The organism is Ensifer sp. (assembly GCF_031989085.1).
In the GTDB taxonomy this organism is placed as follows: domain Bacteria; phylum Pseudomonadota; class Alphaproteobacteria; order Rhizobiales; family Rhizobiaceae; genus Ensifer.
Window position 1 is genome coordinate 1,238,718 of the sequence record NZ_DALZXU010000001.1, and the last position, 56,403, is coordinate 1,295,120.

Below are 56,403 nucleotides of genomic sequence, written 5' to 3' on the forward strand. Positions count from 1 at the left end.
TGACAAAGCCGGCGCATCATGCGCTTTTCCGCCCGATTTTGATCATGTTGCCGCGCGCCGTTTCGGCCTGCGCGGCGCTTTGCAATTCCGGGATAACACGATGCACCGCTACCGCAGCCACACCTGTGCCGCCCTCCGCAAGTCGGATGTCGGCTCCACCGTTCGCCTCTCCGGTTGGGTCCACCGCGTCCGCGACCATGGCGGCCTGCTCTTCATCGACCTGCGCGACCATTACGGCATCACCCAGGTCGTCGCCGATCCCGATAGCCCGGCCTTCAAGGCGGCAGAGACCGTGCGCGGCGAATGGGTCGTGCGCATCGACGGCCTCGTCAAGGCCCGTATGGACGACACCGTCAACAAGGGCATGCCGACGGGCGAAATCGAACTCTACGCCCAGGAGATCGAAGTTCTCTCGGCTGCCAAGGAACTGCCGCTGCCGGTCTTCGGCGAGCCGGATTATCCGGAAGACGTGCGCCTGAAGTACCGCTTCCTCGACCTGCGCCGCGACACGCTGCACAAGAACATCGTCAAGCGCACGCAGATCATCTCGTCGATGCGCCGCCACATGGGCGAAGTCGGCTTCACCGAATACACAACCCCGATCCTGACGGCGTCGTCGCCGGAAGGCGCACGCGACTTCCTCGTACCGTCGCGCATCCATCCCGGCAGCTTCTACGCCCTGCCGCAGGCGCCGCAGCAGTACAAGCAGCTGCTGATGGTTGCCGGCTTCGACCGCTACTTCCAGATCGCGCCGTGCTTCCGCGATGAAGACCCGCGCGCCGACCGCCTGCCGGGCGAATTCTACCAGCTCGACCTGGAAATGAGCTTCGTCGAGCAGGAAGACGTCTGGTCGACGATGGAGCCGGTGATCCGCGATATCTTCGTGGAGTTTGCCGACGGCAAGCCGGTGACAGAAAAGTTCCCGCGCATCCCGTATGACACGGCGATCCGCAAATACGGCTCCGACAAGCCTGACCTGCGCAACCCGATCGAGATGCAGGCAGTGACCGAGCATTTCGCCGGCTCCGGCTTCAAGGTCTTCGCCAACATGATCGCCTCGAACCCGAAGGTCGAAGTCTGGGCGATCCCGGCAAAGACCGGCGGCTCGCGCGCCTTCTGCGACCGCATGAACGCCTGGGCCCAGAGCCAGGGCCAGCCGGGCCTCGGCTACATCTTCTGGCGCAAGGAAGGCGAAAAGCTCGAAGGCGCTGGTCCGCTCGCCAAGAACATCGGCGAGGAGCGCACCGATGCGATCCGCACGCAGCTCGGCCTCGATGATGGCGATGCCTGCTTCTTCGTCGCCGGCGATCCCGCCAAGTTCTACAAGTTCGCTGGCGAAGCCCGCACGCGGGCAGGCGAGGAGCTGAACCTCGTCGACCGTGATCGCTTCGAATTCTGCTGGATCGTCGACTTCCCGTTCTACGAATGGCTGGAAGACGAAAAGAAGATCGACTTCGCCCACAACCCCTTCTCGATGCCGCAGGGTGGCCTCGAGGCGCTGAACAGCCAAGATCCGCTGTCGCTCAAGGCCTACCAGTACGACATGGTCTGCAACGGCTTCGAGATCGCGTCCGGCTCGATCCGAAACCAGCTGCCGGAAGTCATGGTCAAGGCGTTCGAGCTGACCGGGAAGTCGCAGCAGGAAGTCGAAGACCAGTTCGGCGGTCTCTACCGTGCGTTCCAGTACGGCGCGCCTCCGCATGGCGGCATGGCCTTCGGCATCGACCGCGTCGTCATGCTGCTCGTCGGCGCCAAGAACCTGCGCGAGATCTCGATCTTCCCGATGAACCAGCAGGCCGTCGACCTCCTGATGGGCGCGCCGTCGGAGGCTGCACCGGCCCAGCTGCGAGAACTGGCACTTCGCCCGATCCCGCAGAAGAAGGACTAAGGTCTGCCCAGACCGAGAAACAAAAGACCCGGCGGTGCCATTCACCGCCGGGTCTTTTCATTTGGGACTGGCACAGGCGCTCAGGGCCTGGCGTAGACGGCGTCGTGGACGTCCCGGGTGAACTGTCCCCACATGCCTTCGAACGCCCCATTGGATCGTAGCCTTCGACTGCGGCGTGCCGGCGGACGCAGGGGCGGCGAGCACGGCCCTCCGTAGCCGAAGGCCCAGCCCGGACCACCCTGAGTTTCCGCCTGCCGACCCGTCTGATCCTGCATCATGGCCTCGGCCGTCGCTGCCCACAGGATGAGGCCGCCGCCCTTCCTGATGGCTTCGAGGAAGGCGAGCACGTCCTTCGCCGTTGCCGCCATGCCGGCTCCACCCGAGGGGAACTGCTTGCCGTCGAGGATACGGTCGGGCGAGAGGGTCACCTTTCGCTCGCCGATCGGCACCGCCACGGTTCCTTCCATGCGCGATGGTGCAGGGGAGCCGTCGAAGTAGGTGGCGGTGAGCCGGTCCGGTTGCTTCACGGTGAACCCGGTGTCCGCAAGCGAAACGATGAGGTCTCCCGCCACGTCGCCGCTTTGCGCGCCCATACGCTTTCGGCGCTGGAGGCGCGGCTTTCAGCGGCGTTGACGAAGGCGTTTTACGCCAACGGATCGACACGGCAGGCCTTGCCCGTTTCATCGGCGACAGGCAACCGGCGACCCGACCCGGCGCGCTTTCGCGTGCCTGCCTGATCTGCCCAGGGGAGGCGTGAAGCGCCGTGTCTGACCGTCAGAAATCCATGCCCGGCCCACCGGAAGGAGGCGCTGTGCCATCCGCTTTCGGCTTTTCGGCGATCATCGCCTCTGTGGTCACCAGCAGCCCGGCGATCGAAGCCGCATCCTGCAGCGCCGCGCGCACGACCTTTGCCGGGTCGATGACGCCCATCTTGAAGAGATCGCCATACTCGCCCGTCTGCGCGTTCCAGCCATAGGCGAAGTCGGTCTTCTCGCGCAGCTTGCCGACGATGACCGAGCCTTCCGCTCCGGCATTCTCGGCAATCTGGCGCACCGGCATTTCCACGGCCCGCCGGACGATTTCGATGCCGACCCGCTGATCCGGGTTGGCGGCCTTGATCCCGTCGAGTACACCGATGACCCGAAGGAGCGCAACGCCACCGCCGGGCAGGATGCCCTCCTCGACGGCTGCGCGGGTGGCATGCAGTGCGTCGTCGACCCGGTCCTTCTTTTCCTTCACCTCCACTTCGCTCGATCCGCCGACGCGAATGACGGCGACGCCGCCTGAAAGCTTGGCAAGCCGCTCCTGCAGCTTCTCGCGATCATAGTCCGAAGTGGTCTCTTCGATCTGCGCCTTGATCTGGCCGATACGGCCGTCGATACCGGCCTTGGTGCCGGCGCCGTCGACGATGATTGTATTTTCCTTGTCGATCATCACTCGCTTCGCGCGGCCAAGCGTCTCAAGCGTCACAGTCTCGAGCTTGATGCCGACATCGTCGGAAACCACCGTGCCGCCGGTCAGCACCGCGATATCTTCGAGGATGGCCTTTCGGCGGTCGCCAAAGCCCGGCGCCTTGACGGCGGCGATCTTGAGGCCGCCACGCAGCTTGTTGACCACCAGTGTCGCCAGCGCTTCGCCTTCCACGTCCTCGGCAATGATCAGCAAAGGCCGGCTTGCCTGGATCACCGACTCGAGGATCGGGATCATCGCTTGCAGGTTCGACAGCTTCTTTTCATGGATGAGGATGTAAGGATCTTCGAACTCGACCCGCATCTTCTGCTGGTCGGTGATGAAGTAGGGTGAGAGGTAGCCGCGGTCGAATTGCATGCCCTCGACGATCTCAAGCTCGATCTCGGCGGTCTTTGCCTCCTCGACGGTGATCACCCCTTCGTTGCCGACTTTCTCCATTGCCTCGGCGAGATATCGGCCGATCTCCGTATCGCCATTGGCCGAAATGGTTCCGACCTGGGCGATCTCGGCGTTGTTGGCGATCTTGCGGGCGCGGACTTTGAGTTCGGCGACGATCGCGTCGACGGCAAGATCAATGCCCCGCTTCAGGTCCATCGGGTTCATGCCGGAGGCCAGCGCCTTGACGCCCTCCTTGACGATGGCCTGCGCAAGCACGGTTGCCGTCGTCGTGCCGTCGCCGGCGACATCGCTAGTGCGAGACGCCACCTCTCGCAGCATCTGGGCGCCCATGTTCTCGAACTTGTCCTCAAGCTCGATCTCCTTGGCGACGGAAACGCCGTCCTTGGTGATGCGCGGCGGCCCGAAGGATTTTTCGATGACGACGTTTCGCCCCTTCGGCCCGAGCGTCACCTTCACCGCGTCGGCAAGCATGTCGACACCGCGCAGCATACGATCGCGCGCATCGCTACTGAATTTGACGTCCTTGGCTGTCATGGTCGGCCTCTCATCCCGCAGCTCTCAGTTACGCGACCTGCCATCGCAAATGGCTCCCGGCATGTCGGTCGCCCTACCACCTGCATTTCCGCACGTCGGGCGCCCCGGCGCCCGAAGGGCTACTCCTCGCCGTCATCCGGCGTCAGGATGTCGATCAGCGCGGCGACACGGCCCGCCGGCAGGTGGCGCCCTTCGCCGATCAATGCTTCGTCGTTGTTGACCCAGGCAATCGCTTCGGCAAGCTCGGCTGCATTGGCCCCTGTTGCCAGCAGCTCGGCCATCAGCGTTTCGTCGACCGGGCCGAGGATGGCGGTTATATCCTGATGCTTCAGTCCCATGGCTTTCTCCTTCCGTGTGATCGGTCAGGAATGCGGGATGGCAGATCTGTCTTCAGAGAAATGTAGATAGGCGACAGCGCTCGAGCATCAAGTTGCGGCCATCATAACATGGAACGCGTCGGCACGAAAAAGCCCGGCGAAGGGCCGGGCTGGTGCGGTTGCGAACGGATCACTGGGGTCGGAGGGCGTTGTCGAGAAAATACCATTGGTCGAGGTTCGCCCGGATGATTGGCTCAATCGCTTCGTTCAACAACAGGATGTCGTCCAGCTGGCGGGCACCGGGGCGCTCTTCCGACGGCAGCCGTATGGGGGGCAGTGCGCGACATTCGAAGCGAAAGCCGTCGGTGCGCAGACTATACCATGGGCAGATCGTGGCGCCCGTCATGCGCGCCAGGCGGATCGCGATCGCAAGGTTGCCTTCCAGATGCGGCTTGCGATCGAAGAATGGCCCGCGGATCGTGCCGGCAAAGCCTTCGTCGCAAAAGGTGCTGACAACGCCGCCGCTCTTCAAGATCTTGATCGCCGGACGAATGCCCTCTGCCCCGGGCGGCAGGAAGCGCAAGCCCGCCTTTCTGCGAACACGCTCGGCAATCCATGCCTTGGCCCGCCCCTTGGGCGGGAGGTAGAAGGCGTGGGGATGGACGTTAATGCTTTGCAGGACAGTCGGCCCGACTTCCCAGTTGCCGAGATGCATGCCGACGATGATCACGGGTCCTGCTTTGGCTGCTTCACCGATGATCTCAAGGCCTTGCAGGGTCAGCCGATCCCGGTTGTTTCGCAGCCGGTTCACGACCGAGAACTCGGTCATCAGCCGGCCCTGTGCCCTGCAATTTTCCCGAAACAGCGCTTCCTGTTCGCCCGCGTTGAGATCGGGGCGTAATGCGCGGATCGTTTGCCTTGCGCGCTGCGACGCCACCTTGTGAAAACGCGGCACGGCAAACAGACCGAGGCCCGCACCAAGACGGGAACAGGCATCCATCGGCAGCAGCTTCATGCCGAAATGCCCGGCGAGATTGGCGAAGTTCCAGAAATTGTCGGTGACCCAATACTGCCAGAACGCTTCGCGTCCTTCTCGGCCGGACAGGGCATCGCCAAGGGAAGGGCGCTCTTGGCTTGTGAACGTCCACGCTCGGCGCTTGGCAATCTTTTCGGCCTGGCGCGGTTCTTCAATGGTCATGGGACGGTCTCTGCCTTCGATGGAGGGTCACCGGAAGTCCGCCCTTGGGCCGCAGCGTCAGACGGCAAACGGGTTCCACCTTGTGACCGTCGACGACGGCAACCCGGAATTGTTGCGCAATGATCGCCAAGCACAGGATTGCTTCCGTCAGACCGAAATGCAAGCCGGGGCAAACACGCGGTCCGCTTGCAAACGGGATGTAGCTATATGGCGTCGGGCGGCGTCCGCCCATGAAGCGGTCCGGACGGAAATGATGCGGATCCTCGAACAGGCTTTCCGTCCGGTGAAGCAGCCACGGAACGATCAGAACGAGCGATCCGCGTTCGGCTGCGATATCGCCGATCATTTCCGCCTGGCGCGTCTGGCGCGCGAGAATAGGCACTGGCGGGTAGAGCCGAAGCGTTTCCTCGATAATCGCCTTGCACAGCTCAAGTTGCGGCACGTCGTCGATTGTCGGCACGCGATCGCCGCAGACACGAGCGATCTCGTCATGCAGCGCCTTCTCCACCCATTTCGCGCGCGACAGCAGGTACCAGGCCCAGGTGAGCGTGGCCGCCGTCGTTTCGTGGCCCGCCATGAAGATCGTCGCCGCTTCGTTGCGCAGCGCAACCAGATCGAGCTTCAGCCCCGGATTGCGCTTCTGGCGGCGGATCAACAGCTCGACCATCGAGTTGTGGTCGCCGCGGTCCTGCAGCTGGTCCTCCACGATCTTGTCGATAATCGCATGGATCCGTTTGACCGAGCGGCGAAGTGTCGGCGTCCGCAGGATCGGCAGCCCGTCGTCGAAGCCGTGGAAGTAGCCGAGATTGATGGAATCGACCAATGACTGGTAGCTCGTAAAGCCGTCCGTGACGGCCGCCGCGCTGCCGTCGCCGAGCTGGTTTCCAAAGACGCTTCGCGCGATGATCTGGGCAGTCAGACCGGCCATTTCGTGCAGGACGTTGACCTGCGCGCCATCGGGCATGCTGGCCCAGCGCACGACCAGTTCGCTGGTCGTGCGCTCCATCACCGGGCCGAAAGCCGGCACCCTCTTGGCATGCACGATGTCGGCGACCAAGGGGCGCCGTTGCTTCCAGGTGTCGCCATCCGAGATGAAGAGGCCGTCGCCCACCAGGAATTCGAGCGCCCGGCGCATCTGTGGGCTTTTGCGCTCGAAGTTTTCGTGCCGCTTGACGACGACCTGGCGAATAAGGTCGGGCGCGTTAACCAGAATGACCTGCCGGCCGATCAGCCGGATCTGTGAAGCCGCCTCCGTATAATCGCTGTTTCGCCAGATCGACAGGAAATCCGTTCTTGCCTGAAGCAGAAGTCGCAGCGGTTTTCCCGATGGACCGGAATAATAGTCGGCACGGGCAGGTTCAAATCTCTCTTCCGACAGCTCCTCCCTGAAGTTTACCGGTTGATGGAACCACCCAGCCATTGACGTCCGATCTGTCAAAACAAAAGGAAAATTGAGTTGCAGTCAGGCATGATCGGCCGGTTGCTCGTGCGGGGCCGAAACGGCCCCGTATGATGCTGCAACCAACCCTTTGCCTGTTGTAAAACATGGCAGTTTCAATGTCGTCTCGAATGGGAAAGGCTTGCGAACCGTAATAAAGTGCAGTCGAAAATCGCGCCTGCACCGAATGTCCGGGAGATTTTATTTCGATTTCACGCGTATGAAGTCATGCGAAAATGAACTTAAGTCAGTTGAGTCTGACCAGAAGGTAATACTGGCGGTCCGAACTTCATGGCGCAAGCCGGCGTAAATAGATCGTCTCGTTGATTTTCGGGTTTTCAACCGAAAAGCGGTGATATTCATCTATACGACAGGCCCGCGCTGAAACACGACCGGTCCCGCGGGGCCTAGATCAGCCCGGCTTATTTGGAGTTTGTATGCCGCGGATGGGCCAGGACTGTGTGCGCAATCGGCGTGTGTCGCGTGGATACAGGCGGCTGGATACGAAAACGCCGGCGACTTCGATGAACCTGTAGGCTCGTGAAGTCGCCGGCGGCGATCGTCAGGCTATGTCTTTAGGGATCAATCGTTTGCGGTAACCTTCACGCCGAGCACCGACGGGATGGTGTTCGGTGCGCCCATGGCCGCGCCCATGATCATTGGGAACGGAACGGGCTTTTCCGGAGCCGCGCTGATCGTCAGGCTCTTCGGGCCGTCGAGGTAGGTGTTGACGGCGGAAGAGACCTGATTTTGCAGTTCCGGCACGTTGAGCTGCGCCATCATCAGGGGCACGAGACCCTTGAGCGACTGCGCCAGCTGGTCGCCGGTCACGCCCTGCTGCGAGCCCGCATAGTCGAGTGCCTTCTTGGTGATGGAGGCGTCGTCAAAGCGGATCTCGGCGCTGTTGAAGGTCAGCTGCTGCATCAGCCCCATCATGGCAAGTCCCATCGCCTGGTTCGCTTCTTCCTTGTTCGGGTTGGCTTCCGCCGCCTTCAGCGCGTCCTGAAGCGACTTCATGAAGGCGAGCGTGTAGCCGGAGAAGTCGACGGCAAGGTTTAGCCGGCCGACATTCTTGAAGTCGAAGGCGTATTCCTCCAGAGCGACATTGCCGCTTTCCAGTTCCCAGCTGCCCTTCATCGTGATGGCGCCATCGAGCTTCGTCAGGCCGAGCTTTTCGATGGCGTCCTTGGACTTGGGATCTTCCACTTGCGAAAGGTCCGCCTTGAGGCCGGCGACCGTGGCATCGAAATCAAATCCGGCGTCGTTTTCCTGGCGGGCGAGGTTGGCTTCGCTGCTTTCGAGCGAGAAGAGATCCTTGCCCATGCTGCTGACCGTGATCGGGCCGGTGCTGGCGCTTTCATAAAGCAGGACATCGTTGATCGTACCGCCAGTCGCGTTGGCCGGGATCGACAGGCCGGAAATCAGGATGTCCTTGGCCGTGAAGATGCCCCCGTCCTGGGCGATATTGACGTCGGGGAAGGAGACGGTCTCGGCATAATAGCCGCCGCCTTCGGTCTCCTCGACGCCTTCAAAGGTGATGTCGCCGATCTTCAGGGCATCGCCGGGCTGGCCCGCCAGCTTGATCTGGACGCCGGAGGCCGTCACCGTATCGCCGTTGACTTCCGCCTTGTCGAAGGTCAGCGCGGTGCCGTTCGAGTTCGTTGCGGCATCGAGCTTCTTCATCATGTCCGCGCCGTCCAGCGCGAAAGCCGGGCCGGAAAGGGTCAGGAGTGCGGCGCTGGCCATCATCAGGCGGAGCTTGCGCGTATGCATCATTTGAGAGTTCCTTCGTGAAAATATCTGATCGTGTAGCGATGTCGAAGATGCGGCGTGGTTAATCTGGTTCATGTCTGCAAGCTGCGTCAACTGAGGCGGGCCGGCGTATCGGCCGGCGAAATGTGCCGCGCCCGAAGCCCTTGTTCTCCCGCCTGTTCGCGTCCTGCAATGTCCCCCTCGCAAATCATCCAAATCAACAGCAGCCGAACCTAATACGAAACAGGGCGAAATTATATTCGCTTGTTGAATTCACAGAGCTTCCCCGCCTGGATGCTTTCCAGGACGTTACCGAGGGCAATCCTCTAACCCATGCCATAGTCACTTAGGCATTGCACGAACATTGCAGCGTCCCGCCTGCGCCGTTCAATTGCGTATTGCCGCCGCCTTTGGTTCTCCACAGCGCGATCCCCTGAAATCCTTGATGTTCCGGGTTTGTTGCGCTAGCAAGAGCAGATGGGACAAAGCCTTACGCCCCCGTCTGGCGGGGATGATCATATTCAGCCGGTTGACCTGAAGGCAGCGCTGGAAGAGCGCTACCTTGCCTATGCCTTGTCGACCATCATGCATCGCGCACTTCCGGACGTCCGCGACGGACTGAAGCCAGTGCACCGTCGCATCGTTCATGCCATGAGCGAGATGGGGCTGAGGCCGAACACCTCTTTCAAGAAATGCGCCCGCATCGTCGGCGACGTCATGGGTAAGTTCCACCCGCATGGCGACGCCTCGATCTATGATGCGCTGGTGCGCCTTTCGCAGGAATTTGCCATCCGCTATCCGCTGGTCGACGGCCAGGGCAACTTCGGCAACATCGACGGCGATAACGCCGCCGCGATGCGTTACACCGAAGCGAAGATGACCGACGTCGCCGCGCTGCTGCTCGAGGGCATCGACCAGGACGCGGTGGATTTCCGTCCCACCTACAACGAGGAAGACCAGGAGCCGACCGTGCTTCCCGGCGCCTTCCCGAATCTGCTTGCCAACGGCGCCACCGGCATCGCCGTCGGCATGGCGACATCGATCCCGCCGCACAACGCGCACGAGCTGTGCGACGCGGCGCTGCACCTCATCCGCCATCCCGAGGCGACCGTCGAGGACCTGCTCTACGATCCCGCCAATCCGCAGAGGGGCGGCATCGAAGGGCCGGATTTTCCGACCGGCGGCATCATCGTCGAAAGCCGCGCGAGCATGGCGGACGCCTACCGCACGGGCCGTGGCGGCTTTCGAGTGCGGGCGCGTTGGGCCTCGGAGGAGCTTGGTCGCGGCGGTTACCAGATCGTCATCACCGAAATCCCCTATCAGGTCCAGAAGTCGCGGCTGATCGAAAAGATCGCCGAGCTGCTCGTGGCACGTAAATTGCCGCTGCTGGAAGATATCCGTGACGAGTCGGCCGAAGATATCCGCCTCGTGCTGGTGCCGAAGAGTCGTTCGGTCGATGCCGGCATCCTGATGGAATCGCTGTTCAAGCTCACGGAGCTCGAAAGCCGCATTCCGCTGAACATGAACGTGCTGTCGATGGGGCGCGTGCCGCGCGTCATGGCGCTCAACGAAGTGCTGACCGAGTGGCTTGCCCACCGCCGCGACGTTCTGCAGCGCCGGTCACGTCACCGGTTGGCGGCGATCGATCGTCGCCTTGAGATCCTCGGCGGTTATCTCGTCGCCTATCTCAATATCGACGAGGTCATTCGCATCATCCGCGAGGAGGATGAGCCCAAGGCCGTGATGATGGAGCGTTTCTCGCTCACCGACCTGCAGGCCGAGTCGATCCTCAACATGCGGCTGCGCTCCCTGCGCAAGCTGGAAGAATTCGAGATCCGCACCGAATTCGACGCCCTGTCGAAGGAGAAGGCCGAGATCGAGGCGCTGCTCGCTTCCGAGGAGAAGCAGTGGCAGACGGTTGCCTGGGAAATCGGCGAGGTGAAGAAGAAGTTCGCCAAGGCGACCGAGATCGGCAAGCGTCGCAGCACCTTTGCCGATGCGCCGGATGCCGATATCGAGGCTATCCAGCAAGCGATGATCGAGAAGGAACCGATCACCATCGTTATCTCGGAAAAGGGCTGGATCCGGGCGCTGAAGGGCCACATCTCCGATACGTCGACCCTGCAGTTCAAGGAGGGCGATGCGCTCAAGGTCGCATTCCCGGCGCAGACGACCGACAAGATCCTCGTCTTCACGACAGGCGGCAAGGTCTACACGCTCGGCGGCGACAAGCTGCCCGGCGGGCGCGGCCATGGCGAACCCTTGCGCATTATCGTCGATATGGAAAACGATCAGGACGTGCTGACGGCCTTCGTGCACGATCCGGCAAGAAAACTCATCCTGTCTTCGGCCGCCGGCAATGGCTTTGTCGTTGCCGAGAGCGAGATCATCGCCAATACCCGCAAGGGCAAGCAGGTGATGAATGTCGCCATGCCCGATGAGGCCAAGCTTGTCCTGGCCGTCAAGGGCGACCACGTCGCGGTGGTCGGCGAAAACCGCAAGATGCTCGTCTTCCCGCTGGCGCAGATTCCGGAAATGGCGCGCGGCAAGGGCGTCCGCCTGCAGCGCTACAAGGACGGCGGTGTCTCCGATATCCGCTGCTTCGCCATCGCCGACGGCCTCGTGTGGGAAGATAGCGCCGGCCGCGTCTTCACCAAGAGCAAGGATGAGCTGGCCGAATGGTTGGCGGATCGTGCGTCAGCGGGCCGTGTCGTGCCCAAGGGCTTCCCGCGTAGCGGCAAGTTCAGCGGCTGACGGAAGCGGCCTGCGCGGCACTGCTGCGCAGGCTCGTGATCCTCTCCGTGCTCGGCGATCCGGAAAAACCGGGAATGCCCCGTTTTCGGCGCTTGAAAGCAACGTGGGGTCGTGGATCAATATTCATCCAACTGGATGAACGCCATGCCGAATTCTGCGACCCTCGACGACATCCTCCTTGCGCTGGCAAATCCGGTGCGCCGGCGGATATTCGAGATCCTTCTCGGCGGAGAAACGAAGGTGGGGGAGGTCGCCGCGGCCGTGGCGGTAACACCCGATATTCTCGATCAGCACCTGCGCATCCTGGAGGAAGCCTGCCTCGTCTCCCGATTGCCGGAACGCGGTGGTGAAGCGGTGCGCGGCAATCCGGCTCCGCTCGACATCGCAGCCGCGTGGATCGACATGAACCGCGCCCTCTGGTCGATGCACATCCAGATTGCCGCTCCGTCGGAGGAGGCCGGCCGGACGCCTGCCTGACAATCACGCGATCGAGGCTGCCGCTGCCTATTCTGCGCAGGACAACGCCGCGCGGGCCGCTCGGCTCCGCATCTGCCAAAGAGAATGGCCGATCAGCGCCAGGATCAGGACGGCGCCACCGATGAGCGTCTGTGTCGTCGGACTTTCCGCAAAGACGAGCCAGACCCAGATCGGCGCCAGGATGGTTTCCAACAGATAGAACATGCCGACTTCCGGTGCCGACAGGAACCGTGGGCCGGTCGCCAGGCAGAAGAATGCCAGCGGGATCATCACGAGGCCGTTGAACAGGATGTATTGCGGAGCCGCGATCGCAAAACCGCTGGCCGGCAGCAGCAGAAGGGCGACGGCGGCCGGAAAAATGGCGGTGACAAGTGGCACCAATGCCATGTCGCGCCCGCTCGCCCGGCTGATCGTGATGGCGCTTGCGAGCAGGAAGGCGGAACTCGCCGCCATCGCGTCGCCGAACAGATGGCCGCTCTCAAGCCCATCCTGGACGATCAGCCCGACGCCGACCACCATGGCCGCCATCGTGACGAGCGTGGCATTGGATGGACGCTCTTTCAGGAAAATCCAGGAGAGCAACGCGGCGAACATCGACGTGAAGGCAAGGATGAACACGACATTTGCTGTCGACGTGTTGAACACGGCGAGCAGAAACGTGCAGGAGTTGATGCCGTAGAACAGGCCGACGACCAGCCCAGCCTTGCCTGGGATGAGCGAGATTTTGCGGCCGAGCAGCCGATTGAGCACGAACCAGGCGACAAGGCCGACCACGAAGGTTGACAGGCTTCTGACCGCAAGCAGGGACCAGACCTCGCCGCCGGCAGATCGGATGAGCGGAATGTCGAAGGAGAGAGCGAGGCCGCCAAGGCTGGTGATGGCAAGTCCGCGCCGGTGGAGCGCAGCATCGGTGGAGGAGCTCAAGGGTCAATCCGTTTCGGTTGAAGGCGTTTCCGCGGCCGTATCGGGACCATCGTAGCGCTCCCAGCCGCGCGGCATAAGGTGCTCCTGCGGCAAAAATTTCGTCTTGTAGCCCATCTTGCGCGATCCCTTGACCCAATAGCCGAGATACACGTGCGGCAGGCCGCGCTCCCGGGCGCGCCGGATATGATCGAGAATCATGAAGGTGCCGAGCGAGCGATCCTCGCACGCCGGATCGAAGAACGAGTAGACCATCGACAGACCATCACCCATGCGATCGGTCAGAGCCGTAGCGATCAAGGGGCCACGCCCCCTCTCGCTGATGCCGTCACCTTCGGCCCGCAGTCGGTATTCGATGATCTTGGTATGGACGTGCGTATCCTCGACCATCATCGCATAGTCGAGAACCGACATGTCGGACATGCCGCCCTTCTGGTGACGCCGGTCGAGGTAGCGGCGGAAGAGATTGTACTGCTCGCTCGACGGCTCGGCCGGATACTCCGAGGAAATCACATCGCTGTTGGTTGCGAGCACACGGCGCATCGACCGGGTCGGCGAGAATTCGTTGGCGAGGATGCGCACGGAAATGCAGGCGCGACAGGTTTCGCATGCCGGGCGATAGGCAATGTTCTGCGAGCGGCGAAATCCGCCCTGGGTCAAGAGGTCGTTGAGCTCCGGTGCGCGCTCCCCCACCATGTGGGTAAACACCTTTCGCTCCATCTCGTTCGGCAGATATGGGCAGGCTGCCGGCGCAGTAAGATAGAATTGCGGAGACGGAGTGGTCTGTGTGTTCATCGAGTGCGGTTGTCACTCTTGGCGCGGTTGTTCATGACAATAGCATGGCGGAAGAATGGAAAACGTCAACTCACACGTTTGGGGCGGTCCCCTTGCGTGTGGGTCATCCGTTACCGCGCTTCGGCGTTGATCAGTAGGCGTCGCGACGCACTGTGACCGTGCCGATCAGGAGATCGTGCAGCAGGCGGCTGCGATCGGTGAACAGACCGACCAGAAGTACGAGCGGCGTCAGGAGCGCGTTGGCGATCCAAAAGATCACCAGATGGACGATCGCCGTCAGGAAATCCATCGGTCGCCCGTCCGTGCGTGCAATAGCAAGACCCATCATGCGCATGCCGGGCGAGGCCTGCTCGCGTCCACCGACGGTGATGCCGAAATAGAGCATCGCCAGAAACGCGAAAAGCACGGGATAGAGCAGGAATCCGAGGCCGAGCGTCAGTATACCCAGGAAGAAGACGACCACGGCGGCCGGGATCCATAGAAGGGCGATGATGACGTAATCGAGAATGAAGGCAAACACCCGCCTCGACAGCACACCCTGGTAGGCGCGCCAGTCATTGCTCGGCAGCCGCAGTTCTTCGTTGTGCATCGTCATCTCTAGTGGCCTCGCATGGTTGCAAGCTCGATATGGGATGACATTGTGGGCAAAACAAGGATTGCCCACGATCGGTTGCCTGCAGTTTGTCAGGTGGGCGTTACCGCCCCTTGGCGAGAATTTTCGCGACCTCGACGGCAAAGTAGCTGAGGATGCCGTCGCAGCCGGCGCGCTTGAAGGCGAGCAGCGTTTCGAGCATCACCTTCTCGCCGTCGATCCAGCCGTTGGCCGCGGCCGCCTTGATCTGGGAGTATTCGCCCGACACCTGGTAGGCGAAAACCGGAAGGCCGAATGCCTCCTTCATGCGCCAGCAGATGTCGAGATAGGGAAGCCCTGGCTTGACCATCAGCATGTCGGCCCCTTCCTCGACGTCGAGTGCGGCGTCGCGGATGGCCTCGGTGCCGTTGGCGGGGTCGATGTAGTAGGTCTTCTTGTCGCCCTTCAAGAGACCGCCGGTGCCGATCGCCTCCCGGTAGGGGCCGTAAAAGCCGGACGCGAATTTCGTCGCATATGCCATGATACCGACGTTCTGGTGGCCGGCGGCATCGAGTGCCTGGCGGATGGCGCCGATGCGCCCATCCATCATGTCCGACGGCGCGATGATGTCGGAGCCGGCATCGGCCTGCGCCACGGCGGCCCTGGCGATCATCTCGACCGTCTCGTCGTTGACGATCTCGCCGTTGCGCAGGATGCCGTCATGGCCATGGCTGGTGAAGGGATCGAGTGCCACGTCGGTGATGATGCCGATCTCGGGCACGGCTTTCTTGAAGGCACGCGTCGCCTGATTGATGAGATTGTCGGCGGCAAGGCTGTTGGAGCCGGTCTCGTCGCGCAGCGACAGATCGATATTGGGAAATGTGGCGATTGCCGGGATGCCTAGACCGGCCGCTTCCTTCACCGCTTCCACAGCCCTGTCGATGCTCATGCGGTTGACGCCCGGCATGGCGTCGATCGGCTGGACGATGTTTTCGCCCGGCACGATGAAGATCGGCCAGATCAGGTCATCGACCGTCAGCCGGTTTTCCTGCACCAGCCGGCGCGTCCAGTCGGCCTTGCGGTTGCGGCGCATGCGGCGGTGCCCGGTAATACTGTCCACAAGATTCGTCCTGTCGTTCATTGCGCCGCGCCTTTCCCTGGAAGCTGTGTGGTGGCATGCGCTTTACCATGCGGGAGCGACGCTTGGAAACTGCACGGCGCGCCGCTTGCCTGCGGCATTTCTTCCCCTGCCGTCTGCCGGCGGGGGCGGGGGGCTCCGTTCCCGCTGGCGGATGACGCCGGGCCGCCCTATCTTGCCGCCATGCTTCATGATTCTGCCCATGTGCCGAAACCATCGCTCACCGAAATCCTTTTCGGTCTGTTCCTGCGGCTGGTGTCTGCCTCGTGCTTCTGGTTCGCGCTGAACTATTGGGCGATGCTGATCGGCTTTTCCCATGGCGGTGCCGGACGCTTCGATTTGTTGACGCCGGAGTGGCGGGCGGCTGCGACAGCGCTTGCCGTCGTCTACCCCGTTGCCGCGCTCGGGCTGTGGCTGCTGGTGTCCTGGGGGCCGGTGGTCTGGGTGGTTGCGGCGGCGATCGAAATCGCCATGTACGAGTTCTATCCCGTCAGTTTCGGCAGCCGCCCGCTGCTGGTAATCCTGCATGTTGCGGTCGCGGTGACGTTCGTGCTTTTCCGGGCTGCACTCTTCTATCAGCGCATCCGGCAGGCAAGACAGGTAAGAGTTGATTCACCGTGAGACAGGCTCGCCGAATGGTAAGCTCATGTTAAGGCTGCGGTTTAAGTAGAATTTTAGACGTATTCGTTAGGTTCTCACTCAAGGCGGGAAAACAAACATACACCGCCAAACAAAACAGTGAGGCAGTCAAATGAACACGAAAATGAAGCCGCAGGCGGCCCAGCCCAGAGACCCCCAGGAAGAAACTGTCCGTGGTCTCTACATGGAATCCCTTCACCTCGTCGAGCGTCTGCACCGCCGTCTGCTCGACGTCATCAAGGACGAGTTCGACCGTCAGGGTCGCGACGACGTCAACGCAGTACAGGCCCTGTTGCTGTTCAACATCGGCACCTCCGAGCTGACCGCCGGCGAGCTTCGCTCCCGCGGTTACTACCTCGGCTCGAACGTCTCCTACAACGTCAAGAAGCTGGTCGATCTCGGTCTCATCAACCATCAGCGCTCGCGTGTCGACCGTCGCTCGGTCCGCATCAGCCTGACCGAAGACGGCCAGGAAATTGCCGAAACGGTTGCCAAGCTCTATGAGCGCCACGTCGGCTCGATCCAGAAGGTCGGCGGCATCGGTTCGGACGAGTTCACCCAGATGAACAAGCTGCTGCAGCGCCTTGATCGCTTCTGGAACGATAGCATCATGTATCGCCTGTAGGCGAAATCGGATACCTCCAGTTCAAGGGCCGGACGCAATCCCTGCGTGTCCGGCCCTTGCCGTTTCGCGACAGATGCATTCGTGCCGCAGGGGCGCACTCGGTTCAAGCAAGAGGCGTGCCACATGCCTCAAGCGAGCCGCCGAGACACGAATTGGCCATATTGATGTGACAGCGACGAGGACATGCGGTAGGTGCGGCCACGTCCGTTGATTGACGTGGATTCGTTTTGCGTATGCCTGCCGGAAGAGGGCTCTCGCTCGCGGTTTCGTGAAATCAAGTGAGGGCAGGGTGGCTCGTTGGTTGACCTTTGTTAACCACGATCGTGTTAGGGATCCGGCAACATGCGTGCCTGCGCATAAGGCGCGTGCCAACGCATTGGGATGGTAGGAATATGTCGAAAAAGAATGGAATTGATGCATTCTCGCGCCGTGCATTTCTGCGCTCGGCCGCAACCTTCGGCGCCGTCGCCTGGGCTGGCGCCGCAGGCGCACAGGACGCCCTGAGCGAGATCATCAATTCGCCACGCCGCGGATCCTGGGATGACCAGTACGACGCCAAGGCGTCGCGCACGGCAACGACAGTCGTTTCCAACACACCGGTTTTCGGTCCGGAAACGATCAACCACGTGCAGCAGGCCATTTTCGACTATCAGAACATCGTCTCATCGGGCGGTTGGCCGATGGTGGCAACCAGCGCCAAGCTCGAGCTTGGCGTCACCGACCCGTCGGTACAGCAGCTTCGCCAGCGCCTGATGGTATCGGGCGATCTGCCCCGTTCGGCCGGCATCTCGCAGCAGTTCGATTCCTATGTCGACGGCGCGGTCAAGCGGTTCCAGGCTCGCCACGGCCTGCCGGCAGATGGCGTCATCGGCGAGTATACGCTGAAGGCCATCAACGTCCCGGCGACCACTCGCCTTGGGCAGTTGCAGACCAACCTCGTGCGCCTGCAGTCGATGTCCGGTGATCTCGGCCGCCGCTACGTGATGGTCAACATTCCGGCCGCCTATATCGAGGCTGTGGAGAACGGCCGGGTGGCGCTGCGCCACACCGCCATCGTCGGCAAGATCGACCGTCAGTCGCCCATTCTCAACTCGAAGATCTACGAGGTTATCCTCAACCCGTATTGGACCGCGCCACGCTCGATCATCCAGAAGGATATCATGCCGCTGATGCGCAAGGACCCGACCTATCTGAAGCGCAACGCCATCCGCCTGTTCGACGGCAACGGCGGCGAAGTGTCTCCCGAGACGGTCGACTGGAATGCCGAGAAGGCACCGAACCTGATGTTCCGTCAGGACCCGGGCAAGATCAACGCGATGTCGTCGACGAAGATCAACTTCCACAACGAGCATCAGGTCTACATGCACGACACGCCCCAGCAGGGCCTGTTCAACAAGCTGATGCGTTTCGAATCGTCGGGCTGTGTGCGCGTCCAGAACGTTCGCGACCTGTCGAGCTGGCTGTTGAAGGAAACCCCCGGCTGGTCGCGCCAGCAGATGGAAGCGACGATCAAGACCGGCGTCAACACGCCGATCAAGCTGGCTGAAGAGGTTCCCGTCTTCTTCACCTACATCACCGCCTGGTCGGCGACGGACGGTGTCGTCCAGTTCCGCGACGACATCTATCAGCGCGACGGCGCGACCGAACTGGCTCTGCAGACCCCTTATGGGGTGGAGCAATCGGCCGGCTCGGTCGAATCGGACGCCTTGCCGCAATAAGCAAAGTCGCACCGTTAATCTCGAAAAGCCGCGCATCCCCTTGGAGCGCGGCTTTTTCGTTGGTTCGGGGCCGCGACTGATAGGCGCGGCAGATGGGGGAAATGACGCAAACCGCACAGCGGATATTGCTCTCGCCGTGCGAGGAAGCTAAAGAACTGCCACCTTTCAGAGGAGCCTCGCGCCGATGCTTGCACAGAACAATGACGCCTTCTTCACCCGTTCTCTGGCCGACAGCGATCCGGAGATCTTCGGCTCGATCGAAAAGGAGCTGGGTCGTCAGCGCCACGAGATCGAACTGATCGCCTCCGAGAACATCGTGTCGCGCGCCGTGCTCGAGGCTCAGGGCTCGATCATGACCAACAAGTATGCCGAGGGCTATCCGGGCAAGCGCTATTACGGCGGCTGCCAGTTCGTCGATATCGCCGAGGAATTGGCAATCGAACGCGCCAAGAAGCTCTTCGGCGCCAAGTTCGTCAACGTGCAGCCGAACTCAGGCTCGCAGATGAACCAGGCCGTCTTCCTCGCGCTCCTGCAGCCGGGCGATACCTTCATGGGCCTCGACCTCAATTCGGGCGGTCACCTGACGCACGGTTCGCCGGTCAACATGTCCGGCAAGTGGTTCAACGTGGTTTCCTACGGCGTTCGCGAAAGCGATCATCTGCTCGACATGGATGATGTCGCCGAGAAGGCACGCCAGCACAAGCCGAAGCTGATCATCGCCGGCGGCACCGCCTATTCCCGTATCTGGGACTGGAAGCGCTTCCGCGAGATCGCCGATGAAGTCGGCGCCTACCTGATGGTCGACATGGCGCACATCGCCGGCCTCGTTGCCGGTGACCAGCATCCGTCGCCGGTCCCGCATTGCCACGTCGCCACGACGACGACGCACAAGTCGTTGCGCGGCCCGCGCGGCGGCATGATCCTCACCAACGACGAGGATATCGCCAAGAAGATCAACTCGGCCGTCTTCCCGGGCCTGCAGGGCGGCCCGCTGATGCACGTCATCGCCGCCAAGGCAGTCGCGCTCGGTGAGGCCTTGCAGCCCTCGTTCAAGGACTATGCTGCCCAGGTCGTCAAGAACGCCCGTACCCTTGCAGAAACGCTCAAGGCCAACGGCCTCGATATCGTTTCCGGTGGCACCGACAACCATCTGATGCTGGTCGACCTGCGCAAGAAGAACGCCACCGGCAAGCGCGCCGAGGCGGCTCTCGGCCGCGCCTACGTCACCTGCAACAAGAACGGTATCCCTTTCGATCCGGAAAAGCCGTTCGTCACCTCGGGTGTTCGTCTCGGCACGCCAGCCGGCACGACCCGTGGCTTCAAGGAAGCCGAGTTCAAGGAAATCGGTGAACTGATCGTCGAAGTGCTCGACGGCCTCAAGGTCGCCAATTCCGACGAAGGCAACTCCGCCGTCGAAGCGGGCGTGCGCGAGAAGGTGATGAAGCTCACCGGTCGCTTCCCGATGTACGGCTACATGTGATCGGCTCATCATGCGCTGCCCCTATTGCGGTTCCGAAGACAGCCAGGTGAAGGACAGCCGTCCGGCAGAGGACGGCAACGCCATTCGCCGTCGCCGTATCTGCCCGGATTGCGGCGGTCGCTTCACGACCTTCGAGCGGGTGCAGCTGCGTGAGCTGATGATCATCAAGAAGACCGGTCGGAAGGTGCCTTTCGACCGGGACAAGCTTTTGCGGTCCTTCGAGATCGCGCTCAGAAAGCGTCCTGTCGACCGCGACCGCATCGAGCGGGCGGTCTCCGGCATCGTGCGTCGGCTCGAAAGTTCCGGTGAGACCGAGATCCCCTCGGAAGAGATCGGTCTGCAGGTGCTGGAAGCGCTGAAGAGCCTCGACGACGTTGCTTTCGTGCGCTACGCGTCGGTCTACCGGGATTTCTCCCACGCCGAAGACTTCGAAAAGGTCATCGCCGAGATCAGCGCCAAGATTGCGCGCGACCCCGGCGAATAGGAAAGCGCACCGGACGCCATGGCCAATCCCACCCGTGAGGACGAGAGGTTCATGGCGGCGGCCCTGCGGCTGGCGCGCCAACATCTCGGCCAGACATCCACAAATCCCTCCGTCGCCTGCCTGATCGTAAAGGATGGCGTCGTGGTCGGCCGGGCCGTTACTGCCCGGAGCGGCCGTCCGCATGCCGAGACCCAGGCGCTCGTCGAAGCGGGCGAGCGGGCGCGCGGCGCGACAGCCTATGTCACCCTCGAGCCGTGCTCGCATCACGGCAAGACCCCGCCTTGCGCCGACGCCCTCGTTGCGTCGGGCGTTGACCGAGTCGTGATCTCGATCCTCGACCCGGATGAGCGTGTCGCCGGCCGCGGCGTGGTGCGCCTGCGCGATGCCGGCATCACGGTCGATATCGGCGTTCTGCCGGAGGAGGGGCATCGAGCCCTCGAAGCCTATCTCATGCGTCAGGTCAAAAAACGCCCGCATGTCACCCTCAAGCTTGCCATATCCGCCGATGGCATGATCGGCCGGAAGGGTGCCGGACAGGTCCGTATCACCGGGTCCATTGCGCGGGCACAGGTTCAGGTTCTGCGGGCACAGACAGATGCGATCCTCGTCGGCATCGGCACGGCGACCGCGGACGATCCGGAATTGACGGTGCGCCTGCCTGGTCTTGAAGATCGCTCCCCCGTCCGCATCGTTCTCGATCGGCGACTGGACCTTTCGCCTGGTTCCAAGCTCGTGCGGTCGGCGCGCGCGGTTCCCTTGATTGTCGTGTCCGCCGAGCCGGCGCCGCAATCGGAACTGGAGGACGGCGACCACGTTCTCCGCCGCGCCGCGCTCGAGGCCGAAGGCGTCGAGATTCTGGAAACCGGCACCGTGACGGATCTGCTGTCGGCCCTCGGCTCGCGCGGCATCTCTTCGCTGCTTGTGGAAGGTGGCGCCGTCGCCGCCCGTGCTTTCCTCGATGCCGGGCTTGTCGATCGCATCCAGATCTACACCGGCCCGCAAAGCATTGGCGAAAACGGCATCGCATCCCCATTTGATCGAAGGTCGGTGCCGTCAGGCTTCACGCTCGTCAATTCCGCGCGATACGGCGACGACCTTTTCGAAGAATACGAAAGAGAGAACTGATGTTCACAGGCATTGTCACAGATATCGGGACCGTAGATGCCGTCACGCCTTTGAAGGAAGGCGTGAAGCTGCGCGTCGCCACCAGCTTTGATCCGAAGACCATCGACATGGGAGCGTCGATCGCCCATTCCGGCGTCTGCCTCACGGTGACGGCCTTGCCGGATGGCGGCAGCAATGAACGCTGGTTCGAAGTCGAGGCCTGGGAAGAGGCGCTGCGGCTGACGACCATCGCCGGCTGGAAAAAGGGTACGCGCATCAATCTCGAGCGCTCGCTGAAGATCGGCGACGAGCTCGGCGGCCACCTCGTTTCCGGCCATATCGATGATAGGGCAGAGATCCTCGCGGTCGAGCCTGAGGGAGACGCGGTGCGGTTTCGCCTGCGTGCGCCGGCGCAGCTTGCAAGGTTCGTCGCGCCGAAGGGATCCGTCGCGCTCGACGGCACGTCGCTGACCGTCAACAAGGTGGACGGCGCCGAGTTCGACGTTCTGCTGATCCGTCACTCCCTGGAGGTAACGACCTGGGGCGAGCGCAAGGCGGGTGACTTCGTCAACTTCGAGGTCGACACGATGGCGCGCTATGCCGCGCGCCTCGCCGAGTTTCCGGCGCCGAAGGCCGAGTAACGCATCAATTCACCACGGTCCTGAAAGCGAACCGCCCCCGATCGGGGGGCGGCGGCATTTTCGCTATGCGCGACTTATGGTCAGCGCAGGTAGAACGTCAGGCTGCCGTCGGCGGCCTGTTCGGCGCCGGCGATGTTGTTCATCTCGACATTCTCGGACCGCAGCTTTTCAGCGAGTGGCTTGTTGGCACCGACTGCTGCATGCAGCGCCGAGAGCTGTTGCGGTGTGGCTTCATTGATCCAGGTACGGGTCTGGCTGGTTTCCTTCAGCGTATCGACGTTGACGACGTTGAAGTTGTCACCTTTGAAATCGCGTACCGTGCGGTCGATCTGGGCAGGCCAGTTCATTTCGGTGCCGGCGGCGTGGGAGACGCCGCCAAACGTCAGGGCGGACAGGGCAGCGATGACGGAAAGCTTGGCAATGCGGTTCATGGTCATGCTCCTTAAAGTTGTGGCGACGCGCGGCTCGGCAGCCTGAGACCCGAACGCGGGACCCTTCACGGGCAATCGGGGGCCATGTCCGAAACGTGGTCGCAGCGGCCGGCCGACACCGTTTGCGGGTGATGTCACCCGCAGCGGAATAGGCCGGTCTGTTTCGACTTGCTGGGCGGCGTTTCCCGTGGGGATCAGGGGTTCGCGTCGTGCCAACGCCTAGGAAATTGGGCGGGAATCTGGCCGTTTCCGTGGCATAATGCGCTGGAAAACAATTAAAAATTGTTCATGTTTCAAAGCGCTCGTGGACCTTTGCGCTGCCCGCTTGGGTAGTGTTTTTCCTCTGTCGCTCGAACATGATCACATGCGTGCCGTGGTAGGTCGTGCGCCAGAATTCCTTGAAACCCTGCTTTTCCGCCACCCGGATGGAAGCGTTGTTGCCGACATCGATGATGCAGGTCTTTCGCAGCTTGGGAAACTGCCGGTCGGCCCAGCTGAGCGCCGCGGTCACTGCCTCGGTCGCCAGCCCCTGGCCGTGCGCCTTCGGCGAGAGCGCCCAACCGGTCTCCATCGTGCCTTCGAGCGACGGCGTGATCAGCCGATGCACGTCGTGAAAGCCGGCTTCACCGAGAAAGACGCCGGTCGTCCGATCCTGAATGGCGAAGAAACCGAAGCCGAAATAATGCCACATGCCGACCTGGCGGAGGAAACGTGTCCAGGATTGCTCGCGCGTGTAGGGAACGCCACCGACGAAACGTGTGACCTCGGCATCGGCGAAAAGAGCGGCGTAGGATGTGAAGTCGTCACGTCGATAGGGGCGCAGGACCAGACGTTCGGTCTCGATGATGGGAACACTGTGCATGTTTTATCCACTGCTATGGGTTTGGAAGGTGGGATGATCAGATGCCGGGCTCGCCGTCCCAGTAGTCGACGGCACTTTCGGGCCTGCCGGTGAACTGGAACTGGCGTTCGCCGGCAGCCGTACGCGTCCTGACGTGGAACTTTCCGGAATCGGGATATTCGCAGATCTCGGTGGCGGCCATCGTCGAGATCGAGAGATATTTAAGCGGCACGGTTCCCGTGTTGATCAGATGATGCGCCGTCTCCGGTCCACCGGCGGGCGCGCCCAGAACGTCGCCCGGCCCGACGGCGTAGCGCTCCGTTCCGAACCGGTAGGTGCCTTCACCCTCGATGATGATGAACATTTCCTCCTCCACATGGTGGTTGTGGAAGGGGCAGCCGGATTTGCCCGGCGGAACCTCGCCGTAGCCGATCCCGAGGTCCTTCAGGCCAAGCAGCTTTCCGAAAGAAACGTCGCGGGACTGAAAGAACGTGCCTTCGGACCATTCGTCGAGAACAAGATCCCTCGGATTGACGATGGGTTTTTTGATATCCGCCATTTTTTCCTCCCTGGCGTTGTCGTCGTCGCACGCGGCGACCTCTCCAGGTCATCCGTGTCGAGCGTTTGACTGTCCGTCAATTCCCCTTTGTTCAGGTGTCCGGAGGCGGGTTTCCATTCCTGCGGGAGGTGCCGCAGTTCCGTTGCGGGCAGGCGCGTGACGCAATACGGCCGTCAGGCAGCGACATGGGCGCCTCGCGCAAGGAGGACGGCATTGCGAACGTCGTGGAGATCGCCGGCAATGCCGGTGCAAAGGTCCCGAACGTCTTCCGTTGCCGCAAGCAGATCCGGCACCATCACCGTCATCATGCCCGCCGAGGAGGCCGAGCGAACGCCATTGTGGCTATCCTCCAGCGCCAGGCAGTGCGCGGGCGACACGCCGAGCCGACTGGCCGCCGTCAGGAACGGTTCGGGATGCGGCTTGCCCTGCTGATAATCGCCGTGGGCAACCACGACGGGGAAACGCTTGAGCAAGCCATGGAGGGCGAGATTTCGCTCGACGTCGTGATGGCCGGACGACGTGGCGATCGCAAAGGGGACGCTGAGGTCTTCGAGCGTGCCGAGGATTTCCACCACTCCGGGCTTCAGCCTGAGGTCGGTCGTCGCAAGGTGATGAAAGCGTTCGCTTGCCAACTGCCAGAACTGGTCGAGATCGAGATCCGGGCCGAAATGCCGGCCGAGGACATGCCGGGTCGCATCGCCGGAAAGGCCGATCGTCGAGAGATAGAGCGACGAAGGCATGTGCCTGTCCAGCGACTGCGCGGTCGCCAGCATCGCGTCGCGATAGAGTGCCTCCGTATCGAACAGCAGGCCGTCCATGTCGAAAACGACGGCTTGAGGCATGCGCGGCAGGCGAATAGATATCGACGGATCGACATCATGCATGTGGAACTACCTTCGCTCGACTTCCATTATTCTGGCAGGCGTTCTCTCCGCCAGGCGTCATGCCGGGATTATTGCCATTGTCGGTTACGCCTGGCTACCCCTTCAAGCGTGACACAAGCGTGCCATGCCTTCGGGAGCGGACAGGGCAGTGCGGCGGCATGGCGTGGCAAAAGGGCGCCAAAAGCGGAATTTGCTTGCCATTCGGCGCCGGTCATGGTTTGACCGCCGCCTCAGCCGGTCGCACCGGCGCGAAAATCTCAAGACAGGTGATCCATGGCGAAGACCAAGGCTGCCCACATCCTGATTGTGGAAGCACGCTTCTATGATGATATGGCCGACGCATTGCTCGATGGCGCCAAACATGCGCTGGATGCAGCCGGCGCGACCTATGATATCGTAACGGTGCCCGGTGCCCTCGAAATCCCGCCGGCGATCGCCATGGCGCTCGATGGCGCCGATGAAGGTGGCACCACGTATGACGGCTTTGTCGCGCTTGGCATGGTCATTCGCGGCGAGACCTATCATTTCGATATCGTCGCGAACGAATCCTCGCGCGCGATCATGGACCTCGCCGTCAGCGAGAGCCTTGCCATCGGCAACGGCATCCTGACGGTTGAAAACGACGATCAGGCCTGGGCACGCGCCCGCCGTACGGAAGGCGACAAGGGTGGCTTTGCTGCACGCGCTACGCTGACCATGATTGAACTGAAAAAGAAATTGGGCACGGAACAGTGACGAACACCCCCTCGGACCAGCCTCTGAAGCAGGCCAACCAACGTGGCGCGGCGCGCCTTGCGGCCGTGCAGGCGCTCTACCAGATGGACATCGGCGGCACCGGCGTGCTCGAAGTCGTCGCCGAATACGAAATGCACCGCCTCGGCCAGGAACTGGACGGCGATACCTATCTGAAGGCTGACGCCTCCTGGTTCCGCTCGATCGTTGCCGGTGTCGTGCGCGACCAGCGCAAGCTCGATCCGTTGATCGGCTCGGCGCTGCAGGACGACTGGGCGCTGTCGCGGCTCGATTCCACCGTTCGCGCCATCCTGCGCGCCGGCACATTCGAGATGCTCGAGCGCAAGGACGTACCTGTCGCCGTGATCGTCACCGAATATGTCGAGATCGCCAAGGCATTCTTCGGCGATGACGAGCCGAAGCTGGTCAATGCCGTTCTTGACCGGATCGCCCGGCAGGTTCGCGGCGAGACCAAGAAGTAGCGCCGCCATGGTTGCGGCTGCCGTCGATGACATGGGCTCGACCCTTCGCGAGGCCCGCCGCAACGTTTTCCTGCTGACGGCGGCCCAGGCGATCCTGGGTGTCGTCGGCCCGATCTGTTTTGCCGTCGGCGGTGTCGCCGGCTATCAACTGCTTGCAGATGACAAGTCGCTGGCGACTGCTCCGCTGACTGCCTACAATGTCGGCATGGCGCTCGGCGTCGTCCTCGTGGCAATCCTCTCGCGTCTGATCGGTCGGCGCTTTGCCTTCATGGTGGGGACCGGCATCGCCTCCGTCGGCGCCGCGATCGCCGCCGTTGCACTGTTTCGAGAGAGCTTCTGGCTCTTTGCCTTCGGCCTTTCCGTACTCGGTTCCTCCAACGGCTTTACGCAGAAGATCCGTTTTGCGGCTGCCGATGCCTCGCCATCCTTCTACAAGCCGAAGGCGATCTCCTGGATCTTGGGCGGCGGCATCGTGTCTGCGGTCCTCGGCCCGCAGATCGTCATTTTCGCCGGTGATTTCTTCGCGCCCGTCGCCTTCGTCGGTGCCTTCATCGCTCTGCTGCCGATCTGCCTCCTTGCGGCGGCTTTCTTTGCTCCGCTGCGCCTGCCGGAGCAGGGCGCAGCCGCAAGCGGGCGCGATCGGCACGCGACCCGACCGCTCGGCGAAATCGTCCGCAGCCAACGCTTCATTACCGGCATGGTCTGCGGCATCTCGAGCTACGCGCTGATGACGTTCATGATGACCGGTGCGCCGGTCGCCATGGTGGTCTTCTGCGGCTTTTCCACCGAGCTTGCCACGCTCGGCATCCAGTGGCACGTGCTGGCGATGTTCGCGCCGAGCTTCTTTACCGGTTGGCTGATCACCCGCTTCGGCGCCGAACGGATCGTCGCCTGTGGGCTGCTGTTGCTCATGGCATGTGCCGCCGTCGCGCATATGGGCCTGGAACTCTGGAACTTCTGGGGCGCGCTTGTGCTGCTCGGCCTCGGCTGGAACTTCGGTTTCATCGGCTCGACCGCCATCGTTGCCGGCAGCTACCGCCCCGAAGAAGCCGACAAGGTGCAGGCCTTCCACGACATCATCCTGTTTACCACCGTCGCGCTGTCGTCCTTCGCCTCTGGCAAGGTGCTGTCGGTCTATGGCTGGGATATGCTGAATGCCGTCGTCTGGCCGGTGACGTCGGTCTGCCTTCTCATGCTCTTCTTCCTGATGCGCTCTCGCCGCAAGGCGGCCGCCTGAGCCTCTGATTTTCCGCGAAAACTCCTGCTCTCGAATGGCCGCCGGTAGTCAGATTTCCGGGGCTTGACGATCTTTCGTTGCAACAGCACTCTGGCCGCACCGTGAGGGGTGCTGCTTGAGGAGGTGGTGCGTGATTCGCGGATTTGAGGGGCCTGCGGCCGGGAGTGAGTCCGCGGGTTGAAACGGAGGGTAATGCGAAATGACCATTTTGTTGGGCGTTATCGCATGCGGGTTGCTCGCGGTGGCTTATGCCATCTGGGCAACACAGTCGGTGCTTGCCGCCGACCAGGGGAACGCCCGCATGCAAGAAATCGCAGGCTACATTCGTGAGGGGGCGCAGGCCTATCTCACCCGTCAGTACAAGGCCATTGCCGTCGTCGGCGTCGTCGTTTTCATCGGCGCCTGGGTTCTTCTTTCTTCCGCAGCCGCTTTCGGCTTTCTCATTGGTGCTGTTCTTTCGGGCGCTGCCGGCTTCATCGGTATGCACGTTTCCGTGCGCGCCAACGTGCGCACCGCGCAGGCGGCCTCGGTCAGCCTCGCATCAGGCCTTGATATCGCGTTCAAGTCGGGCGCGATCACCGGCCTTCTCGTCGCCGGCCTCGCCTTGCTTGGCGTCTCGGTCTACTACCTCATCCTGACGGTGGGGCTCGGCCACGAGCCGGGTTCGCGTGAAGTGATCGACGCGCTGGTGGCGCTTGGCTTCGGCGCATCGCTGATCTCGATCTTTGCCCGTCTCGGCGGCGGCATCTTCACCAAGGGTGCGGATGTCGGCGGCGACCTGGTCGGCAAGGTGGAGGCCGGGATCCCGGAGGATGACCCGCGCAACCCCGCAACCATTGCAGACAACGTTGGCGACAACGTCGGCGACTGCGCCGGCATGGCGGCCGACCTGTTCGAGACCTATGCCGTCTCGGTCGTGGCAACCATGGTGCTGGCCGCGATCTTTTTTGCCGGCACGCCGGCGCTCTCGACCGTCATGGCCTATCCCCTGGCGATATGCGCGACCTGCATCATCACCTCGATCATCGGCACCTTCTTCGTCAAGCTCGGTGCAAACAACTCGATCATGGGCGCGCTCTATCGCGGTCTGATCGTCACCGGCGCGCTTTCGATCGTCGGTCTCGCCGTTGCCACGACGCTGACGATTGGCTGGGGCTCGATCGGCACGGTCGCGGGACGGGACATCACCGGCTGGAACCTGTTCCTGTGCGGTATTCTCGGTCTGGTGGTCACGGCGCTGATCGTGGTTATCACCGAATACTATACCGGCACCAACAAGCGGCCGGTGAACTCCATCGCGCAGGCATCGGTGACCGGTCACGGTACGAACGTGATCCAGGGCCTCGCGGTCTCGCTGGAATCGACCGCGCTGCCGGCGATCGTCATCGTTGGCGGCATCATTTCGACCTACCAGCTGGCGGGCCTGTTCGGCACCGGCATCGCGGTCACCGCGATGCTCGGCCTTGCCGGCATGATCGTGGCACTCGATGCTTTCGGCCCGGTGACGGACAACGCCGGCGGCATCGCGGAAATGTCGCATCTGCCGCCAGAAGTGCGCAAGTCGACTGACGCGCTCGATGCCGTCGGCAACACGACGAAGGCCGTGACCAAAGGCTATGCCATCGGTTCGGCCGGCCTGGGGGCGCTGGTTCTGTTTGCGGCCTACGCCAACGATCTCAGCTACTTCGCCGCAAACGGCGACAAGTACCCGTACTTCGCCGACGTCGGCCAGATCTCCTTCGATCTCTCGAACCCCTACGTCGTCGCCGGGCTGATTTTCGGCGGTCTCATCCCGTATCTCTTCGGCGGCATCGCGATGACAGCCGTCGGGCGCGCGGCAGGCTCTATCGTCGAGGAGGTGCGCCGCCAGTTCCGCGAAAAGCCGGGCATCATGGCAGGCACGGAAAAGCCTGACTATGGCCGCGCGGTCGACCTACTGACCAAGGCGGCGATCCGCGAAATGATCGTGCCGTCGCTGCTTCCGGTGCTTGCGCCGCTCGTCGTTTACTTCGGCGTGCTGCTGCTCTCGGGCTCCAAGGCTTCCGCCTTCGCGGCGCTGGGCGCGTCCTTGCTCGGCGTCATCGTCAATGGCCTGTTCGTGGCGATTTCGATGACCTCCGGCGGCGGTGCCTGGGATAACGCCAAGAAGAGCTTCGAGGACGGTTTTGTCGACAAGAACGGCACCCGGCACCTCAAGGGCTCCGAAGCGCACAAGGCATCGGTTACCGGTGATACCGTCGGCGATCCCTACAAGGATACGGCGGGTCCCGCGGTGAACCCCGCGATCAAGATCACCAATATCGTCGCGTTGCTGCTGCTCGCCGTTCTTGCTTGACGGTCGACTGAAACGAAAAAGCCCGCGGGACGTAATGTTCCGCGGGCTTTTGTTGTGCTTGGGTTTCGGCTTAGTTGCCGAAGTTCTTGAAGAGGTTCTGTGCGGCACCCTTGCCGGCGCCCGGACCAGTCAGAAGCTGGCCGAGGAAGCTCGTTTCCTTGCCACCCGTCGGGGTCGTGCGGGTCAGCATGTCGAAGACCTTACCGTCCTTGAGCGTGTAGTGCGCGAGCTGGCTGACAGTGCCTTCCTTGTCGAAATAGACGGCAAGGACCGACTGGTCGACGAGCTGCGGCTTCATGAACGCCACGGGACGTTTGCGGGTCTGGGAGATGTAATAGAACACCTCGTTGTCGAAGGTTGCGGTCGTCGACGGCGTGCCGAGCGAAAGCAGGACCTGCTCACGGCTTGAGCCGACCGGAACGAGATTTAGTGTTTCCTGATCAACCACATAGCCCTGATGGAGAACTTCACCGACATTGGCGGATTGGCAGGCGGAAAGAGCAATGGTGCTAACGGTCGCTACGGCCGCAGCTCGGCCAAGGACCTTCAAATTTGTTCTGAAAAACCGCTTCGTCAACGACAGCTCCCTTTGGAGTAACGATGGCAGATCCGCCATTGCAATTCGTGCATGCTTCGGTAAACCAGCTTCGGCTATCATGCAACAACCGTCATGGGCGCTTGCGCGCATTTCGAGAAAGCCAAAGCTGGGCTTTGTGATGATTTTTGGACTGTTCAAAAGAAAAAGCGGCAATATTGCGATTGTCGAACGGCAATATGCATTGTTGACCACAGCGGCGCGTCAGCCGCACCTCTATACCGACCTCGACGTGCCCGACACGGTGATGGGGCGTTTCGAGATGCTCTCGGCAATTCTGATCCTCTATTTCCGGCGCACGCGCGGATCGGCGCGCACCGGCCAGGAGGTCGCGCAGGAAATCGTTGACGCCTTCTTCGAGGATGTCGACCATTCGATCCGCGAACTCGGCGTCGGCGATGCCGGCGTGCCGAAGAAGATGAAGAAGCTGGCCAGCATGTTCTACGGCCGGCTCGAATCCTATGCCGCCGCGCTCGAGGGCCGTGACGCGGCTACGCTTGCGGCGGCGCTGAAGCGGAACTTCTATCCCAAGGGCGAGGAGGGCGATCCCGCGATGGACGGTCTTGCGTCCTATCTTCTGCGCGTGGAGGAACGACTGGCGGCCGAGCCCGAAGAGCGCGTCGAAACCGGGCAGTTGCGTATCCCTGCCGCCGGGGAGTAAGAGACCGCCATCGATGCCGTGCCGGTGAAACCGGTGCGGCACTATCCGCGACTGGCGCGCCCTGCAAGCGGCGCCCGCGCGAGGAAGGACTTGATCATGAAAGACGATAGCCGACCGGCATTTTCATACCTAGTGAAGGTTGGGCACATCTCGGCCAATGCCGTGACCGTGCGCCTCTCTGCAAATGAGAGCGAACGCCGGGCGCTCGCCGAACTCTGGGAGGTGCGCGACGTCCTTTCGCTTTCGGCCGATCTGCAGATCGCGCGCTGGAAAAAGGATGGCGTGAAGATCAAGGGCGAGGTGACTGCCCGCATCATCCAGTCCTGTGTCGTGACGCTCGAGCCCGTCGAGGCCGATATTCGTGAACCGATCGAAGCGATTTTCGTGCCGGAAGGCTCGAGGCTCGCGCGCCAGGCAAGCAACGATGGCGGCGAAATGATCCTGAGCCCCGACGGCCCGGATATCCCCGACACCTTTACTGGCGACACCATCGATGCCGGTGTCGTCGTCAGCGAGCACGTCGCGCTGGCAATCGAGCCCTATCCGCGCAAACCGGGCGTCACGTTCGGAGCACGCGTCGAGAGCACGGAAGCTGACGACGAGAAGCCCAACCCGTTTGCGGCGCTCAAGGACTGGAAAAAGGACTGAGGCGGCCAGCCCCTGACAATTCGGTTGTCACGCGGGCGAAAAGCAGTATTTTGGCCCGACTCCGGCCAAAAGAGCCGCCGCAGCGATCTGCCGCGTGCCTGGCTCAAGCGTCAGAAGCAATATGTATCGTCGTTGCGTTCGAATATGTGCGCCACGACAGCACGTGTTGTGTGGCAGGAAAACAAGGATAAGACACGCGTGGTCAGAATTTCTCTTGACGTGATGGGCGGCGACCATGGTCCTGAAGTCGTCATCCCGGGCGCCGCAAGGGCGCTTGAACGTCATCCGGACATACGGTTTGTCCTGTTCGGAATGGAAGCGCAGTGCGCCGACATCCTGGCCAAGCACCCGAAGCTGAAGGCAAACAGCACGTTCCACGACTGCGAGATCGCCGTCGGCATGGACGAAAAGCCGAGCCAGGCGCTTCGGCGCGGTCGCGGTAAATCGAGCATGTGGCGGGCGATCGACGCCATCAACGCCGGCGAGGCGGATGTTGTCGTGTCGGCCGGCAATACAGGCGCTCTGATGGCCATGTCGGTTTTCTGCCTGCGCACGATGCAAGGCATCCAGCGCCCGGCAATCGCTGCGATCTGGCCGACATTGAAGGGCGAAAGCATCGTTCTCGACGTCGGCGCGACCATCGGCGCCGATGCGCAGCAACTCATGGATTTTGCCTTGATGGGCGGCGCCATGGCGCGGGCCCTGTTCGAGATCGAACGTCCGACGGTCGGCCTGCTCAATGTCGGCGTCGAGGAAATCAAGGGCCAGGAAGAAGTCAAGGAAGCCGGCCGCCTCATTCGTGACGCCAACATCGAAGGCTTCGATTACTACGGTTTCGTCGAAGGGGACGATATCGGCCGCGGCACCGTCGACGTGGTCGTCACTGAGGGCTTTTCGGGGAACATCGCACTCAAGGCGGCCGAGGGAACCGCGCGCCAGATCGGTGAGTATCTGCGTGCCGCCATGTCGCGAACGCTGATGGCCAAGATCGGCTATATTCTCGCTAAGGGCGCTTTCGATCGCCTGCGCGAGAAGATGGACCCGCGCAAGGTCAATGGCGGCGTCTTTCTCGGCCTCAATGGCGTCGTGATCAAGAGCCATGGTGGGGCGGATGCCGAAGGCTTTGCCGCCGCGATCGACGTCGGCTACGACATGGTGAAAAATGGCCTGAAGGCGAAGATCGAGATCGATCTGGCGAAGTACCACGGTGCGGAAACGCCGGGCGCGCTTCCCGCCGGCATGAATGATGAGGTTTGAATAACATGATCCGTTCCGTCGTTCGCGGCTTCGGCGCAGCGTTGCCGAAGCGCGTTGTCACCAATCAGGAGCTGGAATCCAAGGTCGATACGTCAGACGAGTGGATCGTGCAGCGCACCGGCATCCGTCAGCGCTATATCGCCGGCGAAGGCGAGACCACGGCATCGCTGGGTGAAGCCGCAGCGCGCGCAGCACTCGACAATGCCGGCCTGACGGCCGCCGATATCGACCTGATCATTCTCGCGACATCGACGCCCGACAACACGTTCCCGGCGACCGCCGTCAACATCCAGAACCGCCTCGGCATGCATCACGGCGCAGCCTTCGACGTGCAGGCCGTCTGTTCCGGCTTCATCTATGCCGTGACGACGGCAGACGCCTATATCAGGGGTGGGCTGGCCAGGCGGGTGCTGGTGATCGGTGCCGAAACGTTTTCGCGTATTCTCGACTGGTCTGATCGTACGACCTGCGTGCTCTTCGGCGATGGCGCCGGAGCTATCATCCTGGAGGCACAGGCGGGCGAGGGCACCATCGCCGATCGCGGCATCCTGACCGCCAAGCTGCGTTCCGATGGCGCCCACCGTGAAAAGCTCTACGTCGATGGCGGACCGTCGACGACGGGTACTGTCGGTCACCTGAGGATGGAAGGCCGAGAGGTCTTCAAGCACGCCGTCGGCATGATCACCGACGTGATCGAGGCTGCCTTCGAGGCAACTGGAACGACGGCTGAGGACATCGACTGGCTGGTGCCGCACCAGGCCAACCGCCGCATCATCGACGGTTCCGCCAAGAAGCTCGGTATCCCGCTCGACAAGGTTGTGGTCACCGTCGATCTCCATGGCAATACCTCAGCGGCGTCCATCCCGCTGGCTCTGAACACCGCCGCTGCCGATGGCCGGATCAAAAAGGGCGATCTTGTTCTGCTCGAAGCCATGGGGGGTGGCTTCACTTGGGGCTCCGTTCTGATACGCTGGTAAAAAATGCTGAAGCAACGCAGGCGCTTGACCGGAATTGACAAGGGCAATAGTCTTCGATCGCTGATCGGCGTGCCAGACATCGGTGGGGGAAGATGAGCGGAAAAACAGTAACACGGGCAGACTTGGCTGAGTCGGTTTTTCGCAAGGTGGGTCTGTCGCGCACAGAGTCTGCCGAGCTGGTGGAAACCGTCATTGACGAAATATGCAACGCTATCGTGCGTGGCGAGAGCGTGAAACTGTCCTCCTTCGCGACATTTCAGGTTCGCGACAAGAACGAGCGCATTGGCCGCAACCCGAAAACCGGCGAGGAAGTCCCGATTTCTCCACGCCGGGTCATGACCTTCAAGGCGTCCAACGTCTTGAAGCAGCGGGTGCTGAAATCGCATCTGAGCCGCAAGGCCAAGCAGAAGCCGGCCTCTCCCGTATCGTAAGCGGAGGTCGACAACCACAATGTGGTTGAAAACCCATCCATAAGCCGTTGAAATGGAGCCGATTCGTGCGATCATCGCGCGTATCGGTTCATTGCGGCTGAGGCTCACCCTTGAGTCGCGTGATATGGAATGGGAACGACATGGAAAAAAGCCCCGACGCTTTTCGCACCATCAGCGAGGTCGCCGACGATCTCGATCTGCCGCAGCACGTGCTGCGTTTCTGGGAAACTCGCTTCCAGCAGATCAAGCCGATGAAGCGCGGCGGGGGGCGACGCTACTATCGCCCTGAGGATGTCGATCTGCTGAAGGGCATCCGCCATCTCCTTTATGATCACGGCTATACGATCAAGGGTGTGCAGAAGCTGCTCAAGGCCAACGGCAACAAGTTCGTGGCGGCGATTGCGAGCGGCGACCTGGCGACAGTCGAGGCACTGGCCGCCTCCAGCAATGAGGAGCCGCCACCGCCGAAGGCGGGGCTGTCAGACGAGGATCAGATTGTCGGCCGCGCCAAGGCACCTGCCAGCCGGCGCTTTTTCTCGTTCGGCGGCGGTAACGACGATGTTCCGGAGATCTCGCTCGGCAAATCCTCCTCCGTCGGCAAGGAGGATCGGGCTCTGCTTCAGGAGGCGCTTTACGACCTGCTGGAATGCAAGCGGTTGCTCGATCAGGCGCGATAACGGCGAATAACCTTCTTCATGGGTCTATCGTGCCGTTTCGCCGGCCGTGATGCGCGCGGTGCGCTTGCAAATGTGTTCATGGTTATGGATGCTCTCGGCGCCATTCCGATGGACTTCCGACTGTGCTGGTAAAGCTCTCTCCAAATACTTCCTTTTTTGCCGATAGTATGGGTGCCGGGCTTAGCTGAAACTCAACCCAGGATAGTTTGTTCGTTGCATCGTGCTTATGAATAGGATACCGGTAAGGCGTTACCGCGCCCCAATGGAACCACGATGTCACTCGCGTTCGCGAACTCTGCCTTTGACGCCGCCAAAATTGTTGTTGCCACGGTCATAGACCGCCGATTTGTCGAGTTTGCCGGCGTCATGCTGCACACTCTGATCCAGAATGGCGATGCGGACCGTGCAGACATAGTGGTGCTGTGCGACGGCCTTTCGGTCAGAGACAAATCGCGCCTGCGGCAGTGCAGCGGATCGCGCGCGGTGCAGTTCCTGGATCTGAATGTTGCAACTCTACGCAGTATCAAGGGCCTGAAAACGAACAGCAATTGGAGCAGGGCAATCTACGGCAGGCTCCTCTTGCCTCAGTTGGTGTCGCCGAATGTAGAACAGATCCTCTACCTGGATGCGGATACGATTGTTGTGGATAGCCTGCTGCCGCTGCTGGCGACCGATATGGGTGGCTTGCCCGTTGCTGCCGTTGGCGGCATGTCTGAAACGGATAGCCGGCGGCTGAACCTTCCCGGCACGGTGAAAACGTTGAATTCCGGCGTCTTGCTGATTGATGTCAAGGAATGGAATGCCCGGGACCTGACCCGCGCCTGTCTTGAAATCGCGAGTGACGAAACGCGACCGCTCAGGTTTTTTGATCAGGACGCGCTGAATATCGCACTGGCGGGCGATTTCATCCCCATCGACGGTCGCTGGAACGTGGGCACCGAATCTGTTGCCGAGAAGCCGGCTGTTTTCCACTTCACGCACGACAAGCCTAATTCCGTCCGGTGCAAGCACCCGGCGCAGAAGCAATATTTGACATACCGCCGGGCGACCCCTTGGGCTAACGACCGCCTCAAGACACGGTGGGAGAAGAGGCTCTATCGTCTGGCTCACTCTTTCCGCAAGCTGCTCAGGCTTCAATCCTAGCGCTCATGCAAGCCTCGTAAACGCCATCGCGGGTATAATGACGGGGGAGACCGGGAGAGTCGTCACTCGATTAGGCGTAGCAGATCCTTTCGCCAGATCGGTAACCTCTGATCGAGTGGCAAATTTCATACCCGCCTTGCATCCGTGGCATCACGCAGTGCTTATCCACGCCGTTTGTTCCTTTTTCGTGCCGATGTCCAAATTCCCGCTTGCGCTCTAAGCGTTGGTTATATAGGGATTTCCTCGGTCCGGAGCGTAGCGCAGCCCGGTAGCGCACTTGACTGGGGGTCAAGGGGTCGTGGGTTCGAATCCCGCCGCTCCGACCATTTTTCCCTTTGAGCGCAACGACTTAGGTTTCTAAGCTGTTGCACCCCCAAGCGTTTAACCGGAATAAAAGACGCTAAAGTGGCCAGTTTGGCACGGATAATTCCAAAAAAGTCCCAAAGCATTTCGGTCACTTCTTCTTCCTTCTTGCCTCCCGCATATTGGACGATGACCGGAGGACGGTCGAAAATCTCGAGCTCTGCATTGCTGGCGCGGCGAAGCATCCGCATGCAGCGACGACCTGAACGCATGCCGTTGAGAACGCGCTCAACAGCTTGCCCATTGGCAACCGCATTATGCAGGAGCTCCTGTTGAGGCCAGAGGGGGAGCAGAGCGACGACAATAATCGGCGATGTTAAAGTAGCATTGTAATATTCTCCGCGGACGGTTAGTTACGAGTAACATCTTGCGTTTGGGGGATCGCATTTTGTCGCTACTGATCTTGGGTGACAGCCACACCATCTTCAACTTTGGTGGTGTCGCGGAAGCGAAAATCTACCACGTCGCCGGCGTCACAATGCACAGGGCGGCTCGCGACGGCATTCAATCCATCGTGCCGAGAAACTGCCATCCTAAAGCCGATGACATTCTTGTTCTTTCACTCGGCGAAATTGATAGCAGAGCACAAATACCCAAGCACGCCAGACTCAACGGCCGATCGACCCTTGAAGAAGTCGATGGTCTATGTGACCGGTTTAAATCAGCCTTGGTCGAGTTTATGCGGAAGTGTCCGGCGAGCGTGGCTATATGCTGCATTATTCCTTTCAACCCATACACGCTCTCGCACCAGTATTACGACGACACCGAGGCCGCAGTCCTGGATGCGAAGTCTATTCGAGACAGGATGAATGAGCGCTTGAAGGGGATGGGCGTCCCGTTCATCGATGTCAGGATAGCGTTCTCAAATCCCGACGGGACTTTGATTCCTTCCAGGTCAGACGCAACCCTTCATCTTGATCCACGCATATCTGCGCCAATGATTGCCGAGCTTGAGAGAACGTTTGGAGAACCTTTCACGCACATGGATCCTCCATGGCCAAACGCTTTTCCTCGCGCGGAAGTAACCAACGCGGAAATGCGCAGAAAGGTCAGAAAGGAACTCGAGCGTTCGATCAAGAACGTCTGGTTGCTGTTGCCAGGCGCTCATAAAGTGAGATCCGCGCTTAAGGCTTTCCGGAAGAAAGAATTGTCTACTTGACGCTAGGCGGCCGAGAGGGGCGAACTGCGGTTCGCATCAGAGCTGACCTCTAATCCAGTGCTGTATACGCTTCCATCGTCTGGCGTGCACCGCGGGGGAATTGAAACTCGACGAGTATCTTTCCGCTCTTCCCGTCAACAGATGGCAGCATTTGCCAATCTGTCGGTGGCCGAAACCTTGATTGCCGTTTGGCACAGTTGGTGTAGGTCAATAGGCGTTTCGGGCGTCTCGGCGCGGATAACTGCGCCACGCCCAATCATTTTGAGAAGTGAGTATCGCGATTGTCGACCGGACCCACGACGGCGCCGATGACAAGGTCTACGCCGTTGCCCTTTGAATGATTGCCTCGCAACTGAAGCGCGGCGCTGGCGGCGAACCCTGCTTGGATATTGATGTGTCAAAGGAGGAATGCCGAGCTTTCGAAGCTCGACTCTGTCGGCCGAGTGCGTGACGAAATTACGTTTGCTGGTCATCGGAAACGGGATTACCCATTATCCGGCGGCCGCCTTCGTGGCGGCGCTGTCAGACCATTGTGCTAACACGGCGTCGCTCCGCCAGCTTCCAGTAGAGCATCTCCGTTCGATCGAGCATGGTGTCGAGCGTGAAGCGGGTCTTCAGGCGGTCGGCTGCACTTGCGAGCCTGGCGAAGGTTTCGGGTGCCGCAGCCGCAATCATGGTCTTGGAGAGTTCGGAGACATCGTCGCTGTTCTTAACGATAAAGCCATTGCCGCCGTGCTCGATCACCGTTCGCGCGCCACCGATGTCACTGGCGATGATCGGCTTTCCGGCCGCCGCTCCCTCAAGCATCACATAGGACATCGCCTCGTAGCGGCTCGGCATGACAAGCACGTCGAAAGCCGGGGCGGCTTGCGGTCCGGTAAATGCGGATGTGAGGTGCATGCGGTTCTGAAGGCCGCTTTCGGCCATGGCTTGCCGCAACCGGCCTTCCATTTCACCGGCGCCCACCATCACGAGATGGCTGTTCTTCACTGATCCGGCGACATGCCTGAAGGCCGCAACGAGCCGCTCGGGTGCCTTCTGCGCGGTCAACCGACCGATGAAGCCGAAGACGAATGCATCGGGCGTAATTCCGAAGCTGGCCCTGATCGTCCGGGCCATGTCGGGGGAGGGCGGATCTACGCCGTTGACGATGACCGACATACGCTCTTGCGGCATGTGCAGCGACACGGCATGCGAACGCTCGTCATCGGAAACGCAGATGAGATGGTCGGTATAGAACCAGGCGAGGCCCCATTCAATCGCGCCATAAATCAGCCTTCCGCCGCGTCCAAGCGTCGGGTCGAGGGTGCGGAATGCATGCGGCGTGTAGATGCGGGGTATGTGCCGACCGGGCAGGCGCAGGCGTGTCAGCGCGCCGGCTTTCGAGCTGTGGCCGTGCACGATATCGAATGGCCCATGTTCTTTCATGATCCGGCGCAGGGCAAGGAAGGCGGGGACGTCCGAAGGACCGGGCGCGCGCTGCATGTCGATGGCATGCAGCGCTGGAAGACCAACGGCCTTCAGCTCGCGAACAAAGCTCTCCTCCGCACGCACGGGGGAATACACCGCCTCCACGTGATGGCCGCGCAGATGCATGCCACGGCAAAGGTCGATGAAATGACGGCCCGATCCGCCGCCGCTCGGCTCGAGCACCTCGAGCAGACGAATGGGTGTGGCAGCGGGGCGATGCGGCAAGGGATATTCCATGTTCATTGCTGCCATCCGGCGCGGGCTTTCAGGCGGTGTCGATATTCCAGCGCAGCACAGCCCCAGACGATCCCGACAAGCAGGTAGAAGTGGCGCCAGTGGTCGGTGTCGATGACGTTGCCGACGCCGACATGACCGATCAGAACGACCCAGGCAATCATCAGATAGGTTTGCCAGGGCCGATCGAGCAACAGGAAACGGAAGCCGAGCGTGAGCGTCCAGACGATCAGTGCGACATAGCTCACGAAGCCGAGCCAACCATAGGAGGTCAAGGATTTCAGCCAGACGTTGTGCTCGTCTTCCGGGAAAATCGTGCTGAAGACCATCGGTCCGATGCCGAGCGGCTTCTCCATCGACAGGAGGAACCCGATACGGTGTCGGTCGAAACGGCCAAGGTGACCGCCATCGTAATCCTGTACCAGTTGCGAACGGCTGGAAAAAAGCGTCGCGACCTGTTCCGATTGCAGCGCGGCCAGCAGGGCGCCGACGACGAAGAGCCCACCGACGAGCGCGATGACCAGGATGCGCAGGCGGAAAAGGCCGTTGCGCTCCTTGAGCAGCATCACGAAGATGAACGCGACGACGCAGAACAGGTTCAGCGCCCAGGCTGCGCGCGAAAACGAAAGGAAGACGCCGAGTGCCAGGGTCAGCAGTGCTGCGATCTTTGGCGGAGCCTTGCGAATGGGCTGTGTCAGCAATCCATGGATCAGGTAAAGAGCCGGGACCGCGAGGAACGGCCCGAAGACGTTCGGATCCTGGAACGCGCCCTTGGCGCGGTCGTAAAGGGTAAAGTTCTCCGCCCCCGGGATCGCTCCGAAATAGCCGAAGATGCCGAGCAGGGCGGTCAGGACGGCGGCGGCGACCCACGCGTTGAAGATGAGGGGAAGCCGTTGATGGCGGTCTTCGATGATGGCCGCAAAGAAGACGGACGACAGCGCCAGAAAGCCGGAGACCGCCATGTACATCGGTCCCTTGGTCAGGTCGGCCATCGTCATCAGCGACAGGATCCCGCCGATCATGAACAGGGTGAGCAGCGTCAGGAGGGGCGCCACGAAGCGGGAGATCTTCAGGCCGAACAGCGCCCAGAGCCCGATAAGCGCCACCAGGAACAGCTCATAGGGCGCCGGCTCTGCAATCACGAAACCCGACAGAAACACGGCAAGCGCCACCAGCCACGAACCGAAAAGGGAAAGTGCTGCGAGCTGCGGCCGAAAGACGACAGGATGTGATGTGTCGACGGTGCTCAATAGGCGTTTTCCGTGTTGAGCAGGCGGAACGGCGTCAGGAACAGGATCTTCAGATCGAAAAGCAGCGACCAGTTCTCGATGTAGTGAAGATCGAAGGCGGTACGCAAACGGATCTTGTCGTCATGGTCGATCTCGCCGCGCCAGCCATTGATCTGCGCCCAGCCGGTGACGCCGGGCTTGACGCGGTGGCGCGCGAAGTATCCCTCGACGACGTCGGAATATGTGCGGTTCTGGGTCTGCGCCAGCACGGCGTGGGGGCGTGGACCGACAAGCGACAGCTCGCCTTTGAGAACGTTGAAGATCTGCGGCAGCTCGTCGATCGAGGATTTGCGGATGAAGCGGCCGACCGGCGTGACGCGGGCGTCGCCCTTCGTCACGGCGTTGCGAGCGGTCGGGTCGCTCAGATGCGTGTACATCGAGCGGAACTTGTAGACGTCGATGATCTCGTTGTTGAAGCCGTGGCGCTTCTGTTTGAAGATGATCGGCCCGGGGGAGGTCACCTTCACCGCAATCGCTGCGCCGAGCATGACCGGCCACAGAAGCAGGAGAGCGACGACGCTGAAGAAAATGTCGAAGCCGCGCTTGGCAACCGAATCCCAATCGGCGATCGGCTTGTCGAAGATGTCGAGCATCGGCACGTCGCCGACATGAGAGTAGCTGCGCGGACGGAAGCGCAGATTGTTCGCGTGGGCCGCGAGCCGGATATCGACGGGAAGGATCCAGAGCTTCTTCAAGAGCTGCAGGATGCGCTTTTCGGCTGTCAGCGGCAGCGAGATGATCAGCATGTCGATGCGCGCCAAGCGGGCGAACTCGACGAGTTCATCGACGGTCCCAAGCTTGGGATAGCCAGCGATAACGTTCGGCGAGCGGCGCTCGTCGCGATCGTCGAAGATGCCGCAGATCCGGATGTCGTTGTCGGGCTGGTGTTCCAGCGTGCGGATCAAGTCCTTGGCCGGCTGGCCGCCGCCAACGACGACGGCGCGCCGTTCCATCGTGCCGTTGCGGGCCCAGTGACGGATCGAATAGGCAATGAAGGCGCGCTCGGCAATGAGGAAGACCGCGCCGGAAATGAACCAGCCGCCGAACCAGACACGCGAATACTGGTGGCCGGACTTGAGAAAGAAAAGGGCGATGGCGATGCCGCCGAATGCGATTGCCCAGGAGGCGAGGATACGCGGGATGACCCGCAGCCAGGCACGCAACGCCGGCACCTGGTAGGTGTCCGCGAGTTGCATCGCCGCCACGGCCAGTGCAGAGCCGCCGATGAGGATCGCAAGATAGAGCGGCAACTGATCGAGGCTCGGCTGCACGTAAAGCGTGTTGATGGCGTAGCCAATGGCAAACAGCGCGCTGAATTCGAACAGGCGCATCAAGCCCATGATCATGGCCGGGGAAAAGGTGTCGTCCCGGAACTGTTCGGCAATCTGCCGAGCGAGCGGGTTGAGCTCGGTCCGAGCGTCGCCGTTGGCCATGTCTTCGGGCGCGCGGGTGCGAATCTCCGAAATCTTCTTGCGAATGGATTCGGGGTCGAACGCGTCCGACCGCTTAAACTCGTTCATCGTTTCTTTCCGCACTGAAGTCCCAGTCCGTATAGCAGAAAGCCACTAAGAAACGCTTACGTCGAGGCCTTTGCGCTGGTTCGCACAGATTGGTTCAGATCGCCGTAAAGCTGCAACATCTCCGCCGTCATAACAGAGGAGGCAAACCTGGATTTGAACGTGTGCGGCTCGGGCATCAAACGGCTGGCCCAATCCTTTTCGACGATCGCCGCTGTCATGATCGTTGCAAGCGACTGCGCATCCGACGGTTCGGCCAACGCGGCGCTGCCCTTGCCCAGGATCTCCGGGATGCCGCCGACCCGGCTTGCGATGACCGGCTTTTGCGCCGCCACCGCCTCAAGCACGATATAGGGCATGGATTCGGCACGGGACGGAATGACGACGTGGCGCGCCAGCGCGAAGGCTTCGCGTGCGTTCATGGCCGGGCGCATGCCGATACGCCGGCCCAGACCCTGCTCGACCGCCAGGTCGCGATACTCGCCCTGTTGCGGTCCATCGCCGACCATCAGCGCAGAAAGCGGCCGGCCGACCATCCGCTCGGTGCGGGAAAAGGCCTCGACAAAGAGATCGGGTCCCTTGAGGTCCCGCATCATGCCGATATAGAGGAAATCGACCGCATCCGGCCGGGCATCGACGGCTTCGAACTCGCGGTCGTCTATGCCGTTATAGATCAGCGCGTGGCGTTCGCGCGGCTTGCCGACCTTGGCAAAGTACGTCTGACGCTCGAAATCGCAGACGAAGACCAGCGCGTCCGTAAGGCGTTCCTGAAATCGCTCCAGCGGGAAGATGATCCTGCCGGCAAGCGACCTCGGGCTGTAATGGAGACTGCCTCCATGCGGCGAATAGAGGCGGGCTACGCTATACTTGTTGACCCGCAAGGCTGAACCGATGAGGCGGGCGATGGCGCCACCCTTGGCGCCGTGCCCATGCAGCACATCCGGTTGCAAACTTCTGATTTCCTTGTAGCCGCGCCACAGCGCGGCAAGATCCATTGGCCCGATCGAACGATGGATCGGCATGCGCACCAGTCCCAGTGCAAGATGCGGCCGGATCTCGTCGAAAAGCGAATCCTCGTAGGTTCCGCCCGTTGTGCTGTCGCAGAGAATGCCGACTTGATGGCTGGCCGCGGCATGCGCTTCCGCCAGATCGCGCACGTGGCGGAAAATTCCGCCCACCGGCGATCTGAAGCAGTGGATGATGCGCAAGGGCCGCTGCGGCTGCATCGAGATCAGAACAGTCGTTCGCGAATGTAGATCGTGTCTCCCGCAAGCACGGCGTCGGTAATGGGCACGCGACCGGTGATGATGCGGCCATTGATCTTGCGCGTGACATCGGCGCTTGCCTGGTTGGCGCGCGGCGAGAAGCCGCCGGCGACGGCTATCGCGTTCTGCACGGTCATCCCCGGCACATACGCATATTGTCCCGCCTGTCCGACTTCACCCATGATGAATACGGAGCGATAGCGATCGACTTCGATGGTCACATCAGGATCGCGCAGATAGCCCTGTTTCAGCTTGGCTGCGATCATGCCTTCGAGTTCGGGCAGCGTGTGCCCCCGCGAAGCCACCGTGCCGATCAGCGGGAATGCAAGATAGCCGGCCTGGTCGACCGTGTAGGTGCCGCTGAGGCCGGCCTGCTCGAACACGTTGATGCGCAACCGGTCGCCGCTATCAAGCCGATAGGGCTGGATCGTTGCCTCGCTGAATGCCTTGGGTGCCGGCTGGTAGCTGCTGCAGCCGGCAAGCCCCATCGACAGTGCTGCCACCGCGATAGCGAGACCCGTCTTTATACCTGCGGTTGACATGCTGCTCTTGGGCTCCGGAAACGACCACCTCTTTTGCCCGTTATCGTTCCGTTAGGGTTAATAGCTGGTAAACTCGCGGCGGAATTTTCAACTGTGCGCCTGCCGCGGGGAGGCGCTAGATCACCCAGGAGTTGAACTGTCATTAACCCTTGCGTTACCATGTTCCTTTACCCTCCGGCGAGATTTTAAGGTTCGGAGCCAGAAGCATGTCGGGAAACGGCGGCGGACAACAGGATGTGGATATCGATCTCGGCGGGCTGTTCCGCGCCGTGTGGGATCGCCGCGTCAAGGTATTGCTCGCCACTGCATGCGTTGCTGCGCTTGCCTTCGGCGCTGCCAAGATGATCGCGCCTGATTATCAAAGCGAGACGCGCCTCCTCATCGAATCGCGCGAACCCGAATTCAGCGGGTCCAACCAGAATTCACAGACCGGCTCTGACCGGGTCTTCGACGAATCCGGCATCCTGAGCCAGGTTCAGGTGCTGCGTTCTGCCGACCTGATCAAACAGGTGGCGCGCAACATGAAGCTCCACGAGCTGAAGGAGTTCGATCCTTCGGCCGATCCTTCGGCGGTTTCCGATCTGATGGTCATGCTGGGTATCAAGAAGAACCCGCTGGAGATGCCGCCCGAAGAGCGAATCCTGAAGGAATTCACGTCCAAGTTGCAAGTCTATCAGGTCGAAAAGTCACGCGTGATCGCGATCGCTTTCACCTCGAAGAACCGGCAGCTGGCGGCGGCGATCCCCAATGAAATGGCAAAGGTTTTCCTGTCGCTGCAAAGCGGTGCGAAGCTCGACACCAACGCCGAGGCGAGCCGCTGGCTGGAGCCGGAGATCGCCAATCTGCGCGAGAAGGTGAGGGAGGCGGAAGCCAAGGTCGCGGCCTATCGCTCGTCATCCGACCTGCTTCCGACCGGCGAGACCACGAACTTCGCCACGCGGCAGCTGACCGATATATCGAGCGAGCTTGCCCGGGTGCGTGGCGAGCGGGCCAATGCGCAGGCGCGTGCCGAGGGCGTCAGGGCGGCGCTGGCCAGCGGTCGCAACGTCGACACCATTGCCGACGTCGTCGGCTCTCCGATGATCCAGCGCTTGAAAGAGACGGAGGCAAACCTGCAGGGGCAGGTGGCTGATCTCTCGACCACGCTGCTCGACGGCCATCCACGGCTGAAAGCCCTGAAATCGCAAGTCGAGGGCATCCGGGCGCAGATCCGCGCGGAGACGCGCACGGTTCTCAGCACTCTCGAGAATGAAGCGAAGGTCGGCGAGTTGCGCGAACAGCAGCTGACGCAACAGCTGAATGCGTTGAAAGCCAAATCCGCCCAGGCTGGCGAAGAGGAGGTGGGGTTGCGCGCGCTCGAGCGTGAGGCGACCGCGCAACGGCAATTGCTCGAAACGTACCTCGCACGCTACCGCGAGGCGACATCGCGCACGGCTGACGCAACGCCCGCTGATGCGCGCATCATTTCGAATGCGGTCGTGCCGACCGGCGCGAGCTTCCCCAAGGTTATGCCGATCACCATCGTGGCAGCGCTTGCGACCTTCCTGTTGAGCTGCATCATCATCATGCTTTCCGAACTGTTCAGCGGGCGCGCCTTGCGACCGGTCACGGCCGGTGCCGAGCGGCCGCCGGCACGGCCCCGACCTGCGATCGCTGCCGTTGCTGCTGCCGGTTCCGGCACCGACGCGAGCGCGATGCCGCCGGTCCTCGACGATGCCGTCGAACTGTCGCCCTTGTCGCCAGCGATTGCCGCCGAAGCGACCGATGCCGCGCCTGAGCCGATCCACGAGGCAGCCGAGCCAGACTTCTCGATCGAAGCGGTCGCCGATCACCTGCGGGAAAACGAAGTCCGCATCGCCATCTCGGTTTCGCCCGGCGGCGACGAGGGATCGACCGCGACGGTCATGCTGGCACGGCTGATCGCTGAAGACGATCGGAAGGTCGTGCTGATCGATCTGACCGGCTCTGGATGCCCGACCCGGCTGATGGCGCGCTCGGCGCAGCTTCCCGGCATTACCAACCTCCTGGCAGGCGAAGTGCCGTTCACCGATACGATCCATGCCGACCGCTTCTCCGATGCCCACATCATTCCGCAAGGCGACGCAGATCCGCTGCTCGCGATGCGCGGCATTGAGCGGCTGCAGATGATCATCGATGCCCTGACCAATGCCTATGATCTCGTTCTGGTCGAGTGCGGGCCGGCAGACGAGAATTCCGTCGACAAGATCGCCCGCCGCGGCGGGGCAGAGATCATCCTGTCAGCGCCATCCGTGAGCGAGGAAATGATAGTGAAGGTTCTGACGGGGTTCGGGGAAGCGGGCTATCGCGACGTCGTTCTGATGACCGGAGGCGGCGAAACAGGCCCTGATTATCCCGATCGCGACGCCGCATGATCGGCCGGCATGGAAGTCGGCACTGAACGTCATTGCGAAAGCGTTTACGCCCGGTCTGCCGTGCCATCCGCTGAAGTGGCGCTTTGCTTGCGGCTGCGAGCGCGTTGGAAGAAGGCATAGGCGACCTTGTTCGCCTTGATCGCCGCCTTTGTCCGCACCACCGTGCGGTGGTAAGCGGCCGCGAAACGGCCGCGCAACGTCAAGGGCAGGACGATATCCCTGAGTGACGTTTCGATGGTACACCAGGATCGCTTGTAGGGCTGGTCGCCGACGCCGAAGTCGAACAATGCCACCCCCGTGCCGCAAAGCCTCTCGATCATCTTGTAGAACAGAAGTTCGCCGGGACTGGCATCGCCCGCCAGCGCCTCGTCGATCGAGCCGAACTGGCAGATGACGTGGTCGCCCTTGCGCGACAGGCCGGCGACCGCAACGATCCGCCCGCCGTCTTCGCCCTTGAGGCGGATGGCGTTGAGTTCGAGCAATGGCTCGTCAACTGCGGCCCCATGGCCCGCCAGTGCGTGGAAGAAGGCTTTGGTGGACGGCTCGCGAAATACGTCGGGAAGGCCGAGATCTGCAAAGCGCTTCGCTTTCTGCAGAAAGAAGACATCGAGCAACGCCCGCGCTTCCCCTGGAGTTTGGGCGACGAGGTAGTCATAGCCCCCGATCGCCTCCAGCCGTCGTTCGGAAATGCGCATCTTCTTGCGCCGGCGCTTGGCGTTAACCTGGGCGAGCGTCCGTTGAAAATCCGAAAGCAACGGGAGCTGAAACGAGGTGTTCTGGTTCTTGACGCCGGGCATGCCGGCGAAGGGGCTTGGTTTTTCGCGCCACAGGTCCGGTGTCCTTTCAAGCGTCACCAGATCGATGTTCAGGCGCAGGTGATGATTGAGTTCATGGGCCAGCAGATCGGCAAAGGCGCGATGGGGAAAGGGCAGCGCGTTCGTTGCAAAGAGCCCGGTATTGAGATTGCTATGCGATGCGGCGATCAGCCGGGCAGTGTTGAACAGGCGACCGGGCACCAGCTCGAGCGGCAGAATGAATTGCAGCGCTCCGTCAACAGTACCGCGAACGATGGCGAGCCTGCTACCGTGTGCCTCGACCCACGCCCGACACCAGTCGAAGCCCTGGTGCAGCGAATTGAGCGGATGGGCGTCGAGGTCACGCCACTCCTGTTCCAGCGGCGCCATCGTGTCGTGGATGGAGATCTCGAGCCGGCTCAAGGCGGCGTCGCATCGCGGCGCAGCCTGTGCGCTCGCCTGGCCCGATCGGCCGATGGTCAGATCTGTATTCATCATCGGCATGGCCGTCCGGTTGCAGCCAGCATTGAAAGGCAACTCCGCTACAATCCGCTTAATTCCTCGCAGACGGTGGTGGCCACCGGACAACAACCGGAAAATGCGGTTAGCAAACCATGAACCCGGCCGCTAGGCGCCAAGAAAACCCGACCGAAGCGCCGATGCCCATTGCTGGCGGCCGCGCGAGGCCGCAAGCAGCGACATCGCCTGATGATCATAGGGAACGGTGCGGAACGTCACGCTCCAGTCTTCGCCGACGCGTTCGATGATGGCGTAGCGCGCATCGGGCGAGCCGACTTCCACCTTGTGGGGGACCGGAAGGGTATCGTCGTAACCCGGGCAACCGACGCTGCCAGGATTGACGACGAGCTGCCCGCTCGCAAGGCGGATAGCCCGGGGAGTGTGCGTATGACCGCACAGGATGACCGGTTGTTCGATGCCGGCGGCAAGCGCCTCGATGGCGCTTTGCGCGGCCATGTGGACGACGCCGTCGGCCGTCAGCGCTTCGAGCCAGTAGGCCTCGTCGCTTGCGGGCGTGCCGTGGCAGAGGAAAAGTGCATCGCGATGGACGCGGGTGGCCGGCAGCGTCGAAAGCCAATCGAGATGTCGCGGCTGCAGTTCGCCATGGGCAGCCCGGTCAGACTGCCCCATATCGGCCGGATCCAGCGTCAGCAAATAGCGGTCGTGATTGCCCGCAATCGACGGAATATCGCGTGTCATGAGGATATCGGCGGTGCGTGCGGCATTGAGCGGGCCGCTGACATGATCGCCGAGATTGACGATGTCGGCGATCCCGAGCGCGTCGATATCGACAAGCACCGCCTCCAGCGCCAGGTCGTTGCCGTGGATATCTGAAATGATCGCGACCTTCATCGGTGTTCCTTGTCTCAGCGGTCCTTCGCCGGCTTTTCCATCCACTTGATGATCAGCATGGCCGGCAGCACCCACAACAGGCCGGTAAAGAAGAAGTACAACAGGTGGACCCACCAGGGGGCTGCACCCAGGAGCAACGATGCAAAGGTCACGGCGGCAAGCGCGTAGACGATAACGAGGATGATGATCAGGATCGTGCCGATCAGCTTTCTGAGACGTGCGGGCATTTCAATTCTCTCACAGGGTGCCATATCCGGCCGCGACGGCATGCCGCAAAGGGTTCGGCCTTGTTTTGCATGTCGCTCTGGTGCAAATCAACGGCTTTCCGGCAGGCGCGGCGATCAACCGCTTTATCCCCTGCCGCCAACCCCGCGATACCAGAGGGAAAACCATGGCAGGCGTCGAATTGGCGACAGAACAGATGCTCCGAAGCGAGATCGACAGGACCGACCGCAACCGCCGGCAGATCCGCGGCTGGCTGGTCGTCGTTCTCTTCACTCTGTTTGCGCTCGTGCTCGTCGGCGGCGCCACCCGCCTGACGGAATCCGGCCTCTCGATCACCGAATGGAAGCCGATCCACGGTGTCATTCCCCCGCTGTCAGCTGCGGAATGGGAAGAAGAGTTCCAGCTCTACCAGCGCATTCCGCAATACCAGCAGATCAACAAGGGCATGACCGTCGGCGAGTTCAAGACGATCTTCTGGTGGGAATGGGCGCATCGGCTTCTGGCCCGCACGATCGGCGTGATCTTTGCTGTTCCGCTCGCCTTCTTCTGGTTCACCGGACGGGTCGAGCGGCGCCTGCGCTGGCCGCTGCTCGGCATTCTGGCGCTTGGCGGCTTCCAGGGGTTCATCGGCTGGTGGATGGTATCCTCCGGTCTCGTCGAGCGAACCGACGTCAGCCAATATCGCCTGGCGACCCATCTCGTCATCGCCTGCCTGATCTTTGCCGCCTGCATGTGGATCCAGCGCGGCCTGTGTCCGCACACCGGTGACGCGGCACCGACCGACCGCTCGCGCAAGATGGCGGCGATCATCGCGATCATGAGCCTGTTCCAGATCTATTTGGGTGCGCTGGTTGCCGGGCTTGACGCCGGTTTCAGCTACAACACCTGGCCGTTGATGGATGGCGCGTGGATTCCGTCGGATCTCTTCCTCCAGCACCCCTGGTGGATCAACGTTTTCGAGAACCCGAAGACCGTGCAGTTCGTCCACCGCATCGGCGCCTATGTGCTCTTCGCGCTGGCGCTGATGCATGTGATCGCCTCGGTGCGGGCAGCCCCGCAATCCACCCATGCGCGGCGTTCCGTCGTGCTGTTCGCCCTCGTCCTTATCCAGGCGGCGATCGGCGTGACCACGCTTCTGCTGCAGGTTCCGGTCGGCTGGGGCGTGCTGCATCAGGGCGGCGCGCTGGTCGTACTTGGATTTGCCATCGCCCACTGGCGCGGTTTCATCGGTGAATATCCGAAGCCGACCGCCATCGAGCTGCGCAGCTGAAACACAGCGATAGAAAACAAAAAACCCGGCGAATGTTTCGCCGGGTTTTTTGTTGGTAAACGTCGCTGACGATCAGGCGGACAGCATCAGATCCATGTTCTGGACAGCGGCGCCGGAGGCGCCCTTGCCGAGATTGTCGAGCAGGGCGACCAGGTTGACATGGGTTCCGCCGGGGGCGCCGAACACGAACAGCTTCATCGTGTCCGCACCGGCAAGTTCCGTCGCATCGATGCGGCCGAGCTTTTCGCTTGCGGCAAGAGGCACGACCTCAACGATCGACTGGCCGGCATAGTGCTCGGTGAGGGCGGCGTGAATGCTCTCTATCGTCGCACCGGCGGCGAGGTCGTCGAGATAGAGCGGAACCTGAACGATCATGCCCTGCGGGAACTTGCCGACCGATGGCGCAAACACCGGCGCGCGGTCGAGCAGGCCGTGCATCTTCATTTCCGGCACATGCTTGTGCTTGAGCGTCAGGCCGTAAAGGAAATGCGGAGCGCTGATGTGGTCCGGGTTCGCCTCGTCTTCCATCTGGGCGATCATTTGCTTGCCGCCGCCGGTGTAGCCGGAAACGGCGTTGACCGTCACCGGGTATCCATCGGGCAGAATACCGGCCTGGCGCAGCGGCCGGATCACGCCGATGGCGCCCGTCGGGTAGCAACCCGGGTTGGCGACATGGCGGGCATCGCGGATCTTGGCGGGCTGCGCCTTGTCCATCTCTGCAAAGCCGTAGGCCCAATCCGGAGCGATCCTGTGTGCGGTCGAGGTATCAATGATGCGCACCCGGTTGTTGCCGGACACCATGGAGACGGCCTCGCGCGACGCATCGTCGGGCAGGCAGAGGATCGCGATGTCGGCCTCATTCAGAAGATCTTCACGCATGGCGGCGTTGCGTCGTTCTGCTTCCGGTATCGACAGCAGTTCGAGATCGCTGCGGCCTGCCATGCGGGTGCGGATCTGCAGCCCGGTGGTGCCGTGTTCGCCATCAATGAAGATCTTCGGTTTCATGATTTTCCCGTTCTTCCAAAAGGTTACGAGCTGTCGCAGAATCAATCTGACACAGGTTTGATTCAGTTTCTCAACACGGCCGTCTGCGCGGAAGTGATGTGGGCGGTGCCGTGGACGAATTCATATATAAGCACCGGTCGGAGGTCGCAACCGTGCGGGGGCGGATGGCGCCGTGTGGTCGGGTCTGGCGCTCGTCTTGCATAGTTAACCACAACTTAACTGAGCTGTTGCGTCGTCGCGTGCAATTCTGCATCTGATGCGGTGTCACAAACCCGTCATATTGGAGCTGCGGAGTGAAAAACCTGATCATGCGGATCGGGGGCGTGCTTCGGCATCCGCTGTCTGTCTCGCTGGCATTCCTGGCGCTGCTCCTGGCCCTGCACTATTTCGATACGCGCTGGCGGTACGTGCCTTTCCTCGTCATGGTGACGCTTGCGATCGCAGCTTTCCTCTTCCTGATCTCACGTCGCCCGAGCTTTTCGCTCTGGGCCGCCGCAATCATGGTGTTGCTGATTGCCGCGATGTCGGAGGCCAAGTTCCGCCTCAAGGGATTTTCGCTGCACGTCTTCGATTTCGCCTTCACCGGCCTCGACCGATCGGCGCTTTCCTTTCTGGTCGGCTCCTATTTCCATCTGTTGATCGGAAGTATCGCGGTGCTGGCCGCCGCACTCGCGTTGCTGATCGTTGCATTTCGCGGTGAACGCCTGTCGGGGCGGTCTTTCGGCGTGCGAGCCGGCCTGCTTCTCGTCGCGGCAGCCGGTGTCTTTGCCCTCTATCCGGATAAAAGGAACGAGCCGGGCTATGTTCATTACATCTCCGGCTATGACGCCTCGTCCTTTTTCGTCTCGATCGGCGATCTCCAGTTTCCGCTCGGCCATATCGTGCTTTCCGATCGGCTTGATGCCGTCGAGGCGAAAGGAAGCCTTCGCGATGAGGTCAGCTGCGACGTGGCCGCCGGCAAGCCTGATCTTTTCCTCATCCTCAGCGAGAGCCAGACCAGTCCGAGCTACTTCCCGCAGGTGAACGTTCCGGAGTGGATGGCCGCATCGTTTCGATCGCAGGACCAGCGCGTGCATCCGCTGCAGGTCGAGACGTTCGGCGGCGGTACGTGGGTGACGAACTTTTCCGTCATGACCGGATTGTCCGGTGCGGACTTCGGCTGGCAGAGCCCCTACGTCACGCAGATCCTTGAGGGCAGGGTCAAGGGCAGCCTGCCCAGTCTCCTGGCGCGGTGCGGTTATCGCACCGTTGCGGTGATGCCGATGCAGGCGAGTTTCGTCAACGAAGGGCCCTTCCTGCGTTCGATCGGTTTTCAGGAGATCGTCGATTTCGACGCGATGCGGCCGAAATCGCATTTTGTCCGCGATAGCTTCTATTTCGACGTCGTCGACCGGATCGTTCGCGCGCACCGTGAGAAGGACCGGCGCCCGCTGTTCATTTCCATGCAGACGATGTTTCCGCATGGTCCCTATGACATGAACCTGGTGCCGAAAGAAACGTTGCCGGCAAAGGCATTTGCCCCGGATGCCGAAGCCAACGAGTATCTGCGCCGCGTGGCGCTGGCCAAGCAGGACCTCGAGGATTTTCGCAGCAAGCGCGAGCAGGCGCCGGGTCCCAACGGCACGGTCGTTCTCGACTTCGGTGATCACCAGGCGGTCGCGACAAAGGCGTATCTGCAGGCTGGCGCACCGCAAGGAAATCTCTTTGCCGACCTCAATTCGCTGGCCTACAGGACGTACTATTCCGTCTATGCCTATGGCCGCGACATCGATATGCGGCCGTTTGCCAGGCCGCTGGATGTCGGCTTCCTCACGGCAAGCCTGATCGAAGCGGTCGGCCTGCCGACCTCGCCGACATTCGATGCGCTGGCGCGCCTGCGCGACGCTTGCGACGGTCACTACCATACCTGCGCCGATCGCACGCTGGTCGACCAGCACCTTCGCCAACGCCAGAACGCCGGGCTGCTCGACCTCGATTGAAGGCGCGGCGTTTTAGGGGAGCGTCGAACGCTCCGCCAGCTTTTCGGCGTGCAGGCCCAGCATGTACATGGCGACCGTCGCGCCGGCGATCGCGGTGATATCCGCATGGTCATAGGCAGGGGCGACCTCGACGACATCGCTGCCGACGACAGTCAGAGCTCCGAGCTTGCGCAGAACCGAGAGGATTTTCGAGCTCGAAGGTCCGCCGGCAACGGGCGTGCCCGTGCCGGGCGCGTAGGCCGGGTCAAGGCAATCGATGTCGAAGGTCAGGTAAGCCTTGCGTTCGCCCACTTGCTGGATGATGGCGTCGGCAATCTCTGAAACGCTCATTTCCTCGACGTCGTAGCCGTAGAGAATGCGGATGCCGCAGTCCTCCGGTGCATGGGTGCGGATGCCGATCTGGATGGATGCGTCCGTATCGATTAGCCCGGCGCGGGCGGCGCGGCCGACGAAGGAGCCGTGGTCGATGCGGCCGCGCTCGTCCGGCCAGGTGTCCTGATGCGCGTCGAACTGGACGAGGGCGAGCGGACCGTGGATCGCGGCATGGGCCTTGAGGATCGGATAGGTGACGAAATGGTCACCGCCGAGCGTCTGCAGATAGGCGCCGCTGTTCAGGATCTTCGCCGCCTCACGCTCGATCGTCGCCGGGGTCTTCGAGTGGTTGCCGTAGTCGAGCAGGCAGTCGCCATAGTCGATCGTTGCCATCTGAGCGAAGAGGTCGCGCTCGAACGGGTACTGCGGATCGTTGTCGAAGATCGCCGAGGCGCGACGGATCGCCTGGGGGCCGAATCGGGCACCGGGACGGTTGGATGTTGCCGCGTCGAACGGAATGCCCCACACGACGGCATCGACATCCTTCAACTGCTTGGAATATTTGCGTCGCATGAAGGAGAGAATGCCGGCATGCGTCGGGTCCGATGCCGCCGATGTGAGTGAGCGCGCCGTCAGCGCGTGGTCGATCGTCCTGTTTGCCATATCCCGTCTCCCGTGTAGGGCGAGAGGTTGGACAATCGTCGCCGGCAAGGCAAGTCCCTGCCGGCGAATTCCAATTCTGTCAGGACGCCTTGGCCTCGAAGGTCGGCGCAAAATCACCCAGCGCCTTGGCCTCGGTGATGCGTGCGCCGATATCCTCCTCGATGATCGCCTCGAGCTGGGCGAAGCTGTCGATGACATAATAGATCGGTTGCACGATATCGATGCGGTACGGCGTGCGCAGCACCGACATCAGATCGAACGGGCGGAACTCGCTCGTCGATGGCTCCATGGCCGTACGGGTCTCGTTCGGCGACGACACGATGCCGGCCCCGAAGCAGCGCCGGCCCTTGGGGGTGTTGATCAGCCCGAACTCGACCGTAAACCAGAAAATCCGGAACAGGTGCCAGGAGTAGCCCTTGCCCAGGTCGACGGCTTTCTCGCCGAAGCGGCGGACGAAATTGGCATAGCTCTGGTTGGTCAGGAGCGGGCAGTGGCCGAAGACCTCGTGGAAGATATCGGGCTCTTCGATGTAGTCGATATGCTCGCGCCGGCGGATGAAGGTTGCGAGCGGAAACTTGCCTTCGGACAAGAGCTCGTAGAACCGCGATGGCGGGATAAGGGCCGGTACGCCTTCGACGCCGAAGCCGGTGGTTTCCTGCAGGCGACGGTTGACGTCCTTGAGTTGCGGCACGTGGTCCGGGCCGAGGTCAAGCTTGCGCGCGCCTTCCAGATATTCGTCGCATGCCTTGTCGGCGAGCAGCTTCATCTGCCGCTGATAAAGCTCGCCCCAGATCGCGTCCTCCTCGGGCGTGTAGTGATAGCTGCCATCCGGCTCGGGCAGTTTCGCGGTGTAGCTGCTTTCCTTCGGCATGACGTCTCCTCTTCGCCAAAACACCAAGTTGTTGCAATTGTATCGCGAATGGAGCGAGTATTTGTTTCACAGTTGCCGGTGGAGGGCGCTGTTGCGGGAGGAAATTTCGAAATGTCGTCGGATTTGAAGGAAACTTCCCAACCTTTGCGCAGGTTGCTGCGGCTGATTCAGGCCGACAGCGGCCAGTCCCTGTCCGAGCTCGCGGAAAGGGCGGGCATGTCACAAAGCTCGACCTGGCGGCGATTGCAGGAGCTGGAGGCCGACGGCGTCATTCGCAAGCGGGTGGCGCTGCTCGATCCGGGAAAGCTGGATCTGAAGCTCTGCATCATCGCCCATGTGACGCTGGAGGATCATCACGACGAGGCGATTGCCGCATTCTCGGCGGTCGTGCGCGACCGGCCGGAGATCATGGAGTGTTATGCGCTGTCGGGCACGTTCGACTACATGCTGAAGATCAGGGCCAACGACGTCGACAGCTATGACGCCTTCATGACGCGCTATCTGATGCGCAATCCGCATGTGCGCACGGTGGTGTCGAGCTTCGTGCTGCGCGAACTGAAGTCGACGACCGAGCTGCCGATCTGAAACGAAAAAAGGCCGGGCGAGCCCGGCCTTCCAAGATGCAGTGTCTTCGAGCGATTAACGCTTGGAGAACTGGAACGAACGACGGGCCTTGGCCTTGCCGTACTTCTTACGTTCAACGACACGGCTGTCGCGGGTCAGGAAGCCGCCCTTCTTCAGCACCGAGCGCAGGCCCGGTTCGAAGTAGGTGAGCGCCTTGGAGATGCCGTGACGAACGGCACCGGCCTGGCCGGAGAGACCGCCACCTGCGACCGTCGCATCGATGTCGAACTGGCCGTCACGGGCAGCTGCGACGATCGGCTGCTGCAGGATCATCTGCAGAACCGGACGAGCGAAGTAGTCGAGGTACGGCTTGCCGTTGATGGTGATCTTGCCCGAGCCGGGCTTGACCCATACGCGGGCAACAGCGTTCTTACGCTTGCCGGTCGCATAGGAGCGGCCCTGAGCGTCGACCTTCTTGACGTGAACCGGAGCTGCCGGTTCCGCAGTCGTGGCGATTTCCTTGAGAGCGGAAAGGTCGGCCATTAGGCGCTCCTTGTGTTCTTGCTGTTCAGCTTGGCAACGTCGAGGACGGCCGGCTGCTGTGCTTCATGCGGGTGGTTCGAGCCTGCGTATACGCGCAGGTTCTTCATCTGGCGACGGCCGAGCGGGCCGCGCGGAACCATGCGCTCGACGGCCTTCTCGAGGACGCGCTCCGGGAAGCGGCCTTCGATGATCTGGCGCGCGGTGCGCTCCTTGATGCCGCCGGGGTAGCCGGTGTGCCAGTAGTACTTCTTGTCGGTGTACTTCTTGCCCGTGAGCACGGCCTTCTCGGCGTTGATCACGATGACGTTGTCGCCATCGTCAACATGCGGCGTGAAGGTGGC

54 protein-coding genes and 1 tRNA gene (1 of these 55 cut by a window edge) are annotated in these 56,403 nt (G+C 61.7%); 27 read left to right on the forward strand and 28 right to left on the reverse strand.

What is annotated here, in order from left to right:
- The first annotated feature begins 100 nt into the window (after positions 1-100).
- Positions 101-1,888 carry an aspartate--tRNA ligase gene (gene aspS / locus RTP54_RS06000; RefSeq protein ID WP_312361543.1) on the forward strand — a complete coding sequence of 596 codons (1,788 nt, stop codon included), beginning with the start codon at positions 101-103 and terminating at the stop codon, positions 1,886-1,888.
- 80 nt (positions 1,889-1,968) lie between these two features.
- Here the strand turns inward: aspS and RTP54_RS06005 are convergent, their stop codons facing one another.
- The 6 genes from RTP54_RS06005 to RTP54_RS06030 form a co-directional block, all read right to left on the reverse strand.
- Positions 1,969-2,481, reverse strand: a complete 513-nt coding sequence (locus RTP54_RS06005; protein ID WP_312361544.1) for a hypothetical protein — start codon at positions 2,479-2,481, stop codon at positions 1,969-1,971.
- Between the two features lie 181 nt (positions 2,482-2,662).
- The gene (gene groL / locus RTP54_RS06010; RefSeq protein WP_312361545.1) at positions 2,663-4,291 is read right to left on the reverse strand and encodes a chaperonin GroEL; all 1,629 of its coding nucleotides are present in this window, start codon (positions 4,289-4,291) and stop codon (positions 2,663-2,665) included.
- 119 nt (positions 4,292-4,410) lie between these two features.
- Positions 4,411-4,629 carry a hypothetical protein gene (locus RTP54_RS06015; RefSeq protein ID WP_312361547.1) on the reverse strand — a complete coding sequence of 73 codons (219 nt, stop codon included), beginning with the start codon at positions 4,627-4,629 and terminating at the stop codon, positions 4,411-4,413.
- Positions 4,630-4,798: 169 nt separating this feature from the next.
- Positions 4,799-5,806, reverse strand: a complete 1,008-nt coding sequence (locus tag RTP54_RS06020; RefSeq protein WP_312361549.1) for a lipid A biosynthesis lauroyl acyltransferase — start codon at positions 5,804-5,806, stop codon at positions 4,799-4,801.
- Entirely contained in the window at positions 5,796-7,226 is a 1,431-nt protein-coding gene (locus tag RTP54_RS06025; RefSeq protein WP_312361551.1) for a cytochrome P450, read from the reverse strand. The genes RTP54_RS06020 and RTP54_RS06025 overlap by 11 nt, the downstream gene beginning before the upstream one ends.
- A gap of 600 nt (positions 7,227-7,826) precedes the next feature.
- Entirely contained in the window at positions 7,827-9,020 is a 1,194-nt protein-coding gene (locus RTP54_RS06030) for a hypothetical protein (RefSeq protein ID WP_112809981.1), read from the reverse strand.
- Between the two features lie 453 nt (positions 9,021-9,473).
- On the opposite strand from RTP54_RS06030, the gene parC reads away from it, so the two are divergent.
- Both parC and RTP54_RS06040 read left to right on the forward strand, forming a co-directional pair.
- A complete protein-coding gene (gene parC / locus RTP54_RS06035) occupies positions 9,474-11,750 on the forward strand; it encodes a DNA topoisomerase IV subunit A (protein ID WP_312361554.1) in 2,277 nt (758 codons plus the stop codon).
- A 135-nt stretch (positions 11,751-11,885) separates the two neighbouring features.
- Positions 11,886-12,227: an ArsR/SmtB family transcription factor gene (locus RTP54_RS06040; RefSeq protein WP_112810086.1), complete on the forward strand. Its 342-nt coding sequence runs from the start codon at positions 11,886-11,888 to the stop codon at positions 12,225-12,227.
- Between the two features lie 27 nt (positions 12,228-12,254).
- On the opposite strand, the gene RTP54_RS06045 is transcribed toward RTP54_RS06040, so the two are convergent.
- The 4 genes from RTP54_RS06045 to hemB all read right to left on the reverse strand — a co-directional run bounded on the left by RTP54_RS06045 (position 12,255) and on the right by hemB (position 15,655).
- Positions 12,255-13,151, reverse strand: coding sequence for a DMT family transporter (locus RTP54_RS06045; RefSeq protein ID WP_312361558.1), 897 nt, complete (start codon positions 13,149-13,151; stop codon positions 12,255-12,257).
- 3 nt (positions 13,152-13,154) lie between these two features.
- A complete protein-coding gene (locus RTP54_RS06050; protein WP_112809978.1) occupies positions 13,155-13,943 on the reverse strand; it encodes an arginyltransferase in 789 nt (262 codons plus the stop codon).
- Between the two features lie 130 nt (positions 13,944-14,073).
- A complete protein-coding gene (locus tag RTP54_RS06055) occupies positions 14,074-14,538 on the reverse strand; it encodes an RDD family protein (RefSeq protein WP_112809977.1) in 465 nt (154 codons plus the stop codon).
- 100 nt (positions 14,539-14,638) lie between these two features.
- Positions 14,639-15,655 (reverse strand): porphobilinogen synthase, encoded by a 1,017-nt coding sequence (gene hemB / locus RTP54_RS06060; protein WP_112809976.1) that lies wholly within the window; start codon positions 15,653-15,655, stop codon positions 14,639-14,641.
- Between the two features lie 180 nt (positions 15,656-15,835).
- Between hemB and RTP54_RS06065 the strand changes: the two genes are divergently transcribed.
- From RTP54_RS06065 to RTP54_RS06095, 7 genes are all read left to right on the forward strand, one after another.
- Positions 15,836-16,273 (forward strand): DUF6163 family protein, encoded by a 438-nt coding sequence (locus tag RTP54_RS06065; protein ID WP_112809975.1) that lies wholly within the window; start codon positions 15,836-15,838, stop codon positions 16,271-16,273.
- Between the two features lie 130 nt (positions 16,274-16,403).
- Positions 16,404-16,916 (forward strand): transcriptional regulator LdtR, encoded by a 513-nt coding sequence (gene ldtR / locus RTP54_RS06070; RefSeq protein WP_112809974.1) that lies wholly within the window; start codon positions 16,404-16,406, stop codon positions 16,914-16,916.
- A 392-nt stretch (positions 16,917-17,308) separates the two neighbouring features.
- Entirely contained in the window at positions 17,309-18,634 is a 1,326-nt protein-coding gene (locus RTP54_RS06075; protein ID WP_112809973.1) for a murein L,D-transpeptidase, read from the forward strand.
- 184 nt (positions 18,635-18,818) lie between these two features.
- On the forward strand, positions 18,819-20,114 hold the full coding sequence (gene glyA / locus RTP54_RS06080) for a serine hydroxymethyltransferase (protein WP_112809972.1): 1,296 nt from the start codon (positions 18,819-18,821) through the stop codon (positions 20,112-20,114).
- Positions 20,115-20,124: 10 nt separating this feature from the next.
- On the forward strand, positions 20,125-20,598 hold the full coding sequence (nrdR, locus tag RTP54_RS06085; protein ID WP_003529310.1) for a transcriptional regulator NrdR: 474 nt from the start codon (positions 20,125-20,127) through the stop codon (positions 20,596-20,598).
- A gap of 18 nt (positions 20,599-20,616) precedes the next feature.
- A complete protein-coding gene (ribD, locus tag RTP54_RS06090; RefSeq protein ID WP_312361562.1) occupies positions 20,617-21,723 on the forward strand; it encodes a bifunctional diaminohydroxyphosphoribosylaminopyrimidine deaminase/5-amino-6-(5-phosphoribosylamino)uracil reductase RibD in 1,107 nt (368 codons plus the stop codon).
- Positions 21,723-22,343 carry a riboflavin synthase gene (locus RTP54_RS06095; RefSeq protein ID WP_112809970.1) on the forward strand — a complete coding sequence of 207 codons (621 nt, stop codon included), beginning with the start codon at positions 21,723-21,725 and terminating at the stop codon, positions 22,341-22,343. The genes ribD and RTP54_RS06095 overlap by 1 nt, the downstream gene beginning before the upstream one ends.
- Before the next feature lie 80 nt (positions 22,344-22,423).
- Here the strand turns inward: RTP54_RS06095 and RTP54_RS06100 are convergent, their stop codons facing one another.
- The 4 genes from RTP54_RS06100 to RTP54_RS06115 form a co-directional block, all read right to left on the reverse strand.
- Positions 22,424-22,774: a hypothetical protein gene (locus tag RTP54_RS06100; RefSeq protein ID WP_112810085.1), complete on the reverse strand. Its 351-nt coding sequence runs from the start codon at positions 22,772-22,774 to the stop codon at positions 22,424-22,426.
- Between the two features lie 286 nt (positions 22,775-23,060).
- Positions 23,061-23,636: a GNAT family N-acetyltransferase gene (locus RTP54_RS06105; RefSeq protein ID WP_312361563.1), complete on the reverse strand. Its 576-nt coding sequence runs from the start codon at positions 23,634-23,636 to the stop codon at positions 23,061-23,063.
- Positions 23,637-23,673: 37 nt separating this feature from the next.
- On the reverse strand, positions 23,674-24,174 hold the full coding sequence (locus tag RTP54_RS06110; protein ID WP_312361564.1) for a cupin domain-containing protein: 501 nt from the start codon (positions 24,172-24,174) through the stop codon (positions 23,674-23,676).
- 173 nt (positions 24,175-24,347) lie between these two features.
- Positions 24,348-25,058, reverse strand: coding sequence for an HAD family phosphatase (locus tag RTP54_RS06115; protein WP_312361566.1), 711 nt, complete (start codon positions 25,056-25,058; stop codon positions 24,348-24,350).
- Positions 25,059-25,331: 273 nt separating this feature from the next.
- On the opposite strand from RTP54_RS06115, the gene ribH reads away from it, so the two are divergent.
- From ribH to RTP54_RS06135, 4 genes are all read left to right on the forward strand, one after another.
- Positions 25,332-25,793 carry a 6,7-dimethyl-8-ribityllumazine synthase gene (ribH, locus tag RTP54_RS06120; protein ID WP_112809966.1) on the forward strand — a complete coding sequence of 154 codons (462 nt, stop codon included), beginning with the start codon at positions 25,332-25,334 and terminating at the stop codon, positions 25,791-25,793.
- Positions 25,790-26,272 carry a transcription antitermination factor NusB gene (gene nusB, locus RTP54_RS06125; RefSeq protein ID WP_112809965.1) on the forward strand — a complete coding sequence of 161 codons (483 nt, stop codon included), beginning with the start codon at positions 25,790-25,792 and terminating at the stop codon, positions 26,270-26,272. The genes ribH and nusB overlap by 4 nt, the downstream gene beginning before the upstream one ends.
- A 7-nt stretch (positions 26,273-26,279) precedes the next feature.
- Positions 26,280-27,509, forward strand: a complete 1,230-nt coding sequence (locus tag RTP54_RS06130) for an MFS transporter (protein ID WP_312361568.1) — start codon at positions 26,280-26,282, stop codon at positions 27,507-27,509.
- Positions 27,510-27,708: 199 nt separating this feature from the next.
- Entirely contained in the window at positions 27,709-29,844 is a 2,136-nt protein-coding gene (locus RTP54_RS06135) for a sodium-translocating pyrophosphatase (protein WP_112809964.1), read from the forward strand.
- 70 nt (positions 29,845-29,914) lie between these two features.
- On the opposite strand, the gene RTP54_RS06140 is transcribed toward RTP54_RS06135, so the two are convergent.
- Positions 29,915-30,421: an outer membrane protein assembly factor BamE gene (locus RTP54_RS06140; protein WP_112810083.1), complete on the reverse strand. Its 507-nt coding sequence runs from the start codon at positions 30,419-30,421 to the stop codon at positions 29,915-29,917.
- Between the two features lie 139 nt (positions 30,422-30,560).
- Between RTP54_RS06140 and RTP54_RS06145 the strand changes: the two genes are divergently transcribed.
- From RTP54_RS06145 to RTP54_RS06185, 9 genes are all read left to right on the forward strand, one after another.
- Positions 30,561-31,100, forward strand: coding sequence for a ubiquinol-cytochrome C chaperone family protein (locus RTP54_RS06145; protein WP_312361570.1), 540 nt, complete (start codon positions 30,561-30,563; stop codon positions 31,098-31,100).
- Between the two features lie 96 nt (positions 31,101-31,196).
- Positions 31,197-31,748, forward strand: coding sequence for a DUF177 domain-containing protein (locus RTP54_RS06150; protein WP_312361571.1), 552 nt, complete (start codon positions 31,197-31,199; stop codon positions 31,746-31,748).
- A 198-nt stretch (positions 31,749-31,946) separates the two neighbouring features.
- A complete protein-coding gene (plsX, locus tag RTP54_RS06155; RefSeq protein WP_112809961.1) occupies positions 31,947-33,005 on the forward strand; it encodes a phosphate acyltransferase PlsX in 1,059 nt (352 codons plus the stop codon).
- 5 nt (positions 33,006-33,010) lie between these two features.
- Positions 33,011-33,982 (forward strand): beta-ketoacyl-ACP synthase III, encoded by a 972-nt coding sequence (locus RTP54_RS06160; RefSeq protein ID WP_112809960.1) that lies wholly within the window; start codon positions 33,011-33,013, stop codon positions 33,980-33,982.
- 92 nt (positions 33,983-34,074) lie between these two features.
- Positions 34,075-34,413: an integration host factor subunit alpha gene (locus RTP54_RS06165; RefSeq protein ID WP_077498528.1), complete on the forward strand. Its 339-nt coding sequence runs from the start codon at positions 34,075-34,077 to the stop codon at positions 34,411-34,413.
- A gap of 140 nt (positions 34,414-34,553) precedes the next feature.
- A complete protein-coding gene (locus RTP54_RS06170; protein ID WP_112810082.1) occupies positions 34,554-35,090 on the forward strand; it encodes a MerR family transcriptional regulator in 537 nt (178 codons plus the stop codon).
- Between the two features lie 273 nt (positions 35,091-35,363).
- Positions 35,364-36,233, forward strand: coding sequence for a glycosyltransferase family 8 protein (locus tag RTP54_RS06175; RefSeq protein WP_312361574.1), 870 nt, complete (start codon positions 35,364-35,366; stop codon positions 36,231-36,233).
- Positions 36,234-36,482: 249 nt separating this feature from the next.
- A tRNA-Pro gene (locus RTP54_RS06180) sits at positions 36,483-36,559 on the forward strand.
- Between the two features lie 425 nt (positions 36,560-36,984).
- Positions 36,985-37,755: an SGNH/GDSL hydrolase family protein gene (locus RTP54_RS06185; protein ID WP_312361575.1), complete on the forward strand. Its 771-nt coding sequence runs from the start codon at positions 36,985-36,987 to the stop codon at positions 37,753-37,755.
- A gap of 522 nt (positions 37,756-38,277) precedes the next feature.
- Here the strand turns inward: RTP54_RS06185 and RTP54_RS06190 are convergent.
- From RTP54_RS06190 to RTP54_RS06210, 5 genes are read right to left on the reverse strand one after another with little or no spacing between them, the layout of a single operon-like run.
- Positions 38,278-39,468 (reverse strand): glycosyltransferase family 4 protein, encoded by a 1,191-nt coding sequence (locus RTP54_RS06190; protein ID WP_312361576.1) that lies wholly within the window; start codon positions 39,466-39,468, stop codon positions 38,278-38,280.
- Positions 39,465-40,709 carry an O-antigen ligase family protein gene (locus RTP54_RS06195; RefSeq protein WP_312361577.1) on the reverse strand — a complete coding sequence of 415 codons (1,245 nt, stop codon included), beginning with the start codon at positions 40,707-40,709 and terminating at the stop codon, positions 39,465-39,467. Before RTP54_RS06195 ends, RTP54_RS06190 begins: the two co-directional genes overlap by 4 nt.
- On the reverse strand, positions 40,706-42,268 hold the full coding sequence (locus RTP54_RS06200; protein ID WP_312361578.1) for an undecaprenyl-phosphate glucose phosphotransferase: 1,563 nt from the start codon (positions 42,266-42,268) through the stop codon (positions 40,706-40,708). The genes RTP54_RS06195 and RTP54_RS06200 overlap by 4 nt, the downstream gene beginning before the upstream one ends.
- A 56-nt stretch (positions 42,269-42,324) precedes the next feature.
- Entirely contained in the window at positions 42,325-43,491 is a 1,167-nt protein-coding gene (locus tag RTP54_RS06205; protein WP_312361580.1) for a glycosyltransferase family 4 protein, read from the reverse strand.
- Between the two features lie 5 nt (positions 43,492-43,496).
- Positions 43,497-44,072 carry a polysaccharide biosynthesis/export family protein gene (locus tag RTP54_RS06210; protein ID WP_112818410.1) on the reverse strand — a complete coding sequence of 192 codons (576 nt, stop codon included), beginning with the start codon at positions 44,070-44,072 and terminating at the stop codon, positions 43,497-43,499.
- A gap of 206 nt (positions 44,073-44,278) precedes the next feature.
- On the opposite strand from RTP54_RS06210, the gene RTP54_RS06215 reads away from it, so the two are divergent.
- On the forward strand, positions 44,279-46,465 hold the full coding sequence (locus RTP54_RS06215) for an exopolysaccharide transport family protein (RefSeq protein WP_312361582.1): 2,187 nt from the start codon (positions 44,279-44,281) through the stop codon (positions 46,463-46,465).
- A 44-nt stretch (positions 46,466-46,509) separates the two neighbouring features.
- Here RTP54_RS06215 and RTP54_RS06220 read toward each other — a convergent pair whose 3' ends face one another.
- The 3 genes from RTP54_RS06220 to RTP54_RS06230 form a co-directional block, all read right to left on the reverse strand.
- A complete protein-coding gene (locus RTP54_RS06220; protein WP_409517090.1) occupies positions 46,510-47,757 on the reverse strand; it encodes a GNAT family N-acetyltransferase in 1,248 nt (415 codons plus the stop codon).
- Between the two features lie 129 nt (positions 47,758-47,886).
- Positions 47,887-48,630 carry a metallophosphoesterase family protein gene (locus tag RTP54_RS06225; RefSeq protein WP_312361583.1) on the reverse strand — a complete coding sequence of 248 codons (744 nt, stop codon included), beginning with the start codon at positions 48,628-48,630 and terminating at the stop codon, positions 47,887-47,889.
- Positions 48,631-48,644: 14 nt separating this feature from the next.
- Positions 48,645-48,857, reverse strand: coding sequence for a DUF2842 domain-containing protein (locus RTP54_RS06230; protein WP_312361585.1), 213 nt, complete (start codon positions 48,855-48,857; stop codon positions 48,645-48,647).
- Between the two features lie 164 nt (positions 48,858-49,021).
- On the opposite strand from RTP54_RS06230, the gene RTP54_RS06235 reads away from it, so the two are divergent.
- On the forward strand, positions 49,022-50,125 hold the full coding sequence (locus RTP54_RS06235) for a COX15/CtaA family protein (RefSeq protein WP_112809948.1): 1,104 nt from the start codon (positions 49,022-49,024) through the stop codon (positions 50,123-50,125).
- Between the two features lie 72 nt (positions 50,126-50,197).
- Here RTP54_RS06235 and argC read toward each other — a convergent pair whose 3' ends face one another.
- The gene (gene argC / locus RTP54_RS06240; protein WP_312361587.1) at positions 50,198-51,130 is read right to left on the reverse strand and encodes an N-acetyl-gamma-glutamyl-phosphate reductase; all 933 of its coding nucleotides are present in this window, start codon (positions 51,128-51,130) and stop codon (positions 50,198-50,200) included.
- A gap of 293 nt (positions 51,131-51,423) precedes the next feature.
- Between argC and RTP54_RS06245 the strand changes: the two genes are divergently transcribed.
- Positions 51,424-53,109, forward strand: coding sequence for a sulfatase-like hydrolase/transferase (locus tag RTP54_RS06245; protein WP_312361589.1), 1,686 nt, complete (start codon positions 51,424-51,426; stop codon positions 53,107-53,109).
- 12 nt (positions 53,110-53,121) lie between these two features.
- Here the strand turns inward: RTP54_RS06245 and speB are convergent, their stop codons facing one another.
- Both speB and RTP54_RS06255 read right to left on the reverse strand, forming a co-directional pair.
- Positions 53,122-54,084, reverse strand: coding sequence for an agmatinase (gene speB / locus RTP54_RS06250; protein ID WP_112809945.1), 963 nt, complete (start codon positions 54,082-54,084; stop codon positions 53,122-53,124).
- Positions 54,085-54,163: 79 nt separating this feature from the next.
- Positions 54,164-54,955, reverse strand: coding sequence for a phenylalanine 4-monooxygenase (locus RTP54_RS06255; protein ID WP_312361592.1), 792 nt, complete (start codon positions 54,953-54,955; stop codon positions 54,164-54,166).
- A gap of 111 nt (positions 54,956-55,066) precedes the next feature.
- Here RTP54_RS06255 and RTP54_RS06260 point away from each other — a divergent pair, with 111 nt between their 5' ends.
- Positions 55,067-55,540 carry an Lrp/AsnC family transcriptional regulator gene (locus RTP54_RS06260; RefSeq protein WP_112809943.1) on the forward strand — a complete coding sequence of 158 codons (474 nt, stop codon included), beginning with the start codon at positions 55,067-55,069 and terminating at the stop codon, positions 55,538-55,540.
- 54 nt (positions 55,541-55,594) lie between these two features.
- Here RTP54_RS06260 and rpsI read toward each other — a convergent pair whose 3' ends face one another.
- Both rpsI and rplM read right to left on the reverse strand, forming a co-directional pair.
- On the reverse strand, positions 55,595-56,062 hold the full coding sequence (gene rpsI / locus RTP54_RS06265; RefSeq protein WP_112809942.1) for a 30S ribosomal protein S9: 468 nt from the start codon (positions 56,060-56,062) through the stop codon (positions 55,595-55,597).
- Positions 56,062-56,403, reverse strand: partial view of a 50S ribosomal protein L13 gene (gene rplM, locus RTP54_RS06270; protein ID WP_112809941.1) — the 3' portion only. 123 nt of this gene lie beyond the right edge of the window; the window shows 342 of its 465 coding nt (coding positions 124-465); the start codon falls outside the window, past its right edge; it ends in the stop codon at positions 56,062-56,064. Before rplM ends, rpsI begins: the two co-directional genes overlap by 1 nt.

Bases quoted from the DNA above. Each gene is read 5' to 3' on its own strand.
- RTP54_RS06135 (WP_112809964.1), top strand. From the start codon at position 27,709: ATGACCATTTTGTTGGGCGTTATCGCATGCGGGTTGCTCGCGGTGGCT.
- RTP54_RS06215 (WP_312361582.1), top strand. From the start codon at position 44,279: ATGTCGGGAAACGGCGGCGGACAACAGGATGTGGATATCGATCTCGGC.
- nrdR (WP_003529310.1), top strand. From the start codon at position 20,125: ATGCGCTGCCCCTATTGCGGTTCCGAAGACAGCCAGGTGAAGGACAGC.
- speB (WP_112809945.1), bottom strand. From the start codon at position 54,084: ATGGCAAACAGGACGATCGACCACGCGCTGACGGCGCGCTCACTCACA.
- RTP54_RS06235 (WP_112809948.1), top strand. From the start codon at position 49,022: ATGGCAGGCGTCGAATTGGCGACAGAACAGATGCTCCGAAGCGAGATC.
- RTP54_RS06050 (WP_112809978.1), bottom strand. From the start codon at position 13,943: ATGAACACACAGACCACTCCGTCTCCGCAATTCTATCTTACTGCGCCG.
- RTP54_RS06220 (WP_409517090.1), bottom strand. From the start codon at position 47,757: ATGATGAATACAGATCTGACCATCGGCCGATCGGGCCAGGCGAGCGCA.
- RTP54_RS06200 (WP_312361578.1), bottom strand. From the start codon at position 42,268: ATGAACGAGTTTAAGCGGTCGGACGCGTTCGACCCCGAATCCATTCGC.
- RTP54_RS06100 (WP_112810085.1), bottom strand. From the start codon at position 22,774: ATGAACCGCATTGCCAAGCTTTCCGTCATCGCTGCCCTGTCCGCCCTG.
- RTP54_RS06015 (WP_312361547.1), bottom strand. From the start codon at position 4,629: ATGGGACTGAAGCATCAGGATATAACCGCCATCCTCGGCCCGGTCGAC.
- RTP54_RS06040 (WP_112810086.1), top strand. From the start codon at position 11,886: ATGAACGCCATGCCGAATTCTGCGACCCTCGACGACATCCTCCTTGCG.
- rpsI (WP_112809942.1), bottom strand. From the start codon at position 56,062: ATGGCCGACCTTTCCGCTCTCAAGGAAATCGCCACGACTGCGGAACCG.
- RTP54_RS06145 (WP_312361570.1), top strand. From the start codon at position 30,561: ATGATTTTTGGACTGTTCAAAAGAAAAAGCGGCAATATTGCGATTGTC.
- RTP54_RS06055 (WP_112809977.1), bottom strand. From the start codon at position 14,538: ATGACGATGCACAACGAAGAACTGCGGCTGCCGAGCAATGACTGGCGC.
- RTP54_RS06255 (WP_312361592.1), bottom strand. From the start codon at position 54,955: ATGCCGAAGGAAAGCAGCTACACCGCGAAACTGCCCGAGCCGGATGGC.
- RTP54_RS06105 (WP_312361563.1), bottom strand. From the start codon at position 23,636: ATGCACAGTGTTCCCATCATCGAGACCGAACGTCTGGTCCTGCGCCCC.
- RTP54_RS06005 (WP_312361544.1), bottom strand. From the start codon at position 2,481: ATGGGCGCGCAAAGCGGCGACGTGGCGGGAGACCTCATCGTTTCGCTT.
- aspS (WP_312361543.1), top strand. From the start codon at position 101: ATGCACCGCTACCGCAGCCACACCTGTGCCGCCCTCCGCAAGTCGGAT.
- RTP54_RS06115 (WP_312361566.1), bottom strand. From the start codon at position 25,058: ATGCATGATGTCGATCCGTCGATATCTATTCGCCTGCCGCGCATGCCT.
- hemB (WP_112809976.1), bottom strand. From the start codon at position 15,655: ATGAACGACAGGACGAATCTTGTGGACAGTATTACCGGGCACCGCCGC.
- RTP54_RS06225 (WP_312361583.1), bottom strand. From the start codon at position 48,630: ATGAAGGTCGCGATCATTTCAGATATCCACGGCAACGACCTGGCGCTG.
- RTP54_RS06175 (WP_312361574.1), top strand. From the start codon at position 35,364: ATGTCACTCGCGTTCGCGAACTCTGCCTTTGACGCCGCCAAAATTGTT.
- RTP54_RS06020 (WP_312361549.1), bottom strand. From the start codon at position 5,806: ATGACCATTGAAGAACCGCGCCAGGCCGAAAAGATTGCCAAGCGCCGA.
- RTP54_RS06110 (WP_312361564.1), bottom strand. From the start codon at position 24,174: ATGGCGGATATCAAAAAACCCATCGTCAATCCGAGGGATCTTGTTCTC.
- RTP54_RS06025 (WP_312361551.1), bottom strand. From the start codon at position 7,226: ATGGCTGGGTGGTTCCATCAACCGGTAAACTTCAGGGAGGAGCTGTCG.
- RTP54_RS06170 (WP_112810082.1), top strand. From the start codon at position 34,554: ATGGAAAAAAGCCCCGACGCTTTTCGCACCATCAGCGAGGTCGCCGAC.
- RTP54_RS06095 (WP_112809970.1), top strand. From the start codon at position 21,723: ATGTTCACAGGCATTGTCACAGATATCGGGACCGTAGATGCCGTCACG.
- RTP54_RS06030 (WP_112809981.1), bottom strand. From the start codon at position 9,020: ATGATGCATACGCGCAAGCTCCGCCTGATGATGGCCAGCGCCGCACTC.
- glyA (WP_112809972.1), top strand. From the start codon at position 18,819: ATGCTTGCACAGAACAATGACGCCTTCTTCACCCGTTCTCTGGCCGAC.
- RTP54_RS06075 (WP_112809973.1), top strand. From the start codon at position 17,309: ATGTCGAAAAAGAATGGAATTGATGCATTCTCGCGCCGTGCATTTCTG.
- RTP54_RS06165 (WP_077498528.1), top strand. From the start codon at position 34,075: ATGAGCGGAAAAACAGTAACACGGGCAGACTTGGCTGAGTCGGTTTTT.
- ldtR (WP_112809974.1), top strand. From the start codon at position 16,404: ATGAACACGAAAATGAAGCCGCAGGCGGCCCAGCCCAGAGACCCCCAG.
- RTP54_RS06150 (WP_312361571.1), top strand. From the start codon at position 31,197: ATGAAAGACGATAGCCGACCGGCATTTTCATACCTAGTGAAGGTTGGG.
- RTP54_RS06130 (WP_312361568.1), top strand. From the start codon at position 26,280: ATGGTTGCGGCTGCCGTCGATGACATGGGCTCGACCCTTCGCGAGGCC.
- ribH (WP_112809966.1), top strand. From the start codon at position 25,332: ATGGCGAAGACCAAGGCTGCCCACATCCTGATTGTGGAAGCACGCTTC.
- parC (WP_312361554.1), top strand. From the start codon at position 9,474: ATGGGACAAAGCCTTACGCCCCCGTCTGGCGGGGATGATCATATTCAG.
- argC (WP_312361587.1), bottom strand. From the start codon at position 51,130: ATGAAACCGAAGATCTTCATTGATGGCGAACACGGCACCACCGGGCTG.
- RTP54_RS06065 (WP_112809975.1), top strand. From the start codon at position 15,836: ATGCTTCATGATTCTGCCCATGTGCCGAAACCATCGCTCACCGAAATC.
- RTP54_RS06205 (WP_312361580.1), bottom strand. From the start codon at position 43,491: ATGCAGCCGCAGCGGCCCTTGCGCATCATCCACTGCTTCAGATCGCCG.
- RTP54_RS06230 (WP_312361585.1), bottom strand. From the start codon at position 48,857: ATGCCCGCACGTCTCAGAAAGCTGATCGGCACGATCCTGATCATCATC.
- RTP54_RS06160 (WP_112809960.1), top strand. From the start codon at position 33,011: ATGATCCGTTCCGTCGTTCGCGGCTTCGGCGCAGCGTTGCCGAAGCGC.
- RTP54_RS06260 (WP_112809943.1), top strand. From the start codon at position 55,067: ATGTCGTCGGATTTGAAGGAAACTTCCCAACCTTTGCGCAGGTTGCTG.
- groL (WP_312361545.1), bottom strand. From the start codon at position 4,291: ATGACAGCCAAGGACGTCAAATTCAGTAGCGATGCGCGCGATCGTATG.
- ribD (WP_312361562.1), top strand. From the start codon at position 20,617: ATGGCCAATCCCACCCGTGAGGACGAGAGGTTCATGGCGGCGGCCCTG.
- RTP54_RS06190 (WP_312361576.1), bottom strand. From the start codon at position 39,468: ATGAACATGGAATATCCCTTGCCGCATCGCCCCGCTGCCACACCCATT.
- RTP54_RS06210 (WP_112818410.1), bottom strand. From the start codon at position 44,072: ATGTCAACCGCAGGTATAAAGACGGGTCTCGCTATCGCGGTGGCAGCA.